The 55611-nt window shown below is 71.1% G+C and carries 55 protein-coding genes, 1 pseudogene and 1 riboswitch (1 of these 57 only partly in view); of the genes and pseudogenes, 26 read left to right on the plus strand and 30 right to left on the minus strand.

Annotation, left to right across the window (positions count from 1 at the left end; all coding sequences use genetic code 11):
- The coding region (locus RBJ77_RS15500) for an EamA family transporter (protein ID WP_372345562.1) at positions 1-187 on the plus strand (187 nt) is incomplete at its 5' end.
- A gap of 4 nt (positions 188-191) precedes the next feature.
- Here RBJ77_RS15500 and RBJ77_RS15505 read toward each other — a convergent pair.
- The 6 genes and pseudogenes from RBJ77_RS15505 to RBJ77_RS15530 form a co-directional block, all read right to left on the minus strand.
- Entirely contained in the window at positions 192-1127 is a 936-nt protein-coding gene (locus RBJ77_RS15505; RefSeq protein ID WP_372345563.1) for a hypothetical protein, read from the minus strand.
- The gene (locus RBJ77_RS15510) at positions 1124-1672 is read right to left on the minus strand and encodes a sugar O-acetyltransferase (protein WP_372345611.1); all 549 of its coding nucleotides are present in this window, start codon (positions 1670-1672) and stop codon (positions 1124-1126) included. Before RBJ77_RS15510 ends, RBJ77_RS15505 begins: the two co-directional genes overlap by 4 nt.
- Before the next feature lie 24 nt (positions 1673-1696).
- Positions 1697-2023: pseudogene (locus RBJ77_RS15515) on the minus strand (DUF952 domain-containing protein); the annotation flags it as partial.
- 9 nt (positions 2024-2032) lie between these two features.
- A complete protein-coding gene (locus RBJ77_RS15520) occupies positions 2033-3283 on the minus strand; it encodes an RNA polymerase sigma factor (protein ID WP_372345564.1) in 1251 nt (416 codons plus the stop codon).
- Positions 3277-3693 (minus strand): YciI family protein, encoded by a 417-nt coding sequence (locus RBJ77_RS15525; RefSeq protein WP_255971958.1) that lies wholly within the window; start codon positions 3691-3693, stop codon positions 3277-3279. The genes RBJ77_RS15520 and RBJ77_RS15525 overlap by 7 nt, the downstream gene beginning before the upstream one ends.
- A gap of 174 nt (positions 3694-3867) precedes the next feature.
- The gene (locus RBJ77_RS15530; protein ID WP_372345565.1) at positions 3868-4455 is read right to left on the minus strand and encodes a dihydrofolate reductase family protein; all 588 of its coding nucleotides are present in this window, start codon (positions 4453-4455) and stop codon (positions 3868-3870) included.
- 172 nt (positions 4456-4627) lie between these two features.
- Between RBJ77_RS15530 and RBJ77_RS15535 the strand changes: the two genes are divergently transcribed.
- Positions 4628-5224: a TetR/AcrR family transcriptional regulator gene (locus tag RBJ77_RS15535; protein ID WP_372345566.1), complete on the plus strand. Its 597-nt coding sequence runs from the start codon at positions 4628-4630 to the stop codon at positions 5222-5224.
- 43 nt (positions 5225-5267) lie between these two features.
- On the opposite strand, the gene RBJ77_RS15540 is transcribed toward RBJ77_RS15535, so the two are convergent.
- The 3 genes from RBJ77_RS15540 to RBJ77_RS15550 all read right to left on the minus strand — a co-directional run bounded on the left by RBJ77_RS15540 (position 5268) and on the right by RBJ77_RS15550 (position 8701).
- On the minus strand, positions 5268-5897 hold the full coding sequence (locus RBJ77_RS15540) for a GNAT family N-acetyltransferase (protein ID WP_372345612.1): 630 nt from the start codon (positions 5895-5897) through the stop codon (positions 5268-5270).
- Positions 5898-6052: 155 nt separating this feature from the next.
- A complete protein-coding gene (locus tag RBJ77_RS15545) occupies positions 6053-7183 on the minus strand; it encodes a family 2 encapsulin nanocompartment cargo protein polyprenyl transferase (protein WP_372345567.1) in 1131 nt (376 codons plus the stop codon).
- A 111-nt stretch (positions 7184-7294) separates the two neighbouring features.
- A complete protein-coding gene (locus RBJ77_RS15550; RefSeq protein WP_372345568.1) occupies positions 7295-8701 on the minus strand; it encodes a family 2B encapsulin nanocompartment shell protein in 1407 nt (468 codons plus the stop codon).
- A 219-nt stretch (positions 8702-8920) separates the two neighbouring features.
- Between RBJ77_RS15550 and RBJ77_RS15555 the strand changes: the two genes are divergently transcribed.
- From RBJ77_RS15555 to RBJ77_RS15565, 3 genes are all read left to right on the plus strand, one after another.
- A complete protein-coding gene (locus RBJ77_RS15555) occupies positions 8921-9154 on the plus strand; it encodes a hypothetical protein (RefSeq protein WP_372345569.1) in 234 nt (77 codons plus the stop codon).
- Between the two features lie 141 nt (positions 9155-9295).
- On the plus strand, positions 9296-9886 hold the full coding sequence (locus RBJ77_RS15560; protein ID WP_372345570.1) for an N-acetylmuramoyl-L-alanine amidase: 591 nt from the start codon (positions 9296-9298) through the stop codon (positions 9884-9886).
- Between the two features lie 200 nt (positions 9887-10086).
- Positions 10087-11028, plus strand: a complete 942-nt coding sequence (locus tag RBJ77_RS15565; protein ID WP_372345571.1) for a 1-aminocyclopropane-1-carboxylate deaminase/D-cysteine desulfhydrase — start codon at positions 10087-10089, stop codon at positions 11026-11028.
- Here the strand turns inward: RBJ77_RS15565 and RBJ77_RS15570 are convergent.
- Positions 11007-12605, minus strand: a complete 1599-nt coding sequence (locus RBJ77_RS15570) for a Na+/H+ antiporter (protein ID WP_372345572.1) — start codon at positions 12603-12605, stop codon at positions 11007-11009. The two genes, RBJ77_RS15565 and RBJ77_RS15570, sit on opposite strands and share 22 nt — an antisense overlap.
- A gap of 51 nt (positions 12606-12656) precedes the next feature.
- Here RBJ77_RS15570 and RBJ77_RS15575 point away from each other — a divergent pair, with 51 nt between their 5' ends.
- From RBJ77_RS15575 to RBJ77_RS15585, 3 genes are all read left to right on the plus strand, one after another.
- Complete coding sequence (locus tag RBJ77_RS15575) at positions 12657-12917, plus strand: UBP-type zinc finger domain-containing protein (protein WP_372345573.1); 261 nt, start codon at positions 12657-12659, stop codon at positions 12915-12917.
- Positions 12918-13182: 265 nt separating this feature from the next.
- On the plus strand, positions 13183-13596 hold the full coding sequence (locus RBJ77_RS15580; RefSeq protein WP_255971978.1) for an anti-sigma regulatory factor: 414 nt from the start codon (positions 13183-13185) through the stop codon (positions 13594-13596).
- A complete protein-coding gene (locus RBJ77_RS15585) occupies positions 13593-14627 on the plus strand; it encodes an RNA polymerase sigma factor SigF (RefSeq protein WP_255971980.1) in 1035 nt (344 codons plus the stop codon). Before RBJ77_RS15580 ends, RBJ77_RS15585 begins: the two co-directional genes overlap by 4 nt.
- Positions 14628-14707: 80 nt before the next feature.
- On the opposite strand, the gene RBJ77_RS15590 is transcribed toward RBJ77_RS15585, so the two are convergent.
- A complete protein-coding gene (locus tag RBJ77_RS15590) occupies positions 14708-15154 on the minus strand; it encodes a hypothetical protein (protein ID WP_372345574.1) in 447 nt (148 codons plus the stop codon).
- Between the two features lie 126 nt (positions 15155-15280).
- On the opposite strand from RBJ77_RS15590, the gene RBJ77_RS15595 reads away from it, so the two are divergent.
- Both RBJ77_RS15595 and RBJ77_RS15600 read left to right on the plus strand, forming a co-directional pair.
- Positions 15281-16249: a diacylglycerol kinase family protein gene (locus RBJ77_RS15595; protein WP_255971984.1), complete on the plus strand. Its 969-nt coding sequence runs from the start codon at positions 15281-15283 to the stop codon at positions 16247-16249.
- Positions 16250-16568: 319 nt separating this feature from the next.
- Positions 16569-16826, plus strand: coding sequence for a WhiB family transcriptional regulator (locus tag RBJ77_RS15600; RefSeq protein ID WP_016639615.1), 258 nt, complete (start codon positions 16569-16571; stop codon positions 16824-16826).
- A 252-nt stretch (positions 16827-17078) separates the two neighbouring features.
- Here the strand turns inward: RBJ77_RS15600 and RBJ77_RS15605 are convergent, their stop codons facing one another.
- On the minus strand, positions 17079-18545 hold the full coding sequence (locus RBJ77_RS15605; protein WP_372345613.1) for a sensor histidine kinase: 1467 nt from the start codon (positions 18543-18545) through the stop codon (positions 17079-17081).
- A gap of 434 nt (positions 18546-18979) precedes the next feature.
- Entirely contained in the window at positions 18980-19603 is a 624-nt protein-coding gene (locus RBJ77_RS15610) for a TetR/AcrR family transcriptional regulator (protein WP_372345575.1), read from the minus strand.
- A 129-nt stretch (positions 19604-19732) separates the two neighbouring features.
- Between RBJ77_RS15610 and RBJ77_RS15615 the strand changes: the two genes are divergently transcribed.
- On the plus strand, positions 19733-20485 hold the full coding sequence (locus tag RBJ77_RS15615) for an SDR family oxidoreductase (RefSeq protein ID WP_372345576.1): 753 nt from the start codon (positions 19733-19735) through the stop codon (positions 20483-20485).
- Positions 20486-20688: 203 nt separating this feature from the next.
- Here RBJ77_RS15615 and RBJ77_RS15620 read toward each other — a convergent pair whose 3' ends face one another.
- The gene (locus RBJ77_RS15620) at positions 20689-21711 is read right to left on the minus strand and encodes an SIS domain-containing protein (RefSeq protein ID WP_372345577.1); all 1023 of its coding nucleotides are present in this window, start codon (positions 21709-21711) and stop codon (positions 20689-20691) included.
- Positions 21712-22398: 687 nt separating this feature from the next.
- On the opposite strand from RBJ77_RS15620, the gene nagB reads away from it, so the two are divergent.
- Positions 22399-23184, plus strand: a complete 786-nt coding sequence (gene nagB, locus RBJ77_RS15625) for a glucosamine-6-phosphate deaminase (protein ID WP_255971992.1) — start codon at positions 22399-22401, stop codon at positions 23182-23184.
- A 74-nt stretch (positions 23185-23258) separates the two neighbouring features.
- Here nagB and RBJ77_RS15630 read toward each other — a convergent pair whose 3' ends face one another.
- From RBJ77_RS15630 to RBJ77_RS15645, 4 genes are all read right to left on the minus strand, one after another.
- Complete coding sequence (locus RBJ77_RS15630; RefSeq protein ID WP_372345578.1) at positions 23259-24773, minus strand: glycoside hydrolase family 3 protein; 1515 nt, start codon at positions 24771-24773, stop codon at positions 23259-23261.
- Positions 24774-24782: 9 nt separating this feature from the next.
- On the minus strand, positions 24783-25649 hold the full coding sequence (locus tag RBJ77_RS15635; RefSeq protein ID WP_255971996.1) for a carbohydrate ABC transporter permease: 867 nt from the start codon (positions 25647-25649) through the stop codon (positions 24783-24785).
- Complete coding sequence (locus tag RBJ77_RS15640) at positions 25646-26524, minus strand: carbohydrate ABC transporter permease (protein WP_372345614.1); 879 nt, start codon at positions 26522-26524, stop codon at positions 25646-25648. The genes RBJ77_RS15635 and RBJ77_RS15640 overlap by 4 nt, the downstream gene beginning before the upstream one ends.
- Before the next feature lie 219 nt (positions 26525-26743).
- A complete protein-coding gene (locus RBJ77_RS15645; RefSeq protein ID WP_255972000.1) occupies positions 26744-28048 on the minus strand; it encodes a sugar ABC transporter substrate-binding protein in 1305 nt (434 codons plus the stop codon).
- Between the two features lie 417 nt (positions 28049-28465).
- On the opposite strand from RBJ77_RS15645, the gene RBJ77_RS15650 reads away from it, so the two are divergent.
- The 8 genes from RBJ77_RS15650 (at position 28466) to RBJ77_RS15685 (ending at position 38518) form a co-directional block, all read left to right on the plus strand.
- Positions 28466-29230, plus strand: a complete 765-nt coding sequence (locus tag RBJ77_RS15650; RefSeq protein WP_365562860.1) for a GntR family transcriptional regulator — start codon at positions 28466-28468, stop codon at positions 29228-29230.
- 135 nt (positions 29231-29365) lie between these two features.
- Positions 29366-31507, plus strand: a complete 2142-nt coding sequence (locus RBJ77_RS15655; protein ID WP_372345579.1) for a carbon starvation CstA family protein — start codon at positions 29366-29368, stop codon at positions 31505-31507.
- Positions 31476-31679: a YbdD/YjiX family protein gene (locus tag RBJ77_RS15660; protein ID WP_372345580.1), complete on the plus strand. Its 204-nt coding sequence runs from the start codon at positions 31476-31478 to the stop codon at positions 31677-31679. The genes RBJ77_RS15655 and RBJ77_RS15660 overlap by 32 nt, the downstream gene beginning before the upstream one ends.
- A 152-nt stretch (positions 31680-31831) precedes the next feature.
- Entirely contained in the window at positions 31832-32089 is a 258-nt protein-coding gene (locus tag RBJ77_RS15665) for a DUF3311 domain-containing protein (RefSeq protein ID WP_255972007.1), read from the plus strand.
- Positions 32086-33711, plus strand: a complete 1626-nt coding sequence (mctP, locus tag RBJ77_RS15670; protein WP_372345581.1) for a monocarboxylate uptake permease MctP — start codon at positions 32086-32088, stop codon at positions 33709-33711. Before RBJ77_RS15665 ends, mctP begins: the two co-directional genes overlap by 4 nt.
- Before the next feature lie 100 nt (positions 33712-33811).
- The gene (locus RBJ77_RS15675; RefSeq protein WP_372345582.1) at positions 33812-34813 is read left to right on the plus strand and encodes a nucleoside hydrolase; all 1002 of its coding nucleotides are present in this window, start codon (positions 33812-33814) and stop codon (positions 34811-34813) included.
- 111 nt (positions 34814-34924) lie between these two features.
- Positions 34925-35002: riboswitch (cobalamin riboswitch) on the plus strand.
- A gap of 145 nt (positions 35003-35147) precedes the next feature.
- Positions 35148-37499, plus strand: coding sequence for a ribonucleoside-diphosphate reductase subunit alpha (locus RBJ77_RS15680; RefSeq protein WP_372345583.1), 2352 nt, complete (start codon positions 35148-35150; stop codon positions 37497-37499).
- Complete coding sequence (locus tag RBJ77_RS15685) at positions 37499-38518, plus strand: ribonucleotide-diphosphate reductase subunit beta (RefSeq protein WP_372345584.1); 1020 nt, start codon at positions 37499-37501, stop codon at positions 38516-38518. Before RBJ77_RS15680 ends, RBJ77_RS15685 begins: the two co-directional genes overlap by 1 nt.
- A gap of 4 nt (positions 38519-38522) precedes the next feature.
- Here RBJ77_RS15685 and RBJ77_RS15690 read toward each other — a convergent pair whose 3' ends face one another.
- Positions 38523-38690, minus strand: coding sequence for a hypothetical protein (locus RBJ77_RS15690; RefSeq protein WP_255972017.1), 168 nt, complete (start codon positions 38688-38690; stop codon positions 38523-38525).
- A 93-nt stretch (positions 38691-38783) separates the two neighbouring features.
- On the opposite strand from RBJ77_RS15690, the gene RBJ77_RS15695 reads away from it, so the two are divergent.
- Positions 38784-39761, plus strand: a complete 978-nt coding sequence (locus tag RBJ77_RS15695; protein WP_372345585.1) for a GlxA family transcriptional regulator — start codon at positions 38784-38786, stop codon at positions 39759-39761.
- 178 nt (positions 39762-39939) lie between these two features.
- Here RBJ77_RS15695 and RBJ77_RS15700 read toward each other — a convergent pair whose 3' ends face one another.
- From RBJ77_RS15700 to RBJ77_RS15745, 10 genes are all read right to left on the minus strand, one after another.
- Positions 39940-41328 (minus strand): cytochrome P450, encoded by a 1389-nt coding sequence (locus RBJ77_RS15700; RefSeq protein WP_372345586.1) that lies wholly within the window; start codon positions 41326-41328, stop codon positions 39940-39942.
- Entirely contained in the window at positions 41325-42362 is a 1038-nt protein-coding gene (locus RBJ77_RS15705) for a multidrug MFS transporter (RefSeq protein ID WP_372345587.1), read from the minus strand. Before RBJ77_RS15705 ends, RBJ77_RS15700 begins: the two co-directional genes overlap by 4 nt.
- Before the next feature lie 381 nt (positions 42363-42743).
- Complete coding sequence (gene def / locus RBJ77_RS15710; RefSeq protein ID WP_372345588.1) at positions 42744-43394, minus strand: peptide deformylase; 651 nt, start codon at positions 43392-43394, stop codon at positions 42744-42746.
- A 126-nt stretch (positions 43395-43520) separates the two neighbouring features.
- Positions 43521-44501, minus strand: a complete 981-nt coding sequence (locus RBJ77_RS15715) for a tetratricopeptide repeat protein (protein ID WP_372345589.1) — start codon at positions 44499-44501, stop codon at positions 43521-43523.
- A 117-nt stretch (positions 44502-44618) separates the two neighbouring features.
- Complete coding sequence (locus RBJ77_RS15720) at positions 44619-45821, minus strand: HD-GYP domain-containing protein (protein WP_372345615.1); 1203 nt, start codon at positions 45819-45821, stop codon at positions 44619-44621.
- 500 nt (positions 45822-46321) lie between these two features.
- On the minus strand, positions 46322-47653 hold the full coding sequence (locus RBJ77_RS15725; protein WP_372345590.1) for an HD-GYP domain-containing protein: 1332 nt from the start codon (positions 47651-47653) through the stop codon (positions 46322-46324).
- 218 nt (positions 47654-47871) lie between these two features.
- Complete coding sequence (rsrA, locus tag RBJ77_RS15730) at positions 47872-48168, minus strand: mycothiol system anti-sigma-R factor (RefSeq protein ID WP_255982634.1); 297 nt, start codon at positions 48166-48168, stop codon at positions 47872-47874.
- Positions 48165-48839: an RNA polymerase sigma factor SigR gene (gene sigR / locus RBJ77_RS15735; protein ID WP_255982636.1), complete on the minus strand. Its 675-nt coding sequence runs from the start codon at positions 48837-48839 to the stop codon at positions 48165-48167. Before sigR ends, rsrA begins: the two co-directional genes overlap by 4 nt.
- 244 nt (positions 48840-49083) lie before the next feature.
- Positions 49084-49722, minus strand: coding sequence for an alpha/beta family hydrolase (locus RBJ77_RS15740; RefSeq protein WP_372345591.1), 639 nt, complete (start codon positions 49720-49722; stop codon positions 49084-49086).
- 426 nt (positions 49723-50148) lie between these two features.
- Positions 50149-50964 carry an SOS response-associated peptidase gene (locus tag RBJ77_RS15745; protein WP_372345592.1) on the minus strand — a complete coding sequence of 272 codons (816 nt, stop codon included), beginning with the start codon at positions 50962-50964 and terminating at the stop codon, positions 50149-50151.
- 54 nt (positions 50965-51018) lie between these two features.
- On the opposite strand from RBJ77_RS15745, the gene RBJ77_RS15750 reads away from it, so the two are divergent.
- The 4 genes from RBJ77_RS15750 to RBJ77_RS15765 all read left to right on the plus strand — a co-directional run bounded on the left by RBJ77_RS15750 (position 51019) and on the right by RBJ77_RS15765 (position 54536).
- A complete protein-coding gene (locus tag RBJ77_RS15750; RefSeq protein WP_372345593.1) occupies positions 51019-51720 on the plus strand; it encodes a M50 family metallopeptidase in 702 nt (233 codons plus the stop codon).
- Positions 51721-51756: 36 nt separating this feature from the next.
- Positions 51757-53082, plus strand: coding sequence for a 3-phosphoshikimate 1-carboxyvinyltransferase (gene aroA / locus RBJ77_RS15755; RefSeq protein ID WP_372345594.1), 1326 nt, complete (start codon positions 51757-51759; stop codon positions 53080-53082).
- Positions 53083-53093: 11 nt separating this feature from the next.
- Complete coding sequence (gene rsgA / locus RBJ77_RS15760) at positions 53094-54104, plus strand: ribosome small subunit-dependent GTPase A (protein ID WP_372345595.1); 1011 nt, start codon at positions 53094-53096, stop codon at positions 54102-54104.
- A 108-nt stretch (positions 54105-54212) separates the two neighbouring features.
- Positions 54213-54536 carry a multidrug efflux SMR transporter gene (locus tag RBJ77_RS15765; protein WP_255982648.1) on the plus strand — a complete coding sequence of 108 codons (324 nt, stop codon included), beginning with the start codon at positions 54213-54215 and terminating at the stop codon, positions 54534-54536.
- 275 nt (positions 54537-54811) lie between these two features.
- Here RBJ77_RS15765 and RBJ77_RS15770 read toward each other — a convergent pair whose 3' ends face one another.
- Positions 54812-55393 (minus strand): TetR/AcrR family transcriptional regulator, encoded by a 582-nt coding sequence (locus tag RBJ77_RS15770; protein ID WP_372345596.1) that lies wholly within the window; start codon positions 55391-55393, stop codon positions 54812-54814.
- 153 nt (positions 55394-55546) lie between these two features.
- Between RBJ77_RS15770 and hisN the strand changes: the two genes are divergently transcribed.
- Positions 55547-55611, plus strand: the 5' end (the start) of a protein-coding gene (hisN, locus tag RBJ77_RS15775) for a histidinol-phosphatase (RefSeq protein WP_255983169.1). 733 nt of this gene lie beyond the right edge of the window; the window shows 65 of its 798 coding nt (coding positions 1-65); the start codon lies at positions 55547-55549; the stop codon falls past the right edge of the window.

Raw genomic sequence — 55611 nt, forward strand, 5'->3', positions numbered from 1 at the left:
CGGCCTGGCCTGCTACCTGCTGGCCACGCGCAGCCAGCTCCTGGCGGTGGCCGTGGTGCTGGCCTCCCTCTACCCGGTGGTCCCGGTGCTGCTGGGCCTCCTCGTCCTGCGCGAGCGGGTGACGCGCACGCAGGCGGTGGGGCTCGTGGCGGCGGCCGCCGCGACGGTGCTGCTGACCGCCGGCTGAGCGCTCAGGCCGACTCCAGCACCTTCCGTACGTTGTCGAGGACCCGGTCGCGGTCGCGGCGGACCGCCTCGAACGTGCTGCGGTGCCGGGCCAGCTCCTGGCGCTGCAGCCGGTCGGCGACGGACACCCACACCCCGGCCGTGTTGTGTTCCCGCTTGCACTCGACGTCCGCGGTCGCCGTGCCCAACTCCCGTTCCGTGCGCCGGGAGTTGCCGTCGTCGCCGCGCCGCCACGCCTTGTCGGAGAAGGCCGCCGCCGGGTCGGCGTACCGCTTGAACCCGCGGTCCACGACACAGTCCGACCAGGTCTTCAGGGCGCGCCGCAGCTGCGCGTCCTTCGCGGCCCGCTTGTCGACGGCGGCATCGCGCTCGGCCACGTACGTCCACATGCGGCGGAGATCCTGGACGCCGCGCAGGACGCGCCGGTCCGCCTCCCCGGAGCAGCCGCCGCGCGGCACCTCGTGGCCGTGCGCGGTGCGGTGGACGTCCTCGGAACTCGATGCGGAATAGGCGGCGGACTCCTCGTAGGTCATCTCCCGTCCCGCGGGTTCCCGGAGTCCGGTGTCCTTCCTCCGCGGATTCCAGCCGTAGCCCCAGTGCCGCGCGGTGTCCAGGTCGAGCAGGCCGACGGGGCCGGTGCTCACGGCGACCAGCGCGCCGTGGGAGGTGTTCCCCATGCTCGGCCACTTGGGGTCGCGCGGGAAGTCGGTGAAGCCGAGCCGCACCATGCACCGCTGCGCGAGCAGGCTCTTCGCGCGGTCGAACCGGTCGTACGCCTTGTCGTCCGACCCGTCGAACTCATAGCGCTCCAGCGGGAGTTCGGGCAGCTTCCCCTCGTCCCGCAGGACCGGGACGCCGTCCACCGTGTCCGGCGTCCCCGCCCCGCCGCAGCCCACGAGTGCGGCCACCGCCAGGGCGACGAGCACCACCGCGCGTCTCACTCCCCCGCCTCCCCGATCTTGCGCACCACACGCGCCGGATTGCCCACGGCCACCACGTCGGCCGGCAGGTCGCGGGTGACGACGGCGCCCGCGCCGACCACGGTGTTCGCGCCGATGGTGACGCCGGGGCAGACGATGACGCCGCCGCCCAGCCACACGTTGTCGCCGATCGTGATGGGCTTCGCGGCCTCCCACTTGGCGCGGCGCGGTTCGGGGTCGACCGGGTGCGTCGGGGTCAGCAGCTGCACGTTCGGCCCGATCTGCACGTCGTCGCCGATCCGGATGGGCGCCACGTCCAGCATCACCGCACCGCAGTTCACGAAGGTGCGCGCGCCGATGCTGATGTACCGGCCGTAGTCGACGGAGAGCGGCGGCCGCACGACGACGCCCTCGCCGACCTCGCCGAGCAGTTCGCGCAGCAGGGCCTGCCGGGCGGGCAGATCGGTGACGCTGCTCGCGTTGTAGCGCTCGCCGAGCCCGGCGGCGCGCAGCGCGTCCGCCTCCAGTTCGGGGTCGTCGGCGAGGTAGAGGTCACCGGCGAGCATCCGCTCCTTCTGGCTACGGGGTTCCGGGCGCGGCCACGCGCGCACGTCGGTCACCGCGGCCACCGCCAACGGCCCGTAGAGGTGCGGGAACCGGGGACCGCCGGGCGCGACCTCCTCGACCCGCACCGGCACGTCGAGCCGGTCCCGGTCGATGACCAGGACCACCAGCTCGCCGGGCGCGGGATCCGTCCCGTACAGCATCTCCGCGACGCCCCGCAGCTGGTGCGGGAACGAGCAGTGGATGAACCCCTCCTCCTGGAGGGTCCTGCCGCGGGTCGACATCTCGTACGTACCGGCGGCCTGGGCGCTCTCCCACAGGGCGCGCTCGGTGATGTGCAGGAGTTCGGTCATGCGCCCAATCTATGAGCCGGCCGGGCCGGGGGTGAGGCGGGCCGCCCGTATCCGCAGATAGCGCTGTTCGGGCCGGCTGAGCGTCCCGGTGGCGGCCTCCTGGTAGGCGGCGCGCGCCGCGTCGGTGTCCCCGGCGAGTTCCAGGAGGTGCGCGCGGACGGCGGCGAGCCGGTGGTGGCCGCCGAGCGCGTCGGTCAGCTCGTCCGCCTCGGCGAGCCCGGCCTCGGGCCCGTGCACCATGGCGACGGCGACGGCCCGGCCGAGCGCGGCCATCGGCTCCCCCGCGGGCGCGATCCGTACGAGGAGGTCGTAGAGGGCGAGGATCTGCGGCCAGTCGGTGTCCTCGGCGCGCTCCGCCTCGTCGTGCAACGCGGCGATGGCGGCCTGGAGTTGATAGGGCCCGACGGGGCCGCGCGGCAGCACCCGCTCGACGAGCGCGATCCCCTCGGCGACGGCCGCCCGGTCCCAGCGGGTGCGGTCCTGCTCGTCGAGGCGGACGAGTTCGCCCGCGGCGTCGGTGCGGGCGGCGCGCCGGGCGTCGGTGAGCAGCATCAGGGCGAGCAGCCCGCCGACCTCGCTGTCGTCGGGCAGCAGGGCGTGCACGGCGCGGGTCAGCCGGATCGCCTCCGCCGCGAGGTCGGCGCGGCGCAGCTCGGCGCCCGACGTCGCCGTGTACCCCTCGTTGAAGATCAGGTACAGCACCTGGAGGACGGCGGGCAGCCGCTCCCGCCACCCCTCCGGCCGCTGGAACCCCACGCCGCGGAGCTGTCGTTTGGCGCGGCTGATGCGCTGCGCCAGGGTGGCCTCCGGCACGAGGTACGCGCGGGCGATCTCGGCCGTCGTCAGACCGCCGACGGCCCTGAGGGTGAGCGCCACCTGGGACGGCGGGCTCAGGTCCGGGTGGCAGCACAGGTGGAGGAGCGTGAGGGTGTCGTCCGCGGCGGGTGCGCGGGGAGCGTCCGGCGGCGGGGCGGTGAACGCGTCGCGCGGCAGCAGCGCCGCCTCCGCCTCCTCGCGCAGCCGCCGCGCCCGCTCGGCGCGCAGCGCGTCGGTGAGGCGGCGGGCGGCGACCCTGATCAGCCAGCCGCGCGGATTCTCCGGGACGCCCGTGTCGGGCCACTGCCGGGCGGCGGCGAGCAGCGCCTCCTGCACGGCGTCCTCGGCCGCGTCGAAGTGCCCGTACCGGCGCACGAGCGCGCCGAGGACCTGCGGCGCATGGCGGCGCAGCAGGTCCTCGACGACGTACGGCGGGCTCAGCACACGTCGCCGCCGCCTTCCATGATCTGCCGGATCACGACGGGGTAGACGGGCGCGCCCTCGGGCTGCGGGCACTGGAGGATGCGCTCCGCGATCTCGGTCACTCGCTCCAGGCTCGGGCAGTCCAGCACCCAGTAGCCGGCGAGGAGTTCCTTGGTCTCTCCGTAGGGACCGTCGGTGACCACCGGCCGTCCGTCCGCGCCGAGGCCGACCGTGCGGGCCTGCGCGGGCTCGCCGAGGCCCTGGCCGTCGACCATCTCGCCGGACTCCGCGAGGTCGTTGTTGAGCGCGCCCATGAAGGCGTACATCGCCTGCAGGTCCTTCTCGCCCCAGGCCGGGCTGTCCTTGCCGCCCTTGCCGCTCATGGCCTCGTAGTCCGCCTGCGTGCCCTGGATCATCACCAAGTACTTCATGGTTCTGCGCTCCTTCGGTGCGGGCCGCCCGCGCGGTGCCGGCGGCTGCTTCACCTGGGACGTCGGAGCCGTCGACACGTTCTCGACACCGCGCCGAAGAATTTCTCCGGGAATTTCTCCACGGGGCTCCCCCGGCTCCAGCGGCTGCCCCGGCTCCAGTGTGGCAGCGAAGGACTACCGCTTCCGGGTGTACCGGCGGACGATCACGCCGTTCCCGAAGGTGCGGTTCTCCACCAGGTCGAACGCGTCCAGGCCGGACGTGCGGCCGCCGAACATCGGCAGGCCGGCGCCGAGGATCACCGGATAGGTCTTGAGCACCAGCTCGTCGATCTCGTCCGCGAGCAGTCCGGCCAGCTGCGCGCCGCCGCACAGCCAGATGTCCCTGTCGCCGTCCTCCGCCTTGAGCTCGCGGATCCGGCCGACGACGTCGTCGCGGACCAGCTCGACGTTCGGATCGGGGGACTCGGTGAGGCTGCGCGTGGCGACGAACTCGCGCAGGTGCCCGTACGGGCTGGTGATGCCGAGGTCGAGCCCCACCTGGTAGCTGCCGCGGCCCTGGACGACACTGTCGAACTTCTTGTTCTCGACCCCTTCGAGGCCGAGGATCTTGCGGCCCTCCACCGAGATGGTGTCGGGGTACTCGCTCGTGAGGAACGCGAGGAACTCCTCGTCCACGTACGACATGAACATGTTGCCGTCACCGGACTCGTCCCCGATGAAGCCGTCGATGGACACGGCGACGAAGTACGTGAGCTTGCGCAAGCTGGTCTCTTTTCGTAGGCGACTGGTCGTCGAGCACCCCCGGCGCTCGAACCACTTCAGTTATAGTGCTCCATGTGTAGTGGTTGCAAGAGGTTTCCTGGAAACGGGCCGCCGGAGCCGGAGTCGACGGGGACGTCGGTGTCGGCCCCGGTGCCGGAATAGGAGGAGTGTCATGGCGAGGAACGCGGAGCGCAGGGCGGCTCTCGTGGACGCGGCGGTCGAGGTGCTGGCGGCCGAGGGCGCGCGGGGGCTGACCTTCCGGGCGGTGGACGCGGCGGCGGGCGTGCCGACCGGCACGTCGTCGAACTACTTCAGCAGCCGCGACGACCTCATCCACCAGATCGACGGCTGGCTGCACCAGCGGCTCGCCCCCGACCCGAAGGCCGTCGAACGGCTCCTGGAGCGGCCCAGGGACCGGGCCCTCGTCGTCGCGTTCATGCACGACCTGATGGGGCGCGCGCAGCGGGACCGCACCGGGTTCCTGGCCATGATGGAACTGCGCCTGGAGGCGGGCCGCCGGCCCGAGCTGCGGGCGTCCCTGATGACGTCGCTCCGCGCTGACCTCGACGAGGGCATCGCGTTCAACGCGCAGGCCGGACTGCCCGGCGGCGCGGAGGAGATCACCCTGCTCTACCTGGGCATGCTCGGGCTCATCCTGGAACACCTGACGATGCCGGGGATGCTGGACGACGCGATCCCCGGCGTGAGCGTGCCGGACGGTGTCGTGGAACGGCTCGTGGAGCGGATCGTGCCCGACGGCGGCGCCTGACGCTCCGCGCCCGGCCTACCCGTCCGGCCCGCCGCGCCGCTGGTCAACCGGCTTGCGGCTCCCGCCACATGGGCCACATCGAAGGGCCGTCCGGCAGGTCGAGCGCGGTGCCGGTGAAGACGAAGCCGAGGCGCTCGTACAGGGCGCGGCTGCGCGGGTTGCTGGCCTCCAGATAGGCGGGCAACCCCTCGCGGTCGCAGCGCTCCAGAACCGGCGCCATCAGCGCGGTGCCGAGCCCTTCGCCCTGCCGTCCCGGTGCGACACCGATCATCCACAGGTAGACGTGCGCGCGGCCCTCGGGGTGGATCTCGGTGGTCCAGCGGGCTATCTGCTCGACCCGCTCGTTGTCGGGGTCGACCGCGGCGCGCACCTGGGCGGGCACGTCGTCCTGGTCGCCGCCGCCCTCGCGGCCCCCGTCGCCCGCCCCGTCGTGCGGCGCGTCCGGCATGTCCATCCACAGCGCGACGGCCGAACCGTCCTCCGCGAGGTCGATGTACCCCTCGGCGAGCGTCACGTCGGTGAACACCCCCATGAGACCCGCGTGCCGGGCCAGCCGGTGCTCCTCGCCGGGGAACACCCAGTTGCTGACCGGGTCGTCCCTGAACGATTCGTCGAGCAGCCGCACGACGAGGTCCCGGTCGCTCTCCTGTGCCCGCCGGACCCGCACACCCACGCCGAACCGCCCCCTGCCCAACCTGCCTGCTCCGTATGGTCGTTGGCAGCCTAAGCGATCTCTGGAACAGGTGGGCACGGGCCCCGCACTGCGAGGCGCGGGGTACGGGGTACGGGGCATGAGCCACGGGGCGGCTCGGTCCGGGGCGGCGCCGCTCAGCAGCCCCGCCGCGTCACGAACTCCGCGAGGGCGAGCAGGCCGTCCGCCGCCTCGGGCACCGGCACCGCCCGCTGGAGGTGGTACATCGCCCGGGACATCTGGTCCGCCGCCTGCGTCTGCGCCCAGTCCCGGCCACCGGCCCGCTCGACCGCCCGCACGATCGCCTCCAGTTCGGCCTCGGACTCCTTCCTCGGGGGCGGCGGCCCGTACAAGGCGGCCAGGTCACCGCCCGCCAACCCGCCCTCGGCCAGGGCCGCGACGACCGGCAGGGACTTCTTGCGCACGGCCAGGTCCGCGCCCGCCGGCTTGCCGGTACGGGCCGGGTCGCCCCATATCCCGATCACGTCGTCGATCAGCTGGAAGGCGAGCCCGGCCGCCCGCCCGAACGCGTCGAGCGCCGCGACCTCCTCCTCGTCCGCCCCCGCGTACAGCCCGCCGATCGCGCACGCGCAGCCGAGCAGCGCCCCGGTCTTCGCCTCCGCCATGGCCAGCGTCTCCTCCAGCGTCACCGCCGCCGGGTCGCGCCGCTCCAGGGCGACGTCGGTGGACTGACCGGCACACAACTCAACGACACAGGAAGCGAGCCGGGCCGCCGCGGCCGGCGCCGCCCGGTGCGGGTCCTCGGCGAGCAGCAACTGGGCCTGCGCCTGGAGGGCGTCACCGGCGAGGATCGCGTCGGCGTCCCCGAAGACGGTCCACGCGGTCGGGCGGTGCCGCCGGGTGGCGTCCCGGTCCATCACGTCGTCGTGCAGCAGCGTGAAGTTGTGCGTCAGCTCCACGGCGGCAGCCGCCCTCACCGCACGCTCGGAGCCCGCGCCGAGAGCCCGCGCCGCGGCCAGCACCAGGGCGGGCCTGACGGCCTTCCCCGCATGCCCGGCCGCCGGTGTCCCGTCCGCATGCTCCCAGCCGAAGTGGTACAGGGCGACGCGGCGTACGGACCCCGGAAGGGCCTCGACGGCCCGCCGCAGCTCGGGGTCGACCGAGGCCCTGGCCTGGGCCAGGATCACCGCCGCCTCCTGCGCCTCCTGCGCGTCGCGCCCGACGGCCTCCGGCCCTTCGGGCCAGTGCCCCGCCCCGCTCGACCCGGCAGGCACTGCCGCCACTCGCGTCTCCGTCGTCTGCGTCATGGACTCACCCCGGGAGGGTGCGGACGGTGGCCGTTCCGCTGCTGCTGGGCGCGTACCCCTTGGGTGTACCCGCCCGGGTGGGCGGGGACACGGCGTGCCGGGAGCGGCTCGTCACCGCCAGCGGCCGATCTCGACGTTCTCCAGGACGCCGAGCGCGTCCGGCACCAGGACGGCCGCCGAGTAGTACGTGGTCACCAGGTACGAGATGATCGCCTGCTCGCTGATGCCCATGAACCGCACCGACAGGCTCGGCTCGATCTCGTCCGGGATGCCGGACTGCCGCAGACCGATGACGCCCTGGTCCTCCTCTCCGGTACGCATGCAGATGATGGACGTGGTGCGCGCCTCCGAGATCGGGATCTTGGAGCACGGGTAGATCGGCACACCGCGCCAGGTCGGGATCCGGTTCCCGCCGACGTCGATGCTCTCGGGGACCAGCCCCCGCTTGTTGCACTCACGGCCGAACGCCGCGATCGCCTTCGGGTGGGCCAGGAACAGCTTGGAGCCGCGGCGCCTGCTGAGCAGTTCGTCCATGTCGTCCGGGCTGGGCGCGCCGTCGTGCGGCTGCAGACGCTGGTCGTACTCGCAGTTGTTGAGCAGTCCGAACTCCCGGTTGTTGACGAGCTCGTACTCCTGGCGCTCCTTCAACGCCTCGACGGTGAGCCGGAGCTGGTGCTCCGTCTGGTTCATCGGCTGGTTGTACAGGTCGGCCACGCGCGTGTGGATGCGCAGCACGGTCTGCGCGACGCTCAGCTCGTACTCGCGCGGCGCCGACTCGTAGTCGACGAAGGTGCCGGGCAGCACCGCTTCCCCGACGTGGCCCGCGGAGAGGTCGATCTCCTTCTCCCCGTACTTGTTCGCCCGCTGCTCCGGGACCGCGCGCAACTGCTGGAGGTGGTCGCGCAGGGAGTCGGCGCGCTCGGCGACCTGCTCCAGGTCGCGGCGCGGCAGCGCGAGCACGGTGCACGCGGTGACGGCGCGTGCCGTGTACTCCCAGATGGTCTCCGGGTCGAGCAGCGCCTGGTCGCCGAAGTACGCGCCGTCGGCGAGCACCCCGAGCACCGCGTCGTCCCCGTACGGCCCGGTGCCGATCTTCTCCACGCGGCCGTGCGCGAGCAGGAACACCTCGTCCGCCTGGCTGCCGAACGAGGCGATGACCTCGCCGGCCGCGAACTCCCGCTGGGTGCACCGCTGCGCCAGCTCGCCGAGGACGTCCGGGTCCTCGAAGTCCCGCAGGGCGGGCAGCTCACCGAGCTCCGCCGGGATGACCCGGACCTCGTCCCCCGTCTTCACGAACGTGATCCGCCCGTCGCCGACCGAGTAACTCAGCCGCCGGTTCACGCGATAGGTGCCGCCCTGCACGTTCACCCAGGGCAGGGTGCGCAGCAGCCAGCGGGAGCTGATCTCCTGCATCTGCGGCGCGGACTTGGTGGTGGTGGCCAGATTCCGCGCGGCGGATGTGCCGAGGCTCTTCTGCTGCCCCGACTGCTCCGCGCGGACCTCTTCGCCTACCGACATGGAATGCCCTCCCGATCATGAACTGACCTGCGGAGACCAGCCTTCCAGCACGGAACGTACGCGCGCCATTACACAAATGAGCGGGAATGGATCTCGTGGGACCGGGCATTGGGCGGCACTTTTCGCACCCGGTTCGAGGGGTGGGGGGCGGGTTTCGGAACTCGAAGATCCCGGCATGCGTTGATCGGGAAACGGCGGACGACAGAAGAGGTGACCACCATGGCGGGCTTTCTGGACCGGGCCAAGGAGCAGGCGCAGCGCGGGCTGACGCAGGGCAAGCAGAAGCTGGACGACGTGCAGGCCCAGCGCGCGGGCAGCGACCTGCTGAAGAAGCTGGGCGCCGCGTACTACGCGGAGCGCTCGGGCGGCGGCAGCCCCGAGGCCACGCAGAGCGCGCTGCGGGCACTGGAGGCGCATATCGCGACGAACGGGGACGCGTTCCTGCGCGGCTGACCCCCGGGGCCGGTCGACCGGTGTCCGGAACGGCTCGCACGGAATCCGAACGAGTAGTCCCTGCCTGGCCGTTCCGGGTACAAGCAGCGGTACGAGACGAGCCACGACCGGTGGCCGTCGCGCCGCACGAAGGAGCCGGCCATGGCCCCACCCATGTCCGCGAGCAGTTTCATCGACGCCCTCAGGGACGAGGGTCTGACCGTGGTCGAAGTCGGCGACTGGCAGCATCACAATCGCAACCACAAGGGGGCCTGGGGTCCGCTGCACGGCGTGATGATCCACCACACCGTCACCTCGGGCAGCGAGGGCACCGTCCGCATCTGCCGGGACGGCCACCCGGACCTGCCGGGCCCGCTGTGCCACGGCGTCATCACCAAGGACGGCCGGGTGCACCTGGTCGGGTACGGCAGGGCGAACCACGCGGGGCTCGGCGACGACGACGTGCTGCGCGCGGTGATCGCGGAGAAGGCGCTCCCGCACGACAACGAGGCGAACACGGACGGGAACCGTCACTTCTACGGCTTCGAGTGCGAGAACCTCGGCGACGGCGAGGACCCGTGGCCGGCCGCGCAGCTGGAGGCCATCGAGAAGGCGGCCGCCGCGCTCTGCCGCCATCACGGCTGGACGGAGCGCTCGGTCATCGGCCACCTGGAGTGGCAGCCCGGCAAGATCGACCCCAAGGGCTTCACGATGACCGCGATGCGCGAGCGCATCCGGGAGCGGCTCAAGTAGGACGCGGTTCGAGCTGGGCCCGCTCAAGTAGGGCGCGGCTCAAGCAGGACGCGGTTCGAGCAGGGCCCGGCTCAAGCAGGACGCGGTTCGAGCAGGGCCCGGCTCAAGCGGGACGCGGCTCACGGCAGGACGCGGGAGGGACCGGCGGCGGTGCGGGGCCGGGGCTCCGAGCGGGTCGGTCACGGCGGGCACCCGGACACATGTCCGACAATGGCCGGGTGCCCCGTCCGACCGCCTCCGGCCTGTCGCCCCGCCTGCCGTCGCCCCTCGTCGCGCTCGACGACGACCGCTTCGCCCGCCACGGCGTCCGCGTCCTGCTCAAGCGGGACGACCTGATCCACCCGGATCTGATCGGCAACAAGTGGCGCAAGCTCGCCCCGAACCTGGACGCGGCGGACGGCCGCGCGATCGTCACGTTCGGCGGCGCGTACTCGAACCACCTGCGGGCCACGGCCGCCGCGGGCCGCCTCCTTGACGTGCCCACCATCGGCATCGTGCGCGGCCAGGAGCTCGCCGACCGCCCGCTCAATCCCTCCCTGTCCCGCTGCGCGGCCGACGGCATGCGGCTGCACTTCGTCGACAGGTCGACGTATCGGCACAAGGACGACCCCGCCGTCCTGGCCGCCCTCCTGCGGGCGGCCGACGCCGTCGACGCCTACCCGGTCCCCGAAGGCGGCAGCAACTCCCTCGCCGTGCGGGGCTGCACGGAACTGGGGCGCGAGCTGCGCGGCCACGCGGACGTCGTCGCCGTCGCCTGCGGCACCGGCGGCACCCTCGCGGGACTCGCGGCGGGCCTCGCCCCCGAGCAGCGGGCCCTGGGTGTCCCCGTGCTCAAGGGCGGCTTCCTGCCGGCCGAGATCCGCGCCCTCCAGGAGGCGGCCTTCGGCGGCCCGCGCGGCGCCTGGCGGACGGCGGACGGTTTCCATTTCGGCGGCTACGCGCGCGTGCCCGCCGAACTCGCCGAGTTCGCCGACGACTTCGAGCTCCGTCACGGCCTCCCGGTGGAGCGTCTCTATGTCGCCAAAATGCTGTACGCGCTGGTCGCCCTCGCGCAGGAGGGCAGGTTCGCGCACGGCACCACCGTCGCGGCCGTGATCACCGGAGCGCCCGACGGGGACGCTCAGTCGTCGACCTCCCGGTAGGCGGCGGCCTCCTCCAGGTCCAGCTTGCGCAGCAGCGTCCGCATCATCTCGTCGTCGATCCGCCGCTCGTCCCGCATCCGCACGAAGACCTCGCGCTCGGCGGCGATCGCCTCCCGCGCGAGCCGCCGGTAGGTGTCGTCCGCGGACTCACCGGTCACCGGGTTGGGCTGGCCGAGCCGCTCCCACACGGAGTTGCGGCGGCGCTCCAGAACGGTGTGCAGACGGTCCTGGAGGGGCTGTGGCAGGCAGTTGCGCCGGTCCCGCATCAGCTCCTCCACCCGCTCCTCCGCGGCCGTGGAGGCGACGCTCTGCGCCTGCGCCTCGGCCAGCGTCTCGGCCTGCGCGTCGCGGCCGGGCAGCTTGAGCAGCCTGATGAGCGGCGGCAGCGTGAGGCCCTGCACGACGAGGGTGCCGATGACGGTCGTGAAGGTCAGGAACAGCACCAGGTTCCGTCCGGGGAACGCCTCACCGTCGTCCGTGACCAGCGGGATCGAGAAGGCGATGGCCAGCGACACCACTCCGCGCATCCCGGCCCAGCTCACGATGAGCGGTTTGCGCCAGTCCACGTCGTCCTCGCGCTCGCGCACCCGCGGCAGCAGCCACCACGGCAAGTAGGTCGCCGGGTACGACCACACGAACCGGATCACGACCACGAGGAAGAACACGGCGACCGCGTACCAGACGGCCTGCCCCACGCTGTACTCACCCAGCCCCGTGAGGACGAAGCGCAGCTGGAGCCCGATGAGCGCGAAGACCGACGACTCCAGGATGAACGCGACGACCTTCCACACCGCGGCCTCCTGGAGGCGCGTCTCGAAGTCGACCTGCCAGGAGCGGTGCCCCAGGTACAGGGCGACGGTCACCACGGCGAGCACTCCGGAGGCGCCTACTTGTTCGGCGGCGGCGTACGCGACGAAGGGGATCAGCAGGGAGAGCGTGTTCTGCAGGATCGCCTCCTTCAGGTGGGTGCGCAGCCAGTGCAGCGGCACCATCAGCAACAGCCCCACGCCGACCCCGCCGACGGCCGCGACCAGGAACTCCTTGATGCCGCCCGCCCAGCTGGCCCCCTCCCCCACGGCGGCGGCGAGCGCCACCTTGTAGGCGGTGATCGCCGTCGCGTCGTTCACGAGGGACTCGCCCTGGAGGATGGTGGTGATCCTGGACGGCAGTCCCACCCGCCGGGCGATCGCCGTGGCCGCCACCGCGTCCGGCGGCGCGATCACCGCGCCCAGGACGAGCGCGGCGGTCAGCGGCAGGTCGGGGATCAGCTCGTACACGAGCCAGCCGACCGCCACCGTGGCGAACAGGACGTAGCCCACCGACAGGAGCGCCACGGGCCTGAGGTTCGCCCGCAGGTCCAGGTAGGAACTCTCCAGGGCGGCCGTGTGCAGCAACGGCGGCAGGATCAGCGGCAGCACGACGTGCGGGTCGAGGGTGTACTCGGGGACACCCGGCACATAGGAGGCCACCAATCCGACCGCGACGAGGAGGAGCGGCGCCGGCACCGGTGTCCTGCGCGCCGCCCCCGCCACCGCGGCACTCGCCGCGACCAGCCCCACCAGTGGCAATACGTCCATGACCCGCCTTCCGCCCTACGTGTCCGCAGCGCCCGTCGTAACCTGGCCATCATGAACGAGTGCCCGCACGTCGACGCGCTGCCGAGCCCCGAGCCCGCCCCTCTGAGCGAGACCTGCCTCGAGTGTCTGGCCGTCGGCAGTCACCCTGTGCAACTGCGGCTGTGTCTCGTCTGCGGCCACGTCGGCTGCTGCGACTCCTCCCCGTTCCAGCACGCGACCGAGCACTTCAAGGCGACCGGTCATCCCGTGATGCGCACCTTCGAGCCTGGTGAGAGCTGGCGTTGGTGCTTTGTCGACATGGCTCTCGTCTGATCCGGACGTTGCGCGGGCGCGTCGGGGTTCGATCGGTGAGCGCTTGGGTACGTCATCCCGGCGCTCGCCGTTTCCAATTGGGTCCGCCCGCCCTCTAGCCACTGTCCGTACCCGTAGGCTTACTATGAGTGACAGCAATGGGCCGGGGGTCCCCGGGACAGGGAAGTCGGGCGCGCGGTAGCGTCACCGCAGATATATGTGGCGCATCACCCGGGGGACGAAGCCTCCGGAGCCCGAAAGTGCTTGTACCACCTTGGAGGTGAGGGTGTCCCAGATCGCAGGCGAGCCCGGGAATCAGGACTTCGTGGAAGTCCGGCTGCCGGCTGCGGGTGCCTACCTGTCGGTGCTGCGGACGGCCACGGCCGGTCTGGCAGCGCGTTTGGACTTCACCCTCGACGAGATCGAGGACCTGCGCATCGCGGTCGACGAGGCCTGCGCGATCCTGCTCCAGCAGGCCGTCGCCGGCTCCGTGCTCAGCTGCGTGTTCCGTCTCGTCGACGACTCCCTGGAGGTGACCGTCTCCGCGCCGACGACGGACGGCCGGGCGCCGGAGCGCGACACCTTCGCGTGGACGGTCCTTTCGGCCCTCGCGGGCCAGGTCGACTCCACCGTGGCCGAGGACAGGACCGTTTCGATCAGCCTCTACAAGAAGCGCGGCGCGGGCCCCGGCCCGGCGTGATGAACGGGGACGGTCCGGTGCGGGACGACAAGCGCGGCACACGGGATCTCCCGGCCGACGGCACGGGCGGGATGCGACGGCTGACCACCGGCATCCCCGAACAGCAGGCCCGGCCGCACCCGGAGGACACGACGGACCCGGCGGCCGATGCTCCACAGCAGGCAGCACCGACCACCGGGGCCGGGCTTCGCGGGGCCCCAGGGGGATCGGACGCGCGACGGGCGGGATTGATGAGCGACCACCAGCGACACGGTGAGCAGCACGGCCGACACGACCCGCAGGACCGCAGCGGTGCGCGGGCGATGTTCATCGAGCTGCGCACCCTCAAGGACGGCAGCCAGGAGTACGCCGAGCTGCGCAACCAGCTCGTGCGCATGCACCTGCCCCTGGTCGAGCACCTGGCACGCCGCTTCCGCAACCGCGGCGAGCCGCTCGACGACCTCACGCAGGTCGCGACGATCGGCCTGATCAAGTCCGTCGACCGCTTCGACCCGGAGCGCGGCGTGGAGTTCTCCACGTACGCCACCCCGACGGTCGTCGGCGAGATCAAGCGGCACTTCCGCGACAAGGGCTGGGCGGTGCGCGTCCCGCGCCGCCTCCAGGAGCTGAGGCTCGCCCTGACCACGGCGACGGCGGAGCTGTCGCAGCTGAACGGCCGCTCTCCCACGGTGCACGAGCTCGCCGAGAAGCTGGGCATCTCCGAGGAGGAGGTCCTGGAGGGCCTGGAGTCGGCCAACGCGTACTCCACGCTGTCCCTGGACGTCCCGGACACGGACGACGAGTCCCCGGCGGTGGCCGACACCCTGGGGGCCGAGGACGAGGCGCTGGAGGGCGTCGAGTACCGCGAGTCCCTCAAGCCGCTCCTGGAGGACCTGCCGCCGCGCGAGAAGCGCATCCTGCTCCTGCGCTTCTTCGGGAACATGACGCAGTCGCAGATCGCCCAGGAGGTCGGCATCTCGCAGATGCACGTCTCCCGGCTGCTGGCCCGCACGCTGGCCCAGCTGCGGGAGAAGCTGCTCGTCGAGGAGTGACCCACGCAGGGACGAGAACGAACGAGAAGGCGCCCGGTACGGAATCCGTACCGGGCGCCTTCTCGTGGCGACGTACCGCGCTACTGGGAGGAGGACCCCGGCGTACGGATGCCGAGCGCGCGCGTGGTGGCGGGGTTGACCAGGAGCACGAGGGCGGCGACGGCCACCACGCCGAGCACGATCCCGCCGGGGATGGCCACGCTGTCGGCCTGGAGCAGCGTGTAGGCGACGGGCAGCGCCATGATCTGCGTGATGATCGCCGGTCCGCGGCTCCAGCTCTTGCGGGCCAGCAGTCCGCGCGCGGCGAACAGCGGCAGCAGCGCGAGCACGATCAGCGTGACGCCGCCGGTGATCGCCTGCTCCGGGTTGTCCGGGTGCCCCGCGAGTCCGGCGATCAGCATGTAGGCGCCGCCCACGACGAGCGCGGCCCCTTCGAGGCCGGCCAGGGCCGCGGCGGCGGTCAGCCGACCGGGGCGGGGGCCGTCTGCTGCGGAGGTCTCGGGGGCGGGGTTCTGCTCTGAGGTCACCTTTGCAGAGTAGCCCCAGGCGACCGCTCCCCCGGTGGCCGCGTCCCACCCCGGTGACCCGCGGACTCTTACGTGACTCCTACCTCGGTCTGGGCGCGATCAAGGCCGCTAGGTACCCTGCCTTGCATGCGTGCACTTCTCGTGGTCAATCCGGCGGCAACCACCACCAGCGAGCGCACGCGTGATGTCTTGATCCACGCGCTGGCGAGCGAGATGAAGCTCGAGGCCGTCACCACCGAGTACCGCGGCCACGCCCGGGACCTCGGCCGGCAGGCCGCGGAGAGCAAGGACATCGAGCTGGTCGTCGCCCTCGGCGGCGACGGCACGGTCAACGAGGTCGTGAACGGTCTGCTGCACCACGGCCCCGACCTCGACCGCCTGCCGGGCCTCGCGGTCGTGCCCGGCGGCTCCACGAACGTCTTCGCCCGCGCCCTGGGTCTGCAGAACGAGCCCGTGGAGGCCACGGGACAGCTTCTGGACGCCCTGCGCGAGGGCCGGCAGCGCACGGTGGGCCTGGGTCTCGCCGGGGGCACTCCCGGCACCGAGGACGAGGCGGTGCCGTCCCGCTGGTTCACGTTCAGTGCCGGCCTCGGTTTCGACGCGGGCGTCGTGGGCCGGGTCGAGCAGCAGCGGGAACGCGGCAAGCGTTCGACGCACGCCCTGTATGTGCGACAGGTGGTCCGCCAGTTCCTCGGCGAGCCCGACCGCCGGCACGGCACGATCACGCTCGAACGCCCGGGCGAGGACCCGGTCACGGATCTGGTCGTCTCCATAGTCAGCAACACCTCCCCGTGGTCCTTCCTGGGCAACCGGCCTCTCTATCCGACGCCCCAGGCGTCCTTCGACACCGGCCTTGACGTGCTCGGATTGAAGAAACTGTCGACCCCTGCGGTGACCCGCTACGGCACCCAGCTGCTGATGTCGACCCCCGACCGGGGCCCCCACGGCAAGAACGCGGTCACGCTCCACGACCTGACCGACTTCACCTTGCATTCGAAGGTGCCCCTGCCCCTCCAGATGGACGGTGACCACCTCGGGCTGCGGACGAGCGTGACGTTCACAGGCGTACGCCGTGCACTGCGTGTGATTGTGTGAGTGGAAGGGCCCAAAGTCCTTTATCTCGAACGTTTGGGCCAGCATCCACCCCATGGAAGTACGGCTGTGACCTAGCCGACACCGAGGAATCAAAAAAAACTTTCCGGAAGGGGTTGTATCCGCCGCCGAGGTTTGCGAATCTCTACATGGCGCTCGGGACGGCCCGCAACATCGGCCCCACAGAGAGCCCGAATCCCCTCCTCAAAGCAACGGACCACCGTCGCGTACGTGACGTTCGGCCCTTCACTTGTTGAGGGATTCGTGAAAGCGTTCACATTCACAAGCAACCTGCACGTAATACCAAGGAGAGGTAGCAGCCATGGACTGGCGTCACAACGCCGTTTGCCGCGAAGAAGACCCCGAGCTCTTCTTCCCCATCGGCAACACTGGTCCTGCGCTGCTGCAGATCGAGGAAGCCAAGGCCGTCTGCCGTCGCTGCCCCGTCATGGAGCAGTGCCTGCAGTGGGCGCTCGAGTCCGGCCAGGACTCCGGCGTCTGGGGTGGCCTCAGCGAGGACGAGCGCCGCGCGATGAAGCGCCGCGCCGCTCGCAACCGGGCCCGTCAGGCCTCCGCCTGATTCCCCACCCCGTTCGAGCCTGAGCCCGGCGGCGCGTACAGCGAGTACGCATCTCCCGCCCCCGAGCCGCAGCGCGCAGTACCCCCGATGCTCCCCCAGGCTCAGCCCGGGACATGACCCGAGCAACGCGAGCAGTGAGCCCCGGACCGTTCAACGGTCCGGGGCTCACTGCTGTTTGCGTCTGCGCAGTGTCTACGGAGGAGCCGCAGCACGCCTACGACTCTCCGTAGGCGGCTGCTTCCGCCTAGGCGGCTACTTCTGCGAGTTGACCGGGATGTCGAGGACGACCCGGGTGCCGCGCTCCGGGGCCGGCACCATGTCGAACGATCCGCCCAACTCGCCCTCCACCAAGGTGCGGACGATCTGGAGTCCCAGGTTCCCGGCCTTCTTCGGGTCGAAGCCCTCGGGCAGGCCGACGCCGTCGTCCTGGACGGTGATCAGCAGCCGGGCCTCCTTGCTGGTGCCGCCGCGGACGGCCGAGACCTCCACCGTGCCGGTGTCGCCCTGCCGGTAGCCGTGCTCAAGTGCGTTCTGCAGCACCTCGGTCAGGACCATCGACAGCGGGGTGGCCACCTCGGCGTCCAGGATCCCGAAGCGTCCCGTGCGCCGGCCGGTCACCTGACCCGGCGAGATCTCCGCCACCATCGCGAGGACCCGGTCGGCGATCTCGTCGAACTCCACGCGCTCGTCCAGGTTCTGGGAGAGCGTCTCGTGCACGATCGCGATCGAACCCACGCGCCGGACCGCTTCCTCCAGCGCCTCGCGCCCCCGGTCCGACTCGATGCGCCGGGCCTGCAGGCGCAGCAGCGCGGCGACGGTCTGCAGGTTGTTCTTCACCCGGTGGTGGATCTCCCGGATGGTCGCGTCCTTGGTGATCAATTCCCGCTCGCGGCGCCGCAGTTCGGTGACGTCGCGGAGCAGTACGAGGGAACCGATCCTGGTCCCCTTCGGCTTGAGCGGGATCGCGCGCAGTTGGATCGAGCCCTCCTCACCCTCGATCTCGAACTCGCGCGGCGCCCAGCCGCTGGCGACCTTGGCGAGCGCCTCGTCCACCGGCCCGCGGGACGGGGCGAGTTCGGCCGTGGTGGTGCCGAGGTGGTGGCCGACCAGGTCGGCCTGGAAGCCGAGGCGGTGGTACGCGGACAGGGCGTTGGGCGACGCGTACTGGACGACTCCGTCGGCGTCGAGCCGGATCAGTCCGTCGCCCACGCGCGGGGACGCGTCCATGTCGACCTGCTGCCCCGGGAAGGGGAACGATCCGGCCGCGATCATCTGCGCCAGGTCGGACGCCGACTGGAGGTAGGTCAGCTCCAGGCGCGACGGCGTACGGACGGTCAGCAGGTTCGTGTTGCGCGCGATGACGCCGAGGACGCGGCCCTCCCTGCGTACGGGGATGGACTCGACCCGGACCGGGACCTCCTCGCGCCACTCGGGGTCGCCCTCGCGCACGATGCGGCCCTCGTCGAGCGCGGCGTCCAGCATCGGGCGGCGGCCGCGCGGCACCAGGTGGCCGACCATGTCGTCCTGGTAGGACGTGGGCCCGGTGTTGGGGCGCATCTGCGCGACGGAGACGTACCGCGTGCCGTCGCGCGTGGGGACCCACAGGACGAGGTCGGCGAAGGAGAGGTCGGAGAGCAACTGCCACTCCGAGACCAGCAGGTGCAGCCACTCGAGGTCGGAGTCACCGAGGGCGGTGTGCTGGCGTACGAGATCGTTCATGGAGGGCACGAGCCCGAGCGTACCTGTCGGTCGGCAGGGCCCCGAACCGATCGGTATCGCCTCTATCGACGGGTGCCGGTGGGTGCCGGTGGGTGTCGACGGATGCCGACGGGTGTCGACGGATATCAACCGGTATCGCCCCGGAAAGACCGACGGGCCGCGGCGCCGGGGGTCGGGACCCTCAACCCTTTCCCTGGCACCGCAGCCCTTCAGGTGCATCGACGTCCAGGTGTGCGGTCCCGGCTGTCGATCGAGGATCCGGCGCAGTCAGGGCAGAGAGCGCGGTTCCTCTGTCCGTCCTCCTGTGCGGGGAGGGCGGAGGTCTCAGTTACGCATTGTGGACTAGACCATTCTCCGATGTCCATGCATCGACGGAGGTTTGTTGTCGTCTCTTCCTCCGACGACGGAGCCCACGGTTACTCCAACGTACGCCCTCACCCACGGGTGCCGGGCAGGACCGGTTCATTCTGAGGCCAGACCGTCATCGCGAGATCGGCGACGGCCTCCAGCTCGGCGCGGCTCGCACCGTCCCGCGACTGCTGCGACATGCCCTGGAACACGGCTCCGACGAAGCGGGTGAGCGCCGCGGTGTCCGTGCCGGGCGGCAGCTCTCCGGCGTCCAGTCCCTGCCGCAATCGGTCCTCGATGGCGGCGAGGCTGGCGCCCCGCTGCTCGCGGAGGGCCTGCTCGACCTCGGGCGTCGTGCAGTTCGTCGCGGCGTGGATCACCAGGCAGCCGTGCGGGTGCCCGGGGGCCGTGAACTCGTCGGCCGCCTCGCGCAGCAGCCGGGCGATCGCCCCGCGCGCCGTGGGCTCCTCGGTCAGGGCGCGGCCGGGGCCCGAGCCGTGCGTGACGCCGTAGACCCGCACGACCTCCTCGAACAACGAGCGCTTGTCGCCGAACGCGGCGTACAGACTCGGGGCCCCGATGCCCATCTCGCGGGTCAGGTCGGAGACCGAGGTCGCCTCGTAGCCGTTCTCCCAGAAGGCGCGCATGGCCTTCTCCAGGGCGGTCTCCCGGTCGAACGAACGGGGCCGCCCGCGCTGCTTGGTCGCCATGGGGTGAATTCTATAGCGCCCACTAGAAAACCGGGCCGGGCGTGCGCTACGGTCTTTCTCTAACGACCGCTACAGATATGCGGCGACCGCTACAGACATGCGCTGCGAGCGCAGAGAGGGGTGTCCGGCATGGGCTCACTCACGGGCAGGACGGCATTGGTCACGGGCGCGAGCCGGGGCATCGGGCGGGGCGTCGCCGAGCGGCTCGCACGGGACGGGGCGCGGGTCGCGGTGCACTACGGGACGAACGAGGCGGCGGCGAAGGAGACGGTGGCGGCGATCGAGGCGGCGGGCGGTTCGGCGTTCGCGCTCGGCGTGGAGCTCGGTGCGCCGGGCGCGGCCGAGGAGGTGTGGGCGAAGTTCGACGCGCGGGCGGACGGCCTGGACATCCTCGTGAACAACGCGGCGGTGCCCACGTCGAGCGCGTTCGAGGCGATCGACGAGGCCGAGTTCGACCGGCTCTTCACGGTGAACACCAGGGCGCCGTTCTTCCTCACCCGGCTCGCGGCCGGACGGCTGCGGGACGGCGGCCGCATCATCAACATCTCCTCGGGCGCCACGCGGACGACGGCCATGGCCCAGCTCATGCCGTACGCGATGACGAAGGGCGCCCTGGAGGTCTTCACGCAGTACCTGGCCCGGGTGCTCGGCCCGCGCGGGATCACGGCGAACACGGTGGCGCCGGGCATCGTCGACACGGACGTGAACGCGCAGTGGCTGCGCTCCAGTGACGAGGCGTGGGCCGGGGCGGCGGCCTTCTCGGTGCTCGGCAAGGTGGGGACACCGGCGGACATAGCCGACGTGGTGGCGTTCCTCGCGTCACCGGACGGTCGATGGGTGACGGGGCAGTGGGTGGATGCGACGGGGGGTTCATTGATCTGACGAGGGGGCTCGGCTCCGAGTCGCCGCGCCTCCCTGAGCCGCAGAGAGACCGGACCGACGGCGCCCGCAGCTCCCACGGCACCCGCAGCACCCACAGCACCCACGGCACCCGCAGCACCCACACCCTCAGCACCGACAGCCGTGCCGGCAGGGACGGCAGGGACGGCAGGGACGGCAGGGATGGCAGGGACGGCCTAACCGGACTATCTCGTCTCCGTGACCTTCGCGAGGGCGCGGGGCGCGTCGGGGTCCTGGCCCCGGGCGATCGTCACCTCGTAGGCGAGCAGTTGCAGCGGCAGGATCTCCAGCACCGGCTGCACCTCCTCCGCCACCCCGTCGGTCGGCAGCACGAAGCCGGCGGAGGCCCGGTCGACCTGGGCCTTGGGGCCGACCACCATGAGGTCGGCGCCGCGCCCACGCAGCCGGTCTAGGACGGGCTGGAGCGCCTCGCCACCCCTGCCGTCGGTGACCACGGCGATGACCGGGGAGATGTTGTCGACCATGGCGAGCGGGCCGTGCAGCAGGTCGGCGCCGGAGTAGGCCAGCGCGGGGATGTAGCTGGTCTCCATCAGCTTGAGGGCCGCTTCCTTGGCGGTCGGATAGCCATAGCCACGGGAGGTGATCACCATGCGCTCGGCGAAGCGGTAGCGGGAGGCCAGGGTGCGGATCTCGGCCTGGCGGTCGATCAGCCGGGTCATGTGGTCGGGCAGTACGGCGGCGGCCGAGCCGTCCCCGCCCCGGAGCCCCTCGACGAAGAGGTACAGCGCGAGCAGGGAGGCGGTGTAGGTCTTCGTCGCGGGGAGCGCCTTCTCCGGTCCGGCCATGATGTCGATGTGGTGCTCGGAGACGGCGGCCAGCGGGGAGTCCGGGTTGTTGGTCACGGCGAGGGTGATCGCGCCGGCCTCGCGGGCGGCCTTCGTCGAGGCGACCAGGTCGGGCGAGCCGCCGGACTGGCTGACCGTGATGACGAGGACGTCGCGCAGGTCCGGGCGGGCGCCGTAGGCCGTCGTGGTGGACATCGAGGCGAGGCCGCAGGGCAGGCCGAGCTGGATCTCCAGGAGGTACTTGGCGTAGAGGGCGGCGTTGTCGGAGGTGCCGCGGGCGGTGAGGAGGACGAAGCGGGGCGTGCGGGCGGCGACCTGGCGGGCCACGTCCTGGATGCGCGGGGCACCGGTGGCGAGGAGGCGGCGCAGCACGTCGGGCTGTTCGCGGATCTCGCGGGCCATGATCCGTCCGGGCCGGTCCTGGGCTCGCGGGTCCGAGCGCTCTGACCGATCCGACTGGTCGGGCCTGGCCGCCATGGCCGACTGGTCCGGCTGGCCCGGCCTCGCCCACTTGGCCAACTTGGCCGACTGGTCCGGCTGATCCGACTGATCCGACCCGGCCAACCCGGCCAACCCGGCCGACCCTGCCGACGTGGCCGACGTGGCCGACCTGGCCGACTGGTCCGGCTGATCAGACCGATCCGGCTGATCCGCCGGCTTCCCGGCAGGGCCCGAGGACGGCCCGCCCGGCGGCTGGTCCTGGGGGGCCGGGGCAGAGGGCGTGGCGGGCATGCGGGCACCTCCGGTACATGGGCACGGCCCGGCGCCTGCTGACCCCGGACACCTTCCACCCTCCACTGTGGCCGCCGTCCGTGCGCCCCGCCCAGCGGAAGGGCTTCCCGGGGGACGCGCACCCCGGGCCGACCAGCCACGCAGAGCGCGCCGCGGCTCGGCCGTCCCGCCGTGGCGGGGGCGGTGACGGGGCGGCCTCCCCCTGGGCGGATGTCTCGACGTGCCGTGGGTCGGTGCAGCGCGGAGCATGGACGGGGTGGGGTCCGTGGAGGGCCTGACCGGCAGGGTGTCGCTCTGCTAGATTGGTCTATACCACCGTCTTCTCCAGTCCCCTCTGACCAGAACGGCAGGCCCAGCGTGGAAGTTGTGATCGTTCCGGACGCCAAGGCAGGTGGCGAGCTGATCGCCGAGGCCATGGCCCAGCTGCTGCGACGCAAGCCCGACGCATTGCTGGGGGTGGCCACCGGCTCGACCCCGCTCCCCATCTATCAGGCACTGACGGCCAAGGTGCGCGGCGGCGAGGTCGACGCGTCCAAGGCGCGGATCGCCCAGCTCGACGAGTACGTGGGGCTGCCGACCGGGCACCCCGAGTCGTACCGGGCGACCGTGCTGCGCGAGGTCGTGGAGCCGCTCGGGCTCGGCGAGGGCTCGTTCATCGGCCCCGACGGCAGCGCCGACGACGTGCAGGCCGCCTGCGAGGCGTACGACAAGGCGCTGGCCGAGGCCGGCGGTGTCGACCTGCAGCTGCTCGGCATCGGGACCGACGGGCACATCGGGTTCAACGAGCCGTGTTCGTCGATCGCGTCCAGGACCCGGATCAAGACGCTCACCGAGCAGACGATCACGGACAACGCGCGGTTCTTCGACGGCGATCTGAGCCAGGTCCCGCGGCACGTCATCACGCAGGGCATCGGCACCATCCTGGAGGCGCGGCACCTGGTGCTGCTCGCCACCGGCGAGGGGAAGGCCGATGCCGTCGCCGCGACCGTCGAGGGGCCCGTCGCCTCCGTGGTGCCCGCGTCCGCGCTGCAGCTGCACCCGCACGCGACCGTGGTCGTGGACGAGGCCGCAGCGTCCAAGCTGAAGCTCGCGGACTACTTCCGGCACACGTACGTCAACAAGCCCGAGTGGCAGGGCCTGTAGTCGAGCCGGTCCGCACGTGACGGTGCCGGTCACCCCCGCCCGGGGTGACCGGCACTGTCGGTTCCGCATGTCGGTCAGCCGCCGACGATGACCTCCGCGGCAGCGACCCCGCACACCCGGGCCGCGCCGTACGTGGCGATGTGCAGACCGCCGCGCGGCGACGCCTGCGGGACGCCCATCTCGACGACGACCGTGTCGGGCCGCGCCGCGAGCAGCGTGTCCAGGGCCGCGGCCATCCACGCGTGCCGGTGCTCGTCCCGGACGACCGCGACGATGCGGTGCTCCCCCGCGGCCGCGAGCGCCTGCGCACCGGCCTCGGGCCCCGTGTAGGAACCGGTGGTGGTGCCGGGCAGCAGGCGTTCGAGCTCGGCGCCGACGCCCCACGGGGTCTCGTCGCCGACCGCGATGTTGGCGACCGGCGAGAAGGCGGCCACGTGGACCGGAGCTCCGGCCACCGGCGGGACGTACGCGCCGCGGGTCACCGTGAGCGCGCGGCGCGCGGCGACCAGGCCGATGTCACTGCTGACGCCGCCGCTGCCGGGCACGCCCCCCGGCGCGCCCGGCGTGCGGCCGGTCGGCGCCGAGGTCCACTCCGCGAGGGACCGTACCCGTGCGGCGGCGTCCGCGAGCCGCTCCTCCGGCAGTTCGCCGGCGCGGACGGCGGCGACCAGGGCGTCGCGCAGCCGCAGCACCGTGTCGTCGTCGGCGAGTCCGCCGCCCACGCAGATGGCGTCGGCGCCCGCGGCGATGGCGAGGACGCTGCCCCGTTCGATGCCGTAGGTACCGGCGATGGCCTGCATCTCCATGCCGTCGGTGACGATGAGCCCGTCGTAGCCCAGCTCCTCGCGCAGCAGCCCGGTGAGGATGCGGCGGGACAACGTTGCCGGGCGGTCCGGGTCGAGGGCGGGCACCAGGATGTGCGCGCTCATGACGGCCCGCGAGCCCGCCTCGATCGCCGCGCGGAACGGGGCGAGGTCGCGGGCGTGCAGCACGTCGAGGCCGACGTCGATGCGCGGCATGTCGTGGTGCGAGTCGACGCCCGTGTCACCGTGGCCGGGGAAGTGCTTGGTGCAGGCGGCGACTCCGGCGGCCTGCATGCCGTCGACGTACGCCGCGGTGTGCCGGGCCACCAGGGCCGGGTCGGCGCCGAAGGAGCGGACGCCGATGACCGGGTTGTCGGGGTTGGCGTTGACGTCGGCGGACGGCGCCCAGTTGAGGTTGACGCCGCACTCCGCGAGGCGGCGGCCGAGTTCGAAGGCCACCCCCCGGGTCAGCTCGACGTCGTCGACCGCGCCGAGGGCGTGGTTGCCGGGGAACGAGGAGCCCGTACGGACTTCGAGGCGGGTGACGTCCCCGCCCTCCTCGTCGATGGCGACCAGGACGTCGCCGCGCTCGGACCTCAACTGTGCCGTCAGGGCGGCCAGTTGGTCGGGGGTGGCGATGTTGCGGCCGAAGAGTCCGACCGATGCCAGGCCCTCGCCGAGGCGCCGGAGCAGCCAGTCGGGGGCGGTCGTGCCGGTGAAGCCGGGTTGCAGGACGGTCAGGGCGTCCCGGGTGAGGGTGTCCGTACCGGGTGCGAGTGTCGTCATCGGGTGGCGTTATCCCTTCACGGCGCCGGAGGTGAGACCCGTGGCCATCTTCTTCTGGATGAACATGAAGAAGACCACCACCGGCAGGGCGATCATCGTGGACGCGGCCATCAGCGCACCGTAGTCGGTGCCCCGTTCCGTCGTGAACGTCATGAGCCAGACGTTCAGGGTGTACTTCGAGTCCTCGTTCATCAGGATGTACGCGAACAGGTACTCGTTCCACGCGTTGACGAGGGCGAAGATCGACGAGGCGGCGAGGCCGGGGGCGAGCAGCGGGAAGATGATGCGGCGGAACGCGCCCATGCGCGTGCAGCCGTCGACCATCGCCGACTCCTCCAGTTCCACGGGGATGTTGACCACGAAGCCGCGGATCATCACCGTGGCGAAGGGCAGCGTGGACACGAGGTAGACGACGATTACGCCCCAGTACTCGTTGAGTCCGCCCATGGCGTTGAGCTGTGCGTAGATCGGGATGAGCATCGCGGTCGGCGGCAGCATCTGGACCAGGATCAGGACCATCAGGAGCGCGCGCCGGCCGGTGAAGCGGAAGCGGCCGACGGCGAGCGCCGCGAGGGTCGCGATGATCATGCCGCCGACGACGGCGGTGATCGAGATGATGAGGCTGGACTGGATCGCGGTGCCGAAGTTGGGCTGCTTCACGGCGCGCGCGAAGTTGTCGAAGGTGATCGACGACGGCCACAGCGTCTGGTCGTAGGACCGGATCTCGTGGTTGGGGCGCAGCGCCGAGATGATCAGCCAGTAGACCGGGAAGGCCATCACGACGGCGATGACGAGCCCGAGGACGTTGTAGCCGAGTTTGGTCTTCTTGCGGTCGGGGCGCAGCCCCTCCTTGACCGGTGCGGTGGAGGCGCTCATTCGACCTCTCCTGTCTTCATGAGCTGGCGCAGGTAGTACACGGCCACGCCGGACAGCATCAGTACGGTGATCAGCGCGATGGCGGTGCCCTGGCTGAAGGACGTCGAGGTGAAGGCCTTGGAGAAGGAGTAGAGGCCGAGGGTCTCGTAGTCCGGCTCGGGCTTGTTGCCGCGCAGCAGCCAGATCTGCCCGAAGACGTTGAAGTCCCAGATCACCGAGAGCGTGGTGACCATGATGAAGACGGGCTTGATGACCGGCCAGGTGACGAAGCGGAAGACGCCGAAGGCGGTGGCGCCGTCGAGCTGGGCGGCCTCCTCCAGCTCCGCGGGGACCTGGGTGAGGGCCGCGTAGAGGGTGATCACGACGAACGGGATGGCGCCCCAGATGACCAGGGCGGCGATCACCGTGAAGCCCTGGACCGGGTCGAGGAACCAGTTGTGGCCGAGCCAGTCGTCGCCGGCGAACTTGGCGATGATCGTGTTGACCAGGCCGTAGTCGGAGTCGGCGAGCCAGCGGAAGATCGACGAGGCGACGAGCAGCGGCATCGACCAGGCGGCGATCAGCGCGGTGGTGAGCGTGAGCCGCACCCAGGTCGACAGGCGCATCATCAGCAGCGAGATCAGCAGGCCGATCGCCATGGTGGCGACGACGCAGACCGCCATGAAGACGACGGTGCGCAGGGTGACGCGCCAGAATTCGGGGTCACCGAGGATGTTGGTGAACTGGTCGAAGCCGACCCACGGCGGGCTCTCGCCCGTCCACAGTTCACGCCGTCCCATGTCCTGGAACGACATGATCACGGTCTTGACCAGGGGGTACGCATAGACGGCGGCCAGCGCGACGATCGCCGGCAGGATCAGGAGGTAGGGGAGCAGCGCCCCCTTCTTCCGCTTGGGGCGGCCGGCCCCGGGGGGCTGCTTCGCGAGCGGCCCTCCTTGCGGGGTGTCCGCTGCGGTGAGCGGCGGCCCGGCGGCCTTGGTGTCGGCGGCAGTCACGTGGCTGACCTTCCTCGTTCTCAGCGAAAGGGAGAAAGGGGCCCGGGCGGGACCGGATGATGCACCCGGCCCCGCCCGTCACCCCGGAGCCCTGAAGGCTCAGGACTCCTTGTTGATCAGCTCGTCGATCTTGGCGTCGGCCGTCTTGGTGGCGTCGGCGACGGACTTGCCCTTGAGGATGTCCAGGAGCATGTTCTTCAGGACCTCCTCCTTCTCGATCGCGGTCCAGCCCGGGGCGATCGGCGTGAACCAGGCGCTCTCGACCGCGTTGGCGACGGGGGCCGTCTCCGGCTTGTCCTTCAGCGGCTGCAGCTGCTTGGTGTTGTTCGGGAGGATGTTCTTCGAGGCGAGGACCTCCTCGGACTTCTCGCTCGTGAACAGGGAGATCCAGTCCTCGGCGAGGTCCGCGTTCTTCGACTTCTGCGTGACCGCGAGGTCGGAGCCGCCGATGAAGGACGGCAGGGTCTTGCCGTTCGGGCCGGGCATCGCCGCGGTGCCGATCTTGTCCTTCAGCTTCGGGTTGCCGTTGGCCTTGCCGTCGATGACGGAGCCGGCCTCCCAGCCGTTGCCGTACAGGACGCCGGCCTTCTCGTTCGCCATCACGTTGGCGTGGTCCTGCTCGTCCTTGGTGATGTCGCCCTTGTTGTACTTCTTCACCAGGTCGATGAAGTGCTGGATGCCTTCCTGCGACTTGGGGTCGGACAGGGAGGCCTTCCACTCCTTCGAGCCGTCGTCGTACTTGGCGATCTGGCCGCCGTACGCGGCGACGTACGACATGGCGGCGTACCAGTAGCGGCCCGGCAGGTACAGCGACGAGAAGCGCTTGTCCTTGGCGCCCTGCTTGGCCGTCTCCTTGTCCATCGCCTTGAGGAAGTCGTCCTCGGTGGTGGGCAGCGTGTCGGAGCCGGTGGCCGCCTTCAGCATGTCCTTGTTGTAGATGGCGACGCGCGCACCCGCGTAGTAGGGGACGCAGTACTGCTTGCCCTCGAAGGTGCAGGTGTCCTTGAGGCCCTTGATCCAGGTGTCGCTGTTGTCGTACTTCTTCGGGTCGATCTCGGCGAGCGCCCCGTTGAGGATGTACTGCATCGTCTCGGTGTTGCCGAGCTCGACGACGTCCGGGAACTTGTCGCCGCCGAGGGCGGTGTCGAGCTTCTTGGCCTTGTCCGCCCACTGCTGGTACGCGACGTTGACCTTGACCTTCGGGTACTTCTTCTTGAACTGCGCGTTGACGTCCTTGACCAGCTCGGGCCAGGTGCTCTGCGCGTCGACCATCAGCCAGACCGTGACGGTGCCGGTACGGTCCTTCGGGTCCTTGGCGGCGTTGCTGTCGCCGTCTCCCCCACAGGCCGCCACCGCGGACATCATGGCCGCGACGCCTACGGCCGCTATGAGCTTGCGCTTCATGTCACCCTCCTCAGGGATGCCTGCAACCCCCCACCCACAGCGATGACATACGGCGAGTACGCGCCCACGCACGTGGAGACGTACGTGGTGACGGCTGGTGGGACTGGGACCTGGTCACTAATGGTGTAGACCAGTACCGGGAGCTTGGCCCAGACCAATAGACGTGTCAAGGGTGGCCGAGAAAGGACCGTGCGTCCGTTATCGGAACGACACCCGCCCGCCGGGGCACGGGTGTTGGGCCCGCTCCCACTCGCCCGGCGGCGTGGACTAGACCAGACGGTCACCGGACGGTATAAGGAGGGATCACGGAGCGTGCGGGTGCTCAAGAGGGGACCCGCGGAGCGAGCCGTGCCACGATGTGAGCCGTGGCCGATGGGTACGTCGGTCGCTTCGGCACCGGAGCCGGGAAGGCGGAGCATGAGCACCGACGTCAGCAGTGCGGAGAACGAGAGCGGGGCGCCCGTCCGTACCGCACGCGTGCCCAAGTACTACCGCCTGAAGAAGCACCTGCTCGACATGACGGAGACGCTGCCGCCGGGCACGCCGGTGCCGCCGGAGCGCACCCTCGCCGCCGAGTTCGACACCTCCCGCACCACGGTGCGCCAGGCCCTCCAGGAGCTCGTCGTCGAGGGCCGCCTGGAGCGGATCCAGGGCAAGGGCACGTTCGTCGCCAAGCCGAAGGTGTCGCAGGCGCTCCAACTCACCTCGTACACCGAGGACATGCGGGCGCAGGGCCTGGAGCCGACCTCGCAGCTGCTCGACATCGGGTACGTCACCGCCGACGACAGCCTCGCCGGGCTGCTCGACATCACCGCGGGCGGGCGCGTCCTGCGCATCGAGCGGCTCCGCCTCGCGAGCGGCGAGCCGATGGCGATCGAGACCACGCACCTTTCGGCCAAGCGCTTCCCGGCGCTGCGCCGCAGCCTGGTCAAGTACACCTCGCTCTACACGGCGTTGGCCGAGGTCTACGACGTCCACCTCGCCGAGGCCGAGGAGACCATCGAGACCTCCCTGGCCACGCCGCGCGAGGCCGGCCTGCTCGGCACCGACGTGGGCCTGCCCATGCTGATGCTCTCCCGCCACTCGATCGACGGCTCCGGCCAGCCGGTGGAGTGGGTCCGCTCGGTCTACCGCGGCGACCGCTACAAGTTCGTGGCGCGACTGAAGCGGCCGATGGACTGAGAGGGGCACGGTGCAGCGGCCGATGGACCGAGCGCGGCCCAACTCGCCGTAGCACCAAGCCCGTTCACGGTGTAGCGCACATCACATTTCTGCCCTACGGTCCTCCCGTCACCGCATGGACGGGAGGACGCACCCGTGCGTACAACAACTCCGCGCACCATCATCCTGTGGACCGTCGTCGGGCTCGTCGGCGCGGCCGGCTGGTCCGTGCTCGCGCTCTCCCGCGGCGAGGAGGTCTCCGCCGCGTGGATGGTGGCCGCCGCCCTCGGTTCGTACGCCATCGCCTACCGGTTCTACGCCAAGTTCATCGCGTACAAGGTCCTGAAGGTCGACGCGAAGCGGGCCACGCCCGCCGAGCGGCTGAACGACGGCATGGACTTCCACCCGACCGACCGGCGGGTGCTGCTCGGCCACCACTTCGCCGCCATCGCCGGTGCAGGACCGCTGGTCGGGCCGGTGCTCGCCGCGCAGATGGGGTACCTGCCGGGCACGATCTGGATCATCGTCGGCGTCATCTTCGCGGGCGCGGTCCAGGACATGGTCGTGCTGTTCTTCTCGACCCGGCGGGACGGCCGCTCGCTCGGCCAGATGGCCCGCGAGGAGATCGGCCCGTTCGGCGGGGCCGCCGCGCTGCTCGCCGCCTTCGCCATCATGATCATCCTGCTCGGGGTGCTCGCCCTGGTGATCGTGAACGCGCTCGCCGCCTCGCCCTGGGGCACTTTCTCCATCGCGATGACGATCCCGATCGCCCTGTTCATGGGTGTCTACCTGCGGGTGCTGCGTCCGGGCCGGGTGAGCGAGGTGTCCCTGATCGGCATCGGTCTGCTGCTGCTCGCGCTCGTCGCCGGACGGTGGGTCGCCGAGTCGTCCTGGGCCGACACCTTCACGCTCGCGCCGTCGACGCTGGTCATCTGGATGATCGCGTACGGGTTCGTCGCGTCGGTGCTGCCCGTGTGGATGCTGCTCGCGCCGCGCGACTACCTGTCGACGTTCATGAAGCTCGGCACCATCGCGCTGCTCGCCATCGGCGTCGTGGTCGCGCTGCCGACGCTGAAGATGGACCCCGTCACCGACTTCGCCTCGCGCGGGGACGGACCGGTCTTCGCCGGCTCCCTGTTCCCCTTCGTCTTCATCACCATCGCCTGCGGCGCGCTCTCCGGCTTCCACGCGCTCATCTCGTCGGGGACGACCCCGAAGATGATCCAGAAGGAGACCCAGATCCGGATGATCGGCTACGGCTCCATGCTCATGGAGTCGTCCGTGGCCGTGATGGCCCTGGTCGCCGCCTCGATCATCGACCCCGGGCTCTACTTCGCGATGAACGCGCCCGCCGGGGTCATCGGGGACAGCGTCCAGTCCGCGTCGCACGCGGTGGCCCAGCTCGGCTACTCGATCTCCCCCGACGACCTGGCGCGGGCGGCCGAACGCGTCGAGGAATCCACCCTGTTGTCGCGCACGGGCGGCGCGCCGACGCTCGCCGTCGGCGTCTCCGAGATCTTCTCGAAGGTCACCGGGGGCGGTCTGCGCGCCTTCTGGTACCACTTCGCGATCATGTTCGAGGCGCTGTTCATCCTCACCGCGCTCGACGCCGGCACCCGGGTGGGGCGCTTCATGCTCCAGGACATGCTGGGCAACGTCCACAAGCCCTTCAGGAACGTGAGCTGGAAGCCCGGGCTCGTCCTCACCAGCGGTGTCGTGGTCGGGCTCTGGGGCTACTTCCTGTGGGTCGGCGTGCACGAGCCGCTCGGCGGGATCAACCAGCTCTTCCCGATCTTCGGCATCGCCAACCAGCTGCTCGCCGCCGTCGCCCTGGCCGTCTGCACGACGCTGCTGGTGAAGTCCGGGCGCCTCAAGTGGGCCTGGATCACCGGGATCCCGCTCGCCTGGGACGCCACGGTGACGCTGACCGCGAGCTGGCAGAAGGTGTTCTCATCGGACCCGCGGGTGGGCTTCTTCCAGCAGCGCTCGAACTACCAGGACGCGATCGACGCCGGGAAGGTGCTGCCGCCCGCCAAGAACATGGACGACATGCACACCGTCGTCACCAACTCCACGGTGGACGGCGTCCTTTCGGCCGCGCTCGCCCTGCTCGTCGTCGTGGTCATCGCGGACGCGGCCCGGGTCTGCGTCCGGCACGTCCGCCACCCGGAGTCGTCGCGGCTGAGCGAGGCGCCGTACGTGGAGTCCACGCTGGTGGCACCGGCCGGGCTGGTCCCGAGCCGGCGGGAGAAGGAGGAGGCGCGCGATGCGGGTGTCGGCACTGCTCCGGGCGGCTAGGCACGTGCGCTGGTACATCCGGGAGCTGACGGACGAGACGGCGTACGAGCGGTACGTCACGCACGCCCGCGACCGGCATCCGGGCGCCTCCGTGCCCTCGCGCCGGGAGTTCGAGCGCATGCGGACGGCCCGGCAGGAGAAGGATCCACGGCAGGGGTTCCGCTGCTGCTAGGGGCGCGTCAGGGGCGTGTGCGGTCGGGGGCGTGCGCGAATCGCGACCCGTCCGTTATCCGGACCGGGGTTCCATAGATCAAGACTCTCGCTTAGATTTCCCGCACGTTAAACACGAGATAAGCGTGACCAGCGAGGGGACGGAGCCGCGAAATGTCCGATGCGCCTGAAGTGAAACAACCGGTGATCACGCCGGTCCGCGTGATCATTGCACTCTGCCTTGTCGCACCGTTCGTCGCGATGCTCTGGGTGAGTTCGTACGCGAAGGTCGACCCGGACTTCATCGGGATCCCGTTCTTCTACTGGTACCAGATGCTCTGGGTGCTCATCTCGACCGCGCTCACGATGATCGCGTACAAGCTGTGGCAGCGTGACCAGCGCGGCCGTAAGTCCGCTGGGAGCCAGGCGTGAACAACGGCGTCAACGGTGTCGCACTCACCGTCTTCATACTCTTCTTCGTGGCCGTCACGGTCATGGGCTTCCTGGCCGCTCGCTGGCGCAGGTCCGAGAACGACTCGCTCGACGAATGGGGCCTGGGCGGCCGCTCGTTCGGCACCTGGATCACCTGGTTCCTGCTCGGCGGCGACCTCTACACCGCGTACACCTTCGTCGCCGTCCCGGCGGCGATCTACGCGGCCGGCGCCTCCGGCTTCTTCGCGGTGCCCTACACGATCCTCGTGTACCCGCTGATCTTCACGTTCCTGCCCCGCCTGTGGTCTGTCTCGCACAAGCACGGCTACGTGACGACGTCCGACTTCGTGCGCGGCCGCTTCGGCTCCAAGGGCCTCTCGCTCGCGGTCGCCGTCACCGGCATCCTCGCCACGATGCCGTACATCGCGCTCCAGCTCGTCGGCATCCAGGCCGTCCTCGACGTGATGGGCGTCGGCGGCGGCGAGGGCACCAACTGGTTCGTCAAGGACCTGCCGCTGCTGATCGCCTTCGGCGTGCTGGCCGCGTACACGTACTCGTCGGGTCTGCGGGCCCCCGCGCTGATCGCGTTCGTCAAGGACACGCTGATCTACATCGTCATCGCGGTCGCCATCATCTACATCCCGATCAAGCTGGGCGGCTTCGACGACATCTTCGCCTCGGCCGGGGAGAAGTTCTCGCAGATCAACCCCGCGACCGACAAGCCGGTGGGAGCGCTCGCACCCGGCTCGACGGGCACCTGGACCTACGCGACGCTCGCGCTCGGCTCGGCGCTCGCGCTCTTCATGTACCCGCACTCGATCACGGCGACCCTGTCGTCGAAGAGCCGCGAGGTCATCCGCCGCAACACCACGATCCTGCCGCTGTACTCGCTGATGCTCGGCCTGCTCGCGCTGCTCGGGTTCATGGCGATCGCGGCCGGCGTGAAGGTGCAGAACGGCCAGCTGGCGATCCCGCAGCTGTTCGAGGACATGTTCCCCGACTGGTTCACGGGCGTGGCGTTCGCCGCGATCGGCATCGGCGCCCTGGTGCCCGCCGCCATCATGTCCATCGCCGCGGCGAACCTCTTCACCCGCAACATCTACAAGGACTTCATCAAGCCGGACGCGACGCCCGCCCAGGAGACCAAGGTCTCCAAGCTGGTCTCGCTGCTCGTGAAGGTCGGCGCCCTCGCCTTCGTCCTGACCATGGACAAGACGGTCGCCATCAACTTCCAGCTGCTCGGCGGCATCTGGATCCTGCAGACCTTCCCGGCCCTGGTCGGCGGCCTGTTCACCCGCTGGTTCCACCGCTGGGCGCTGCTCGCCGGCTGGGCGGTCGGCATGGTGTACGGCACGTTCGCCGCGTACGGGGTGGCCTCGCCGACGCAGAAGCACTTCGGCGGCTCGTCGAAGGAGATCCCGGGCATCGGCGAGATCGGCTACATCGGTCTCACCGCGTTCGTCCTGAACGTCGTCGTCACCGTCGTCCTCACCTTCGTCCTGAAGGCCGTGAAGGCCCCGGAGGGCGTCGACGAGACGTCGCCCGAGGACTACACCGCCGACGCCGGCGACAAGGGCGTACAGGTCGAGCTGCCCTCCGTGGGAGCCGGCGCCGGACACTGATCCCCGCCGTCCGCCCCGCGCACCGGGACGAGCCCCCCTCCAGGCCGGAGGGGGGCTCGTCCCTTTACGGTGTCCCGTGACCACCAACCCTGGAGGAACCTTGTCCCTCTCGCCGCGGCCGACCGCGCCCATCGTCCTCGACAGCGACCCCGGCATCGACGACGCCGTCGCCCTCCAGTACCTGCTCGGCACCGGACTGTGGGACCTCAAGGCCTACACGACCGTCGGCGGCAACGTCCCCGCCGAGCAGACCTACCGCAACGGCCGGGCGCTGGCCCGCGCCTTCGGCATCGACGCCGACGTCCCGGTGCACCGGGGCGCGGGCCGCCCGCTGACCCGGCTGCCGTACTCCGCGGCCGGCGAGTTCCACGGCGACGCGGGCCTGGGCGACGTGCGGCTGCCGGACTCGACCGCGGCCGAGCAGACGGAGTCGTCGGCGCAGGCGCTGCTCAGGCTCTCGCGGGAGTACGAGGGCGAGCTGACGGTGTGCGCGACGGGGCCGCTCACCAACGTGGCGCTCGCCCTGGCCGAGGACCCGGGCTTCGCGGCGCGGGTGAAGCGGCTCGTCTTCATGGGCGGGGCCGCCGAGGTGCCGGGGAACATCACGCCGGTCGCCGAGTTCAACGTGTGGGCGGACCCGGACGCGGTGGACCTGGTCGTGTCGTCGGGCATCACGTACACGATGGTCGGGCTCGACGCGACGCACGGCTGGCGGTTCGGGACCGAGGAGCTGGCCACGCTGGAGGCGGCGGGCGACGGCATGGCGCTGTCGGCCCGCCTGATGCGCTTCTACCTGCACGCGTACCAGGAGGCCAACGGCTCCCCGCTGCACGACCCGCTCGCCGTGGGCGTCTGCGCCGACGAGTCGTTCGTGACCGCGGCCGACGGCACGGTCGTCGTGGAGTGCGCCTCCGAACTCACCCGCGGCAAGACGGTGTTCATCCCCTACGACGCCGACTACCCGCGCGCCTACTACCAGGAGTCGCCCCTGGTGAGCGCCCGCACGGCGCACCGCGGCCGGGTCGCCGTCGGCACCGGCCCGCGCAACTTCACGGAGGACTTCGTGAACACGATCCTGAAGCAGCCGGCCACCGGCGTCTGAGGTCACGCGGCGCGTCGGGCGGCCCCACCGCCCGGCGCGCGCCGACACAACATCTGGGCATGCGGCACGCGCCCGGCACAACATGTATGCTCGCTCTCGCTGTCGCCACAGGGGAATCCGGTGCAAATCCGGAACTGTCCCGCAACGGTGAACGTAGGCACGCAAAGCGCCCGCGTGAGTCCGAGGACCTGTCGACGGTACGCCCGGGCCGTCCGGTCCGGGTGTCGACGACGTCCGGGCCTCGCGGAATGGGCCGGTGACGACGGCGCCGCCGTGTGCGCGCCCGAGCCACTCCTCCCCGCAGGCCCCGAGCCGAGCGAGGGAGAGCCTCCACGTGACCATCGCGCCGCCCGCCGAACCGATCCCAGCCGCACCGGAAGACGCTCCGGGTACCGCGCTGCTGCGCACCCTGACCGAGCTGACCGCCGACCTCCCCGACGCCGACCCCGGCCGGGTCGCCGCCGCCGCGCTGCGCGGCCGCAGTGCCCGCGCCGACGAGGCCGAGCTGCGCGAACTCGCCACCGAGGCCGCGGCCGGGCTGATCTCCGAGGACCCCGCGTACTCCCGGCTCGCCGCGCGCCTGCTCACCCTCTCCATCGCCGCCGAGGCCGCCTCGCAGGGCGTCACGTCCTTCACGGAGTCGGTCGCGGTCGGCCACCGCGAGGGCCTGATCGCGGACCGCACCGCCGAGTTCGTCCGCGTGCACGCCGCCCGGCTCGACGCCCTGATCGACCCGGCCGCCGACGACCGCTTCGGCTACTTCGGGCTGCGCACCCTGCACAGCCGCTACCTGCTGCGCCACCCGATCACCCGGCACGTCGTCGAGACCCCGCAGCACTTCATGCTGCGCGTCGCCGCGGGCCTGGCCGAGGACGACTCGGCCCGCGCCCTGGACGAGGTCGCCGCGCTGTACGGCCTGATGAGCCGGCTCGACTACCTGCCCTCCTCCCCCACGCTCTTCAACTCCGGCACCCGGCACCCGCAGATGTCGAGCTGCTACCTGCTCGACTCCCCGCTGGACGAGCTCGACTCGATCTACGACCGCTACCACCAGGTGGCCCGGCTGTCGAAGCACGCGGGCGGCATCGGCCTCTCGTACTCCCGCATCCGCAGCCGCGGTTCGCTGATCCGCGGCACGAACGGGCACTCCAACGGCATCGTGCCGTTCCTCAAGACGCTGGACGCCTCGGTCGCCGCCGTGAACCAGGGCGGCCGCCGCAAGGGCGCCGCCGCCGTCTACCTGGAGACGTGGCACTCCGACATCGAGGAGTTCCTGGAGCTGCGCGACAACACCGGTGAGGACGCGCGCCGCACCCACAACCTGAACCTGGCGCACTGGATCCCGGACGAGTGCATGCGCCGGGTGAACGCGGACGCGCCGTGGTCGCTGTTCTCGCCGGCCGACGTGCCCGAGCTGGTCGACCTGTGGGGCGCGGAGTTCGACGCCGCGTACAGGAAGGCCGAGGCGGACGGCAAGGCCCAGAAGACCATCCCCGCGCGGGACCTGTACGGCCGCATGATGCGCACCCTCGCGCAGACCGGCAACGGCTGGCTGACCTTCAAGGACGCCGCCAACCGCACCGCCAACCAGACGGCGGAGCCCGGCCACACGGTCCACTCCTCGAACCTGTGCACCGAGATCCTGGAGGTGACGGACGACGGGGAGACGGCCGTCTGCAACCTGGGGTCGGTCAACCTCGGCGCGTTCGTCGACGGTTCGGACATCGACTGGGAGCGGCTCGACGAGACCGTCCGCACGGCCGTCACGTTCCTCGACCGGGTCGTCGACATCAACTTCTACCCGACCGAGCAGGCGGGCCGTTCCAACGCCCGCTGGCGTCCGGTGGGCCTGGGCGCGATGGGGCTGCAGGACGTCCTGTTCAAGCTGCGGCTCCCGTTCGACTCCCCCGAGGCCAAGGCGCTCTCCACGCGGATCCAGGAGCGCATCATGCTGGCCGCGTACGAGGCGTCCGCCGACCTCGCCGAGCGCAACGGCCCGCTCCCGGCCTGGGAGAAGACCCGTACCGCGCGCGGCGTGCTGCACCCCGACCACTACGGCGTCGAGTTCACCTGGCCGGAGCGCTGGGCCGCGCTGCGCGAGCGCATCGCCTCGACCGGCATGCGCAACTCGCTGCTCCTCGCCATCGCGCCGACGGCCACCATCGCGTCCATCGCGGGCGTCTACGAGTGCATCGAGCCGCAGGTCTCCAACCTCTTCAAGCGCGAGACGCTGTCGGGCGAGTTCCTCCAGGTGAACTCGTATTTGGTGGCGGAGCTCAAGGCGCTCGGCGTCTGGGACGCGCAGACCCGGGAGGCGCTGCGCGAGTCCAACGGCTCGGTGCAGGGCTTCACCTGGGTGCCCGAGGAGGTGCGCGCCCTGTACCGCACGGCGTGGGAGATCCCGCAGCGCGGCCTCATCGACATGGCGGCGGCCCGCACCCCGTTCCTCGACCAGGCCCAGTCCCTGAACCTGTTCATGGAGACGCCGACCATCGGCAAGCTCTCCTCGATGTACGCGTACGCCTGGAAGTCGGGCCTGAAGACGACGTACTACCTGCGCTCGCGCCCCGCGACGCGCATCGCCCGCGCCGCGGCCCGCGCCACCGTCCCCGTACAGACGGTGTCCGAGGCCGACGCGGTCGCCTGCTCCCTGGAAAACCCCGAGTCCTGCGAGGCCTGCCAGTAATGACCACCCCTGCCACGGAAAAGAACCTGCTCGACCCGGGCTTCGAACTGACCCTGCGTCCCATGCGCTACCCGGACTTCTACGAGCGCTACCGGGACGCGATCAAGAACACCTGGACGGTGGAGGAGGTCGACCTCCACTCGGACGTCGCCGACCTCGCGAAGCTGTCGCCGGGCGAGCAGCACATGATCGGCCGGCTGGTCGCGTTCTTCGCGACGGGCGACTCGATCGTCGCCAACAACCTGGTGCTGACGCTCTACAAGCACATCAACTCCCCCGAGGCGCGGCTCTACTTGAGCCGTCAGCTGTTCGAGGAGGCCGTGCACGTCCAGTTCTATCTGACGCTGCTCGACACGTACCTGCCCGACCCGGAGGACCGGGCGGCGGCGTTCGCGGCGGTGGAGAACATCCCGTCGATCCGCGAGAAGGCCGAGTTCTGCTTCACGTGGATGGACTCGGTCGAGCAGATGGACCGCCTGGAGTCCAAGGCGGACCGCCGCCGCTTCCTGCTCAACCTGATCTGCTTCGCGGCGTGCATCGAGGGGCTGTTCTTCTACGGGGCGTTCGCCTACGTCTACTGGTTCCGCTCGCGCGGCCTGCTGCACGGGCTCGCCACCGGCACCAACTGGGTGTTCCGCGACGAGACGATGCACATGAGCTTCGCCTTCGACGTGGTCGACACGGTCCGCAAGGAGGAGCCGGACCTGTTCGACGACGAGCTGGAGCAGCAGGTCACCGCCATGCTGCGGGAGGCGGTCGAGGCGGAGCTGCAGTTCGGCCGCGACCTGTGCGGTGACGGCCTGCCGGGCATGAACACCGAGTCCATGCGGCAGTACCTGGAGTGCGTCGCCGACCAGCGGCTCCAGCGCCTCGGCTTCGCGCCCGTCTACGGCTCGGAGAACCCCTTCTCCTTCATGGAGCTGCAGGGCGTCCAGGAGCTGACCAACTTCTTCGAGCGCCGCCCCTCGGCCTACCAGGTCGCGGTCGAGGGTTCGGTCGGCTTCGACGAGGAGTTCTAGGGTCCTAGGCCGCCTTGGCGAACCCGGCGCGGCGGGAGGTCTCCTCGGCCTCGCGCCGCGCCTTCGCGATCTCGCGGTCGATGCGGCGGTCGTGCGCCATCCCGTACAGGGACGGGGCGGCGAGGAGGAGGAAGACGACGAGGACGGTGAGGTAGTTCATCGCTGTGTTCATGCCTCTACTGTCGCGCCGCACGGACCGCCCGGGCAGTGGCAGGACCGTCACCGACCCTCGAATTACTGCCAACTCTGCGGCACACTGGGCGACATGCAGAAGGCAGCGACATTGACGAACGTGGCCGCGGTGCTCCTCGACGGCGTGCACCCCTTCGAACTCGGCGTCGTCTGCGAGGTGTTCGGCCTCGACCGGAGCGACGCCGGGCTCCCCGTGTACGACTTCGCGACGGTCTCCGCCGAGGGGCCGACGCTGACCACGCACGTCCCCGGGATGACGATCTCCACCCCGCACGGCCTGGAACGGCTCGCGGAGGCCGACCTCATCGCGATCCCCTCGGCCGGGCGCCGGTTCGACCAGTACCCGCCGGAGCTGCTCGACGCGCTGCGGGAGGCGGTCGACCGGGGCGCGCGCGTACTCAGCCTGTGCGCGGGGGTGTTCGTGCTCGGCGCGGCCGGACTGCTCGACGGGCGCCGCTGCGCGGTCCACTGGCGCTACGCCCGGGAGCTGGCCGTCCAGTTCCCGCGCACCCGGGTCGACCCGGACGTGCTGTACGTCGACGAGGGCCCGGTGATCACCTCCGCCGGCACGGCCGCGGGCATCGACGCCTGCCTGCACATCGTCCGCACCGAGCACGGCTCCGAGGTGGCCAACGCGATCGCCCGCCGGATGGTCGTCCCGCCGCACCGCGACGGCGGCCAGGCGCAGTACGTGGAGCGCCCGCTGCCCGTCTCCCGCTGCGACACGGTGGGCGAGGTGCTGACCTGGATGGAGCGGAACCTGGACGCGCCGGTGACCGTGGAGGAGCTCGCGGCGCGTGCGCACATGTCCCCGCGCACCTTCGCGCGCCGCTTCCAGCAGGAGACGGGCACCACCCCGTACCGCTGGCTGCTGCGCCAACGGGTGCTGCTGGCGCAGGCGTTGCTGGAGGGCACCGACGAGACGGTCGACGCGATCGCGTTCCGCGCGGGGTTCGGCAACGCGGCGGCGATGCGGCACCAGTTCATGAAGGCGTTGGGCACGACGCCCAACGCCTTCAGAAGGACCTTCCGGGTCCGGCTCGCGGGCTAGGGCCTGTCGTCAAACTCCCGTCGTCGCCCGAAGGGCGGCCCCGCGGCGTCTGGTGCGTGCGATCGCAAGGCGCCGGAAGGTCCTGGTAGCGGAGCTACCCGGGCCTTCCGGCAACGCGGCGAGCGTGCGTGCCAGACGCCGCGGGGCAGACGGGAGTTTGCCGACAGGCCCTAGGGCCCTAGCTGCGCGCCTCCACCCTGATCAGCGCCTGCCGGGGCTGGAGCGTGATCCCGATCCGGGGCGTGCCGTCCGCACCGGCGGCCGGCGTCACCCGCCACTTCTGCACGACCGCCCCCAGGACCAGGGACAGCTCGGCCATGCTGAAGTGGTCGCCCGGGCACTTGCGGTTGCCGACGCTGAACGGCGCGTGCGCCGCGGGCGTGACGTCCGCGGCGCGCTCGGGCAGCCAGCGGTCGGGGTCGAACGCCAGGTGGTCGTGGAACGCGCGCGGGTCGCGCTGCATGGCCAGCGGGCTGTAGACGATGTCCGACCCGGCCGGAATGCGATACCCGCCGAGCGTCGTGTCGACGGCGGCGAGCCGCGTCAATATCCAGACGGCGGGCCGTATCCGCATCGACTCGGTGATGAGATTCCGCATATATGCGAGTTCTTTGATGTCACCGAAAGCGACCGGCCGACCACCCGTGACGGATTCGAGCTCCTCGCTCAACCGGCTTTCGTGCTCGGGGTGTTCGGCGAGAAGCTGGAACGTCCACGTCAGCGTCTTCGCCACATTCTCGGCGCCCGCCACGACGAGCGAGACGACTTGGTCGTGCACCTCCTGCTCGTTGACCGTTTCACCATTCTCGTCGCGGTCGTCGAGCAAAGCCGCGAGGAGGTCGTCCGGATTGCTTCCCGGGGCCATTGAAGCCGCCGCGGCCCTTCGCTCGGCGATGATCTCGTCGACCAGCCGATGCAAATCGGCCAGCGCGTTCTCGAATCGCCGATTGGCCGGCAGCGGCATCCGGTACAGCGGCCCGAAGGACAGGATCATCCGCCGGTACAGACCTTCGAACACCGTGTGCAGTGCCGTGCTCAGCCGGTCCGCCCGCTCGTCGATCGACTCGACCCGGAGCACGGAACGCGCCACGATCCGGGTCGCGGTGCGGAACACCTCGGCGCCGATGTCGACGGTCTGTCCGTCGCTCCAGCGCGCGGCCATCGCGCGCGCCTCGTCCTCCATCACGACCGCGTAGTCGTGGATGCGGTCCATCCTGAACGCGGGCTGGATCGCCCGGCGTTGACGTCGGTGCAGCGGCCCGTTGCTGGTCGCCACGCCCTTGCCCAGCAGGACGCCCATGGTCTCCCACAGCGGCCCGCCGACCAGGAAGTCCGGGCTCTTGAGGAGCGTGGCGACCAGCTCCGGGTCGCACACCGCGTAGGCCGTCTTCGGGCCCAGTTTCAGCCGGACGACGTCGCCGCCGTCGCGCAGCTCCGTCAGGAAGCCCAGCGGGTCGCGCAGCAGGTTCCAGGCGTGGCCCAGGAGCGGCGCGCCACCGGGGGCGGGCGGCGGCTGCTCGGGGCCGGTGCTCGGCGCGGGGGCCGGCAGCGTGGACTCGACGGTCATGCGCACTCACCTACTTGATCCGTCTGTTCCGTGGGTTCGGTGTCGGTGATGTACGGCGGAGTGGCGCGATCGTCCCAGCTGTCCACCGCGTACCGCCCCGATTCGTGATGGAACCAGTACACGGAACTGAACCAGTTCCGCATATTCGACATGCACGACCTGATGGCGTCCGCGAGTTCCTTTCCGTGCGGTCCGATATTCTCGGTCGCGGCCGCGAGACGCTCGACCTCGATCTCCGCGTCGAGGAAATCGGTGATGGTTCCCTCGATCCTCCTCCGCACTTCTACGATCGCCTCCTGAAGGGAAAGCCCTTCGTGTTTGATGAGGCTGATTCCGAGGTTGTGCAGTTCCTCTCCCGCGAGTTCTTTCGGAAGGGAGCAGAGGTCGTTGTACCAGGCGGCGAAATCCTGGCAGGCAAGCGCCGCGCGCGTAAATGCTTCGTTCTTCCGCACCCAGGTGGGGAGTTCGTGCTGGGCGGCCGGCTCCAACAGGTCGACCCATATCCAGTGCGCGAACGTATTCCGGCGCAGAGCGATGTACTCGTCGACGGACGGGATCGTTCCCGTCATTCGGTTGCGGAACTCCTGGTCGTACGCGTCGATCACCACGTGGAAGTGGCGGGCGAACCGGGCGTTCCACGTCCGGCCCAGCGAGCCGTAGAGCCGCTCGAGACTTTCCGCGAAGCCCGCGACCAGCGGGTCCCTGTGGTCCAGGTGAAGCTGCGGGGCCTCGGTGGCCGCGTGCAGCTGGACGGCGAGCCGCCGCCAGCTCGCCGTCCTTCCGTGGATCACGTCGCGGTCGTGGCGGTCGTCCCAGACGAAGAACCACGCGCTGTAGTCGCATATCGCGGCCAGCACGTCGTTGGGAGCACCAATGTAGTAGCCCGCCATCAGGTCCGTGTAGCACAGGCCATCGGCATATTTCTCCACCTTGTCGGCGGACATGAGCCGTTTTTCGAGCAGCCAGGAGCGGGTCTTCTCCTGGAGCTTTGGCCAATACGGGTGGAGATTGCGAGGAAACGCGTCCTCGATCACCGGAAGCGCCAGCGCCGGTGGGACCGCTGTCTGTGGATAAGCAGGCACGAACAAACCCCTCTCTGCCGCCTGAAGGCGTACGCCCCTCCCGCAGTGCCGGGCGCGCGCCGTTGCGTATCCCCGCGCTTTCTATTCAGCACTACAACTGACCGTTCTGGGAACGGATTTGCTCCCCTCACTACCCCTCGTCACCGGATTCGTCCCCTTACATGACCGAATATGGATCTCCGACGGCCGGTCCTGTTCGCACACGCGGGCGTACGCGGGTGTGTGCGGGTGTCGACGGGTGTTCCGCGAGCGTCTGTGGGCGCACGAGAGAGCGGCGCCTGGCCGGAATCATCCGTACCAGACGCCGCTCGGGGACCAACGGGCCTGAAGGGCTCAGTCGTTGGGGACCACGGGGTAGCGCGGGGTCCCTTCCTCCATCTGCTTCAGCGCGTTCTTGCGCTCGCGCTTCGACAGCCGGTCGATGTACAGGTAGCCGTACAGGTGGTCCGTCTCGTGCTGCAGGCAGCGCGCGAAGTAGCCGGTGCCGCGCACGGTGATCGCGTTGCCCTTCTCGTCCTTGCCGGTGACCACCGCGTAGTCGGGGCGGGCGAGTTCGGCGTACGCGGTCGGCACCGACAGGCAGCCCTCGTTCGAGTCGTCGAGGCGGCGCTGGTCGGCGGGCAGCTCCTGGAGGACCGGGTTGCAGACGACGCCGGTGTGGCGCACGCCCTCGTCGTCCGGGCAGTCGTACACGAAGACCTTGAGGTCCACACCGATCTGGTTGGCGGCGAGACCGACGCCCTCGGCGGTGCGCTGGCTGGCGAACATGTCGTCGACGAGCTTGGCGAGCTCGTCGTCGAAGGCGGTCACGTCCTTGCACTCCTTGTGCAGGACGGGGTTGCCGACCACGGTGATGGGCCGCGACGTGCCCCGCTCGCGGTACGCCGCCTCCCGTGCCTCACAGTCCTCCGTGTCGATGACGAAGCCCTCGTCGTCCACGGGGAGCACGCCGGAGTGCTGCTGATCGGTGTCCTGCTGGGCCATGACCGGAGTAAGCCTTCCTAGGGAGACGAGTACGTCCACAAGGGTACGGGGAGGTAGGAGGCGCCCCTTCAGGGGCGCGGGGAACGGCGCGAGCAACCACACACGGCCCACACCCGGCAGTGCGTCCTAACAGACCTCTTCGAGATCCCGCCAATCCCGCGAGTCCGGCGAATCCGCCACCCACCCGTCGAGCAGCCCCCGCACCAACGAAGCCGGCGCGGCCACCCCGCACTCCCGCTCCGGCACCCACAGCTGCCCGTCGGTCCGGTGCCCCAGCGGCCCGGGGTGCCCCGGCTCGCTGTGGTCGTGCGGATCGAGGTGCTCGCCGTCGCCCTCGTCGGACGGCATCCGCGACTCCGAGCACATCCGGCACAGCAGCCGCACCGACGACGACCAGTCCTCCGCGGCGAAGCCCGCGTCGGCGGCCAGCCGCTCCAGCGCGTCCCGGTCGGCCTCGGTGGCGGCCTCCAGGAGCACCACCCACGTCGGCACCGGCGACGGCGCCCACAGCTCGATCTCGTCGAAGACGGGGTACGAGTGCCCGGCCGCGGTCGTCCGCTCCCCGTGCGGCACCCCGTCGTGCAGCACGACCTCGCCCCAGCGCCGCCCGGACGACGGCAGCGGAATGGACAGCACCTCCATGCGCGCCGGATCGAGCCTGCGGCCCCACACGACCTCCGCCTCGCCCTCCGGCGACAGCCGCACGGCGGCGCTGCCCAAATCCATCCCGGTCGGCTCACCGGCAGCGGCGGCGCCGCCCGGCACCTTCAGCCCGTACGCCTGCCAGGCCCGCCGCGCCAGCGGCCAGTCCTGCAGCGCGGTCGCGGCGATCCCCACGTTCCACCAGTCGGGAGCACCGGTCTCCCGGTCCAGCAGCGCCACCGCACGCAGCCCGGCCGTCCTGGCCTGCTCCCAGTCGTGCCGGAACTTGTGCAGCAGCGCGAGGTTGAACCAGGACTCGGACAGCCACGGCTCCAGGTCGGCGGCGCGGGTGAGCAGCGCTCCCGCGTCCTCGTAGCGACCGTCGCCGATCAGCGTGAACGCACGATCCGTGGCCTGCCGCCAGGAGGCGGAGGGCCGGTGCCGTCCCTTGCCGAAGATCCTCACGATTCCCGCCTGCCGATGCTCGAGGCCTGCGCCCCCGGACGCCGCGCGTTCGCTGCGATTCCTGCCTTCATTCGCATCCAACCACGTACGGTCGGACGCCCGCTCATTACCCATGGGTTACCCAGCCGACCCTAGGCTCAGACCGGGGTGCGACACCACTCTGGCCAGGGCTTCCACGACCTCCGGCTGGTACTCGTGGCCCGTGGCCAGACGCAGCCGTTCCAAGGCCGCCAGCGGCCCCTGAGGGCCCTGTTCCCTGGCCATCTCGTCGTACGCGTTCGCTGTCCGCACAATCCGGGCGGTGAGGGGCTGTTCACGGTACGGATCGGCCTGCCGCTCGACCACCACGGCGATCCGGGCGTCCACGCCGGTCTGCCGGACGACGGCGCCGCCGAGGAGCGCTATCCGCCGCTGCTGGGCCGGCGGCAGCGCCGCGGTGGCGCCTTCCACCACGGGGTCGACCAGCGACAGCTGCCCGATGTCGTGCATCAGGGCCGCGTACTCCAGAACGGTCAGATCGGGACCGGAGAGCCCCAGGTCACGCCCTATGGCACGGCTCAGCGCCGCCACCCGGTGGGCGTGCCCGTGCGGGGTGTACCCGGCGATCTCGGTGGCGCGGGCCAGCGAGGCGATGGTCTGCCGGTAGGTCTCCTTCACCGCGGAGTACCGGCGGAAGGCCAGCTGGGTGAGGAGCAGCGGCAGACTGATCACGGGCAGCGCCCACAGCCCGGCGACGGCGACGGCGAGCGCCATGACCGCGCCGGTCGCGCACACCGCGGAGCCGATGCCGAGCATGGCCCGCAGCTCGTCGCGGAGCAGCGGGCCGAACGGCCACCGGGTCCTGGCCCTGGCCATGGCGGCGGCGAGCACGGCGTCGCACAGCGCGGTGAGCACGAGCAGTCCGGCGATGAGCAGGGCGTAGTACGCGCCGCCGCCGAACCACTCCGCCAACTTGCCCTGGTTGTAGAGCGGTTGGAAGCAGACGGCGGCGAAGGCGACCGTCAGCACCCGCCGCGCCATGTGGTCGAGGGTGGGCCCCCTCCCCCGGGCCACGTGCGGCACGCACCCGACGAGCGCGCCCGCCACGGTGATCGCGACGACCTGCAGCACCCCGTGCCCCGTGGGCTCCCCCGCCACCTCTCCCAGCAACGCGTACGCGAGCGCTCCCGCGGCCCCGAGCGGCGCGGGTTCCCGGTCCCCGCCCCCGCCCCACCGCGCCAGCTCCCCCACGGCGACCAGCACCCCGAAGGCGACGGCGACCCCCCGCTCGTCGATCCCCTCCCGGACGGTCCCCACGAGAGCGACGAGGGTGACCCCCAGGGCAACCCCATAAACCCCAAAGAAAAACCCCCGCCCCACCCCTGCCTTCGCCTCGGACACCCTGCCGCCCGCCCCCGGCTCCCCGCCCGTAGCGCGCGACCCCGCCCCCGCCTTGGGCACCCTGCCGCCTGCCCCCGGCTCCCCGCCCGTGACGCCCAACCCCGACCCCGCCTCGGGCAACCTGCCGCCCGACCCCGCCCCCGACCCCGCCTTGGGCAATCTGCCGCCTGGGGCGGCAGGGTGGGCAAGGCGGCCCCCGGTGCCGCGCAACGATTCGCCAGGGCCGGACCCCGTGGAGGACAGCCCACCCCCGGTGCCGCGCAACGATTCGTCAGGCCCGGACCCCGTGGCAGGCAGCCCACCCCCGGTACCGCGCAACGATTCGCCAGGCCCGGACCCCGTGGCAGGCAGCCCACCCCCGGTGCCGCGCAACGATTCATCGGGACGGGACCCACCCCCCGCCCCGGCCCAACGCTCCGGCTCCCCCGGCCCAGGGAACCTCACCGCGACGCCGCCCCCGACACCGGCACACCCTCCACCCGCACCGACGCCACACCCACCTCGTCCGCCGTCACCACGGGATGCCACCCGTCCCGCCCGAGCACGGCCACCAGCGCCCGCACCATCACCGGATCGAACTGCGACCCCGCACACCGCTCCAATTCCGCCAGGGCGACCGCAACCGGCCGCGCCCGCGAGTACGTCCGCGTAGAAGTCATCGCGTCGAACGCGTCCGCCACCGCCACCACCCGCGCGAACTCCGGAATCTGCGTCCCCACGAGCCCGTACGGATACCCGCTCCCGTCCAGCCGCTCGTGGTGGTGCAGGATCGCCGCCCGCGCCTCACCGAGGAACCCGATCCCGCGCACCATCTCGTGCCCGTACTCGGGATGCAGCTGAATGACCTCGCGCTCCTCGGGCGTGAGCGGCCCGTCCTTGCGCAACAGCCGCGTGGGCACGCCGAGTTTGCCCACGTCGTGCAGGATCCCGGCGAACCGGAGCACCTCCACGCGCTCCTCCGCCATCCCCAGCTCGCGCGCGATCATCATGGACGCCTGCCCGACCCGCTCACTGTGCCCGCGCGTGTACCCGTCCTTGATGTCGACGGCCTGCACCAGGGCCCTGATGGTCGCCTGGTGGGCGGCGCGCTCCCGCTGGTACTGGGCGAACACCCAGCAGGAGATGTACATCGGCAGCAGTACGAGGAGCGAGGCCACCGGCCCGTACGGACTGGCCCACAGCACCGCCATCACCAGCCCCGCGAGCCCGTGCACGACGACCGGCGCCAGCGACCGCAGGAAGAGGCCGCGCCAGGCGGTGCGCAGCGGTACCCGCTCGGCCGTCGCGAGGATGCCGCCGTCGAGCACGGTCAGGACGGCGCAGAAGACGAGGGCGGCGGCGCAGCCGGGCACGAGCGCGTACGGGAAGCGCGGCGCGGAGACCGCCCCGGGCCCGCCGAGCGCGTCGAAGACCCGCGCCGACGCCCAGATGCCGAGGGCGAGTTGGGCCGCGCGCCAGATCCGGCGCAGCCACTTCGGCCGCTGCTCGACACGGGCCAGCAGCGCGCCGGGCACGGCCACCAGCGCGGCCGCGGCCGGCGGCAGCAGAAACGCTCCTGCGAGCAGGACCGGGAAGAAGGTGCCCATACCCCTGGGCGCGCGCCGGCCGATGATCCGGCAGCGGCCGACCTGCTCGCACCCCGCGTACACGCACGCGAGCAGCCCGACGGCGGACCAGGAGGTGCCGGGGGAGAACGCGGGCGCCGTGCACACGACGCCCACAGTGACGGTCAGGAACACATACGCACCGGCCATCGGCGGAACCGACCGCATGCCCAACCCCCTCCCCGTGACGTTCAGTTCACGGAGTCCAGAGATTAGGCCGCCCGTCACGCCGCCCGGGCGGCATCGCGGGGATTACCGGGGCCAGAGGCCCCGGATTAGCACGATCGGGTGAACCACATCCGGAACTGGGACAACTCCCGTTCCCCACAAGGAAGTTCCGGACCCTCCGGGCCGGCAGACAGCCGACCGGGGCGGGCCGGGCCGGCTCAGGCGAGCGGCTTGCCCAGGCCCTCTTCGGGCGTGGCCTGGCCCGAGCGGATCAGATCGATCCGCCCCATGACCTTGGCCCGCAGGTCGCTGGGCACGTCGTCATGGCCGCAGCACCGCTTGACCAGCTTCTTCACGGCCTGCTCCAGGCCGTACTTCTCCAGGCACGGGCTGCACTCCTCGAAGTGCACCTCGAACTTGGTGCAGTCCGGGTCCGGCATCTCGTGGTCGAGGTACTCGTAGAGATGGTCCAGGACCTCACTGCAGTCCGTCTCGTGCGGCTCTCCGCAGCTCATGAGCCCGAGCCTTTCGCTTCGTTCGACTCTCCGGCGCCGGCCGGGACGAGCCCGCGGTCACGGGCGTAGTCCTCCAGCATGCCGCGCAACTGGCGGCGTCCCCGGTGGAGCCGGGACATCACAGTCCCGATGGGTGTCCCCATGATGTCCGCGATCTCCTTGTACGCAAAGCCCTCTACGTCCGCGAGATAGACCGCGATGCGGAATTCCTCGGGGATGGCCTGCAGCGCCGACTTCACGTCCGAGTCCGGCAGATGGTCGAGCGCCTGCGACTCGGCGGAGCGCAGACCGGTCGACATGTGCGACTCGGCGCGGGCCAGCTGCCAGTCCTCGATCTCCTCGGCGGCACTGCGCTGGGGCTCGCGCTGCTTCTTGCGGTACGAGTTGATGAAGGTGTTCGTGAGGATCCGGTACAGCCACGCCTTGAGGTTGGTGCCCTCGCGGAACTGGTGGAAGGACGCGTACGCCTTGGCGTACGTCTCCTGCACCAGGTCCTCCGCATCCGCCGGATTGCGCGTCATGCGCAGCGCAGCCGAGTACATCTGGTCGAGGAACTCCAGCGCGTCCCGCTCGAAGCGCGCACTGCGCTCGGCAGACGTCTCCGCAGGCTCGGGCTGCTCGTCCGCCTGGCCGTGTTCGGTCCCTGCGTCGGTCCCTGTGACCGGACCCACCTCCTCCAACGACGTCGCGGAACCCGGAAAGGTCCCACTCGAATCGGAGGATAGACGACGATCCGGTCCGCCCGCCGCCCGAATAGGAGCGGTCTTGGCCGCGCTCAGCACCGTCCACTCCAGGTCAGGAGTGGTGGCGCGGCTCGGGCAGATGGTCGAACCCATGCGGCGGACTTCCTCTCGTACGAACTCTGTGCACCGACATTCGGCACAACAGTCGTCCCGCACTCAACATTCCCGGCCGCTACGGGAGTGACCGGGTCCACGCGACGACGGCGTCGGTGATCACCGCGAGGGCCTCGTCCTGGGTGAGGTCGGCGCGCTTGGGCACCGCGAATCCGTGATCCCCGTACGGGACTTCGACGATCTCGTACGTGTCCTCGGCCGGGAACTCGGCGGGCCTGCCGAACGGGTCGTTGCCGCCCTGGACGACGAGGGTGGGCACGCCCGCACCGAGGAGTTCGTCGGCGCGGGACTTCTCCGGCTTGCCCGGCGGGTGCAGCGGGAAGCTCAGCGCGAGGACGGCGGCGGCGCCCAGTTCGGTGGCCGTGCGGCAGGCGACGCGGGCGCCCGCGCTGCGGCCTCCGGCGATCACGGGTGGGCCGGCCTGGGCCAGGGCTGGCCACACGCCCCGCCAGCCGGTGTCCAGGGTCTTCGGGGCGGGGGCCAGCTTCTTTCCCGCCACCCGCCACGGCTGCTCCACCAGAGCGACGGTCACTCCGTGGGCCGGCAGGGTGGCGGCGAGGGCCTGGAGGTCGCGGGCCTCGATGCCGCCGCCCGCGCCGTGGCTCGCGGCGAGGGTGAGTCGCGGGCGCGGAGCCGGATACCAGGTGATGCGGGCTTCGCCGGTCTCGGTGTGCACGGTTTCAGTGGTACGGGTCACCGGGCAATGGTGCCCCGCCGCAACGACCGCGACGGGGGTGGGGTGGTGCGTGTCTCGTGGGCGGGTGCGGGTCCGGTGGGGCTTCTCGCGCAGTTCCCCGCGCCCCTGAGATGCGCACTGCGTGCGCCATCTCAAGGAGCGCCCATGGGGCTGCGGCGCAGCCGCACGCTCCAGGGGCGCGGGGAACTGCGCGAGAAGCCCCACCGGCCCGCAGGTCGCGACGAAAGACCAGCCCGGCCGACGCAGTCGGCATGTCAGGGGCGCGGGGAACTGCGCGAGAAGCCCCACCGGCCGGCGGTCGGCTGAGATGCCTGCCGGCCACGGCGAGCCGCCGTTCCTTGAGGGGCGCGGGGAACTGCGCGACCAGCCCCACCGGCCCGCAGACGCCGATCGGCACCGAGCCCCGCGGCGACACGGCGGGCCCGGTCAGAACAGGGTGCCCTCCTCCGGGGCCTCCAGTTCCTTCAGGAGTTCGGGACCGTTGTTGCGCACGTTGCTCACGGCCGTCGACACCGGATACGCCCGCATCAGCCCCTCCGGCGGCGGAGCCAACAGCGTGCGCAGATCCTCGACGTCCGTCCGCGCGGGATCGAGCCACGCGTCCCACCGGTCGGCCGTGAGCATCAACGGCATCCGGGGATGGATGTCGGCGAGGGACCGCGGCCCGTCCGCGGGCGCCACGCCCAGCGGCCCGGTCTCGGCCTCCGTGGTGATCACGGAGCACGTCACCCACCACGCCAGCGGATGCTCGTCGGGCAGCGTCCGGTCGCGCCAGAACTCGTACAGGCCGGCCATCGCGAACACGGACCCGTCCGCGGGCGTCACGAAGTACGGCTGCTTGCGCGGCCGCTTCTTCTTCCCCTCGACCTCCAGGTCCCGCTCGGCGGCCGCGGTCACCCACTCGTAATAGCCGTCCGCGGGGATGATGCAGCGCCGCGTGGTGAAGGCCCGGCGGTACGACGGCTTCTCGTGCACCGTCTCGGCCCGCGCGTTGATCATGCGGGCGCCGCCCTCCGGCGTCTTCGCCCAGGACGGCACGAGCCCCCACTTCAGCTTGCGCAGCTGGCGAACCGGACGCGGGTCCTCTGCGTCTTTCACGGGGCGGTCCATGACCGCGTAGACCTCCTTGGTGGGGGCCACGTTGAAGTCAGGCTCGTAGGCCTCCTCCGGCTCCCACTTCTCGATCTCGAAGATCCCTGCGAGATCCTCGGGCCTACGACTCGATGCATACCGTCCGCACATACGTGCCACAGTGCCAGAAGCAAGCCCTCCACCGAACGGGAGCCCGGAAAGACCATGGACGCCAGCCTCTGGGACCGGATCTTCGGCACCCAGTCCGACCCCGACCAGTGGGTGGTCATCGCCACCGGAGTGCTCGCGCTCGCGGCGATCGTCCCGCGCAACGTCTGGCGGCTCTCCCGCAACGCCATCACCATCGCCCACGAGGGCGGCCACGGGCTGATCGCGCTGCTGATGGGCCGCCGCCTCGACGGCATCCGGCTGCACTCGGACACCAGTGGTCTGACGGTCAGCCGCGGCAAGCCGACCGGTCTCGGCATGATCCTGACCGCGGCCGCCGGCTACACGGCCCCGCCGCTGCTCGGCCTCGGCGGCGCCGCCCTGCTCGCCGAGGGACACATCACCCTGCTGCTGTGGCTGGCCACGGTGCTGCTGGTGGCGATGCTGGTGATGATCAGGAACGCGTACGGGGTGCTGACCGTCGTCGTGGCGGGCGGCGCCTTCCTGCTGGTGTCCTGGCTCGCCGGACCGCAGGTGCAGGCCGCCTTCGCGTACGCCGTGGTGTGGTTCCTGCTCCTGGGCGGCGTACGGCCCGCCTTCGAGCTGCAGGGCAAGCGGCGGCGCGGGGGCGCCGGGGACTCGGACGCCGATCAGCTCTCGCGCCTCACGCACGTCCCGGCGGGAATGTGGCTCTTTTTCTTCCACGCCGTCTCACTGTGCTCACTGCTGGGCGGCGGTCGCTGGCTGCTGGGGCTGTGAACAGGTCGCTCCGCCGCAGCCCACTAAAGTAAAGGCATGACCACGAACCCCGCGCACACCGCCCTCTGGCCCGCCCCCCTCGCGAGCGGCGCCGTCGACGCGACCGTCCAGGTGCCGGGGTCCAAGTCCGTCACCAACCGGGCCCTGGTCCTGGCCGCCCTCGCCGCGGAGCCCGGCTGGCTGCGCCGCCCGCTCCGCTCCCGCGACACCCACCTGATGGCGACCGCGCTGCGCGCCATGGGCGTCGGCATCGAGGAGGGCGTGGGCCCGGACGGTTCGGGCGAGGCGTGGCGGGTCATCCCGTCGGGTCTGCAGGGCCCCGCGACGGTCGACGTCGGCAACGCCGGCACCGTGATGCGGTTCCTGCCGCCGGTCGCCGCGCTCGCCGACGGGCCGATCCGGTTCGACGGCGACCCCCGTTCGTACGAGCGCCCGCTGCACGCCGTGATCGACGCCCTGCGCGCGCTCGGCGCCCGGATCGACGACGAGGGGCGCGGCGCGCTGCCGCTGACGGTGCACGGCGGGGGCGCGCTGGACGGCGGCACGGTGGAGATCGACGCCTCGTCGTCGTCCCAGTTCGTGTCGGCGCTGCTGCTGTCGGGGCCGCGGTTCAACCAGGGCGTCGAGGTCCGGCACACCGGCTCGTCGTTGCCCTCCATGCCGCACATCCGGATGACGGTCGACATGCTGCGCGCGGTCGGCGCCCAGGTCGACACCCCGGAGTCGGGCGGCGAGCCGAACGTGTGGCGGGTCACCCCGGGCGCCCTGCTCGGCCGGGACATCACCATCGAGCCCGACCTCTCGAACGCGCAGCCGTTCCTGGCCGCGGCCCTGATCACCGGCGGCAAGGTCACGATCCCTGACTGGCCGGCGCAGACCACACAGCCGGGTGACGCGCTGCGCGACCTCTTCACGCGGATGGGCGGCAGCTGCGAGCTGACGGAGAACGGGCTGGAGTTCACCGGTTCCGGTTCCGTCCACGGCATCGACGCGGACCTGTCGGAGGTCGGCGAGCTGACCCCGGGCATCGCCGCCGTCGCGGCGCTCGCCGACTCGGAGTCCACCCTGCGCGGCGTCGCCCACCTGCGGCTCCACGAGACGGACCGGCTGGCCGCGCTGACCAAGGAGATCAACGAGCTGGGCGGTGACGTGACGGAGACCGCCGACGGTCTGCACATCCGCCCGCGCCGGCTGCACGGCGGGATCTTCCACACGTACGACGACCACCGCATGGCGACGGCCGGCGCGATCATCGGCCTGGCCGTGGAGGGCGTGCAGATCGAGAACGTGGCGACGACGGCGAAGACGCTGCCGGACTTCCCGGACATGTGGACCGCGATGCTCGGGACCGACCGGTCCTAGGGAGCATCACGATGCGCCGCTACGGCAAGCACACCGACGAGGACGACATCCGCCAGCGTCCCAACCGCAAGGGCAACCGGCCCCGGACGAACATCCGGCCCAAGCACGAGGACGCCGCGGAGGGCATGGTCCTCACCGTGGACCGGGGGCGGCTCACCGTTCTCATCGACGACGTCCCCGTGACCGCCATGAAGGCCCGTGAGCTGGGCCGGAAGGCGGCGGTCGTGGGCGACCGGGTGTCCGTCGTCGGCGATCTGTCGGGCAACAAGGACACGCTCGCGCGCATCGTCCGCATCGCGGGCCGCAGCTCCGTGCTGCGGCGCACGGCGGACGACGACGACCCGTACGAGCGCGTCGTCGTCGCCAACGCCGACCAGCTGGCCATCGTCACCGCGCTGGCCGACCCCGAACCGCGCCCGCGCATGATCGACCGCTGTCTGGTGGCGGCGTACGACGGCGGCCTCACGCCGCTCCTCGTCCTGACCAAGTCGGACCTGGCCCCGCCGGACAAGCTGCTCGAGCTCTACGGCGACCTGGACATCCCGTACGTCGTGACCAGCCGCGAGGAGTTGGAGAACGGTACGGCGGTGGCCCGGGTGCGCGAGCAGCTCGACGGCAAGGTGACGGCGTTCGTCGGTCACTCGGGCGTCGGCAAGACGACGCTGGTGAACGCGCTGGTGCCGGGCGACCGGCGCCGCTCGACGGGCCACGTCAACGCGGTCACGGGCCGCGGCCGGCACACGACGACGTCGGCGCTCGCGCTGCCGCTGCCGGACGACGCGGGCTGGGTGGTCGACACCCCCGGCGTGCGGTCGTTCGGGCTGCACCACGTGGACCCGTCCCGCGTCATCCACGCGTTCCCCGACCTGGAACCCGGCACGGAGAACTGCCCGCGCGCGTGCAGCCACGACGAGCCGGACTGCGCGCTCGACGCCTGGGTCGCGGAGGGCCACGCCGATCCGGCCCGGCTCTACTCGCTGCGCCGCCTGCTGGCCACGCGCGAGCGCCACGAGGGCGACTGACCTCAGCCTTGTTTGCTGCCGCCCACCGCTGGTAAAGGCATAATCGCACCAAGCCGGACGCAAGATCGAATCCTTACGAGATCAGTGGAACGCGGGAGGCACAGGGACATGGCGTGGCTGCTGGTCGTCATCGCGGGGATCCTGGAGACCGGTTTCGCCGTCTGTCTGAAGCTCTCGCACGGCTTCACGCGGCTGTGGCCGACGATCGCGTTCGCCGCGTTCGCGCTCGGCAGCTTCGGCCTCCTCACGCTGTCCCTGAAGAAGCTGGACGTGGGCCCGGCGTACGCGGTCTGGACAGGCATCGGGGCGGCCGGCACGGCGATCTACGGAATGATCTTCCTCGGCGACGTCGTCTCCACCCTCAAGATCGTCTCGATCAGCCTGGTGATCGCAGGAGTGATCGGCCTCCAACTCTCGGGCTCGGCGCACTGACACACGGGGAAGGGCGCGCGAAGGTTCCCAGGGGAAGGCGCACGGAGGTCCTCAGGGGAAGGCGCACGGAGGTCCTCAGGGGAAGGCGCACGGAGGTCCTCAGGGGAAGGCGCGGCGAAGCCGCAGCCTTCAGGGGCGCGGGGAACTGCGCGAGAAGCCCCACCGGCGGAAAGCCCGCGACGAAGCCCACACCCACCGAGCCGAACGCGGAACCACCCACCGCCCGGCAGCCCGCGACGAACCCGCACCCGCCCACCCGAACCCGGAAGCCCCACCTACCGCCGGACGGCCTCCCGCACCATCCGCCCCACCCCACCCTCCCCCGGCGGAGCCAACACACACGACAGAGCGAGCCGCACCGCCAGCTCGCAGTCCCGCGCCAGCGCCTCCGACTCGGTCTTGGCCGCCCCGGGCACCCCGAGCGCGGCCAGCGACCGATCGCGCACGGCGGACACGAAGTCGGCGGGAGCCGGCAGCGGCCCGTCCGCCCGCCGCTGCGCCGGCACGGCCGACGAGGACGGCACGGCCGACAGCGTCGGCGACGGCAGGCGCTCGCTCCAGCAGCCGGTGAGCGCGGCCCGCACCAGCGGATTGCGCCGCGCCGCGACCACCGTCCACTCCGCGACCATGTCGAGCCCGCCCTCCTTCAGGGCCCGGTCGACCCCGGCGAGGTACGCGTCGGCCTCCCGGCGGACGAGCGCCCGGGCGAGCCCCTCCTTGCTGCCGAACTCGTTGTAGAGGGTCTGCCGGGAGACCCCGGCGACCGCCGCCACGTCCACCATCCGCACCCCACCCCAGGGGCGCCGGCCGAGCGCGGTGTAGGCCGCGTCCAGTAGGGATTCCCGCGCTGCAGGCATCGTCGCCTCCCGGGCCGCCGGGTCCTTAACGGCTTGTTTCGCCAGAGTTGACGGGGTTGTCCGCAGTGTCAATAGCCCGCACGGCAAGCACTGGGCCCGGTACGGGATCAGGCCCTGTAGCAGCGGACCGACGACGATCGATACTGTTCACTCATGCCCGACTACCACGATGATCTGCGTCTCGCCCACGTCCTCGCGGACGCCGCCGACGCCGCGAC

Origin of the sequence: Streptomyces sp. KL116D, from assembly GCF_030766975.1 — a bacterium.
Lineage (GTDB): Bacteria > Actinomycetota > Actinomycetes > Streptomycetales > Streptomycetaceae > Streptomyces > Streptomyces longispororuber_A.

What these genes read in the sequence shown, in the direction of transcription:
- rsgA (WP_372345595.1), top strand. Translation starts at nt 53,094, where the DNA reads ATGCGCCGCTACGGCAAGCACACCGACGAGGACGACATCCGCCAGCGT.
- RBJ77_RS15535 (WP_372345566.1), top strand. Translation starts at nt 4,628, where the DNA reads ATGGCGAGGAACGCGGAGCGCAGGGCGGCTCTCGTGGACGCGGCGGTC.
- RBJ77_RS15660 (WP_372345580.1), top strand. Translation starts at nt 31,476, where the DNA reads ATGCGGGTGTCGGCACTGCTCCGGGCGGCTAGGCACGTGCGCTGGTAC.
- RBJ77_RS15700 (WP_372345586.1), bottom strand. Translation starts at nt 41,328, where the DNA reads ATGACCGTCGAGTCCACGCTGCCGGCCCCCGCGCCGAGCACCGGCCCC.
- RBJ77_RS15550 (WP_372345568.1), bottom strand. Translation starts at nt 8,701, where the DNA reads ATGTCGGTAGGCGAAGAGGTCCGCGCGGAGCAGTCGGGGCAGCAGAAG.
- RBJ77_RS15610 (WP_372345575.1), bottom strand. Translation starts at nt 19,603, where the DNA reads ATGGCGACCAAGCAGCGCGGGCGGCCCCGTTCGTTCGACCGGGAGACC.
- rsrA (WP_255982634.1), bottom strand. Translation starts at nt 48,168, where the DNA reads ATGAGCTGCGGAGAGCCGCACGAGACGGACTGCAGTGAGGTCCTGGAC.
- RBJ77_RS15595 (WP_255971984.1), top strand. Translation starts at nt 15,281, where the DNA reads ATGCGTGCACTTCTCGTGGTCAATCCGGCGGCAACCACCACCAGCGAG.
- RBJ77_RS15575 (WP_372345573.1), top strand. Translation starts at nt 12,657, where the DNA reads ATGAACGAGTGCCCGCACGTCGACGCGCTGCCGAGCCCCGAGCCCGCC.
- RBJ77_RS15685 (WP_372345584.1), top strand. Translation starts at nt 37,499, where the DNA reads ATGACCACCCCTGCCACGGAAAAGAACCTGCTCGACCCGGGCTTCGAA.
- RBJ77_RS15690 (WP_255972017.1), bottom strand. Translation starts at nt 38,690, where the DNA reads ATGAACACAGCGATGAACTACCTCACCGTCCTCGTCGTCTTCCTCCTC.
- RBJ77_RS15665 (WP_255972007.1), top strand. Translation starts at nt 31,832, where the DNA reads ATGTCCGATGCGCCTGAAGTGAAACAACCGGTGATCACGCCGGTCCGC.
- RBJ77_RS15565 (WP_372345571.1), top strand. Translation starts at nt 10,087, where the DNA reads ATGTCCGACAATGGCCGGGTGCCCCGTCCGACCGCCTCCGGCCTGTCG.
- RBJ77_RS15605 (WP_372345613.1), bottom strand. Translation starts at nt 18,545, where the DNA reads ATGAACGATCTCGTACGCCAGCACACCGCCCTCGGTGACTCCGACCTC.
- RBJ77_RS15765 (WP_255982648.1), top strand. Translation starts at nt 54,213, where the DNA reads ATGGCGTGGCTGCTGGTCGTCATCGCGGGGATCCTGGAGACCGGTTTC.
- RBJ77_RS15750 (WP_372345593.1), top strand. Translation starts at nt 51,019, where the DNA reads ATGGACGCCAGCCTCTGGGACCGGATCTTCGGCACCCAGTCCGACCCC.
- RBJ77_RS15645 (WP_255972000.1), bottom strand. Translation starts at nt 28,048, where the DNA reads ATGAAGCGCAAGCTCATAGCGGCCGTAGGCGTCGCGGCCATGATGTCC.
- RBJ77_RS15600 (WP_016639615.1), top strand. Translation starts at nt 16,569, where the DNA reads ATGGACTGGCGTCACAACGCCGTTTGCCGCGAAGAAGACCCCGAGCTC.
- RBJ77_RS15525 (WP_255971958.1), bottom strand. Translation starts at nt 3,693, where the DNA reads ATGAAGTACTTGGTGATGATCCAGGGCACGCAGGCGGACTACGAGGCC.
- RBJ77_RS15725 (WP_372345590.1), bottom strand. Translation starts at nt 47,653, where the DNA reads ATGCGGTCGGTTCCGCCGATGGCCGGTGCGTATGTGTTCCTGACCGTC.
- RBJ77_RS15635 (WP_255971996.1), bottom strand. Translation starts at nt 25,649, where the DNA reads ATGAGCGCCTCCACCGCACCGGTCAAGGAGGGGCTGCGCCCCGACCGC.
- RBJ77_RS15745 (WP_372345592.1), bottom strand. Translation starts at nt 50,964, where the DNA reads ATGTGCGGACGGTATGCATCGAGTCGTAGGCCCGAGGATCTCGCAGGG.
- RBJ77_RS15570 (WP_372345572.1), bottom strand. Translation starts at nt 12,605, where the DNA reads ATGGACGTATTGCCACTGGTGGGGCTGGTCGCGGCGAGTGCCGCGGTG.
- RBJ77_RS15560 (WP_372345570.1), top strand. Translation starts at nt 9,296, where the DNA reads ATGGCCCCACCCATGTCCGCGAGCAGTTTCATCGACGCCCTCAGGGAC.
- RBJ77_RS15510 (WP_372345611.1), bottom strand. Translation starts at nt 1,672, where the DNA reads ATGCTCGCCGGTGACCTCTACCTCGCCGACGACCCCGAACTGGAGGCG.
- RBJ77_RS15555 (WP_372345569.1), top strand. Translation starts at nt 8,921, where the DNA reads ATGGCGGGCTTTCTGGACCGGGCCAAGGAGCAGGCGCAGCGCGGGCTG.
- RBJ77_RS15630 (WP_372345578.1), bottom strand. Translation starts at nt 24,773, where the DNA reads ATGACGACACTCGCACCCGGTACGGACACCCTCACCCGGGACGCCCTG.
- def (WP_372345588.1), bottom strand. Translation starts at nt 43,394, where the DNA reads ATGGCCCAGCAGGACACCGATCAGCAGCACTCCGGCGTGCTCCCCGTG.
- RBJ77_RS15615 (WP_372345576.1), top strand. Translation starts at nt 19,733, where the DNA reads ATGGGCTCACTCACGGGCAGGACGGCATTGGTCACGGGCGCGAGCCGG.
- RBJ77_RS15620 (WP_372345577.1), bottom strand. Translation starts at nt 21,711, where the DNA reads ATGGCCCGCGAGATCCGCGAACAGCCCGACGTGCTGCGCCGCCTCCTC.
- RBJ77_RS15650 (WP_365562860.1), top strand. Translation starts at nt 28,466, where the DNA reads ATGAGCACCGACGTCAGCAGTGCGGAGAACGAGAGCGGGGCGCCCGTC.
- RBJ77_RS15770 (WP_372345596.1), bottom strand. Translation starts at nt 55,393, where the DNA reads ATGCCTGCAGCGCGGGAATCCCTACTGGACGCGGCCTACACCGCGCTC.
- RBJ77_RS15695 (WP_372345585.1), top strand. Translation starts at nt 38,784, where the DNA reads ATGCAGAAGGCAGCGACATTGACGAACGTGGCCGCGGTGCTCCTCGAC.
- RBJ77_RS15545 (WP_372345567.1), bottom strand. Translation starts at nt 7,183, where the DNA reads ATGACGCAGACGACGGAGACGCGAGTGGCGGCAGTGCCTGCCGGGTCG.
- aroA (WP_372345594.1), top strand. Translation starts at nt 51,757, where the DNA reads ATGACCACGAACCCCGCGCACACCGCCCTCTGGCCCGCCCCCCTCGCG.